Below are 57,671 nucleotides of genomic sequence, written 5' to 3'. Positions count from 1 at the left end.
GTCGGCACCCTCGGCGCCGAGCATGTGGACCATGCCGAGCGCGTAGCCCACGCCCCGGCGTACGGCGCCGGGCTCGCCCGCGCCCTCCGGGCCGCCCGGCAGCAGCCAGGACGACTCGGGGATGTCCTTGGGCAGCGCGGGCAGCGGGAAGTCCCGTACGGCGCGCAGCAGTTCGGCGACGGGCGCCGGGCAGGTCACCGTCTGCCCGGTGGGCAGGATGTCGCCGGTCGCCAGCGCGTTGCGCAGGCGCAGTTCGGCCGGGTCGATGCCGAGCTTGGCCGCCAGCTTGTCCATCTGGCCTTCGTACGCGGCGCACACCTGCATCGCGCCCTCGCCCCGGACATGGCCGGAGGGCGGGTTGTTGGTGCGTACGGCCCAGCCTTCGATGAAGGCGTGCGGGACGATGTACGGGCCGCAGGCGAACGCGACGGCCGCCGCGAGGGATTCGGACGACGCGTCCGCGTACGCGCCCGCGTCGAGCAGGATCTGCGCCTCGACCTTGACGAGCCGGCCCTCGCTGTCGGCGTGGTGGCGGTAGCGCAGCAGCGTCGGGTGCCGGTGGGCGTGGCCGAGGAAGGACTCCTCGCGGGTCGCGGCCAGCTTCACCGGGCAGCCGGTGCGCAGCGCGAGCAGGCCGAGCGGGATCTGGAAGCCGGGGTCCTCGCGGTCGCCGGTGGCGCCGGGGACGCCGGTGACGACGACCTTCACCTGGTCGGGGTCGAGGCCGAAGCAGGCGGCGGCCAGATCGCGGTCGGTGTGCGGGTCGGTGGAGCCGGTGTAGATCTCCACGCCGCCGTCCGGGCGCGGTACGGCGAGTCCGGCCTCGGCGCCGATGGGGGCCGGGTCCTGGCGGCCGATGCGGTACAGGCCCTCGACGACCACGTCGCCCGTGAGGTCCGGGTCGCCGTAGCGCAGCGGGATGTGCCGGATCAGATTGCCGTCGGGGTGCAGCGGCTCCGCCTCGAACGCCTTCTCCGGGTCGGTGACGGGGTCCAGGATCTCGTACTCGACGGCGATGGCGGCGGCGGCCAGGCGCGCGGTGTCGGGGTGGTCGGCGGCGACGGCGGCGATGGCCTCGCCGTGGTGGCGTACGACCTCGGAGGCGAAGACGGGGCGGTCGGCGACGAGCCTTCCGTAGGAGGGGTCGCCGAGGACGTCGACATGGGTCACCACGGCCCGTACGCCCGGCATTTCCGCCGCCGCGCTCGTGTCGATCGACAGGATCCGGGCGTGCGGGTGCGGTGAGCGCAGCAGCGCCGCCCACAGCAGTCCCTCGGCCCAGAGGTCGGCGGCGTACGGGAAGGTGCCCTCGGTCTTGGCGCGGGCGTCGGCCGGTGGGAGTGAGGCGCCCAGACCCAGCGCGGGCGGCTCCTGCCGGGGGCCGTCGAGCGCCTGGGTCTCGGTGGCCGCGTCGTTGCTCACGCCGCTCACGCCATGCCTCCGTCGTGCGGGTCGAGAGGTGCGGGGTGGGCGCCGCCGGCGCCCGGTGGTGCCTGGTGCGGGATACGGGCCTCGTCGGCGGCGTCGGCGCTCGCCGCGCTGGCCGCGCGCTCGGCGACGACCTCGCCCACGGCGTCGAGCACGCCTCGGTATCCGGAGCAGCGGCAGAGGTTGCCGCACAGCGCCTGGCGGGTCTCCAGCTCGCTGGGGGCGTGGTTGCCTTCGAGCAGGTCGTGGACGGTCATGGCCATGCCGGGGATACAGAAGCCGCACTGGACGGCGCCGCAGTTGGCCAGCGCGCGCTGGACGTCGGACGGTTCGCCGTCGGAGGCCAGGCCCTCGACCGTACGGACCTCGGAACCGGCCGCAGTGGCCGCCGGGACGAGGCAGGAGGCGACGAGACGGCCGTCGACCTGGACGTTGCAGGCGCCGCACTCGCCCTGCGAGCAGCCGTCCTTGGCGCCGGCGAGGCCAAGGCGCTCGCGCAGGACGTAGAGCAGGGACTCGCCGATCCAGGCGTCGGTGACGGGGCGGTCGCCGCCGTTGACGCGCAGGACGTAGGAGTTGGCGGGGTGTTCGGCGCTGTCGTTGCTGCTGGTGAGGGGGGCGGGCTCGGGTTCGGCCTCAGATTCGGGCTCCGGCTCCGGTACGGCGCCGGGGGCGGGTTCCGCTTCCGCCACCGCTTCCGCCGCCGTTTCGGCTTCCGCATCCGCTTCCGGCTCGGCGTCCGTCTCCGCTCCGGCCGGTACTTCGGCCTCGGTGACGGCGGTCGCCTCGCGCTCGGCCTCCGGCGCCGGTTCCGACTCCGGTTCCGGCCGCTGTTCCGTTACGGGCTCCGCAACCGGTTCCGGTTCTGGTTCCGGTTCGGGCGCCCACGGAGCGCGCGCGCCACCCGGAAGTGTGGCGGGCGGAGCGCCGCCCGACCACTGCGAGGTGGTGGGCATGGACGTGGTGAACTCGCCCGATTCGTCCGGAAGATCGTCCGTGACGACCGGGATGACCCACTGCCCGGTGAGCTGCGACGGAGCCGGCGGCGCCGCCTCCGTACGAATGTCGTCGATTCCGGCGGCGGCGCCCGCGCCCGCGCCGACACCGGAACCGGCACCGTCCGTATCGGTGAAGGACCACTGACCGGTCGCCTGCGGGTCGTGCGGCACGTCGGGGCCGCCGGCCCCGCGCGGGTCGTACCCCTGCGGGTGGCCCTGCCCGTAGCCGTACGGATCGGGCTGCGCCTGCGGCGTGTGCGGCGCCCACTGCCCGGCACCCGCCGGACCGCCGGGCGCCACGCCGCCGCCCGGCTGCCGCTGGTCGATCGTCGGTGGTACGTACCCGTGTCCCGGCGCGGCCAGCGGCGCGTCCGCCCGGTCCTCGGGCGGCAGTTGGACGAAGGCGGTCGACTCGGCGTCGTACTCGCCGCCCTGCGGGATCGGCTGCCACGCGCCGCGCCCCTGCGGATGTCCGTAAGCGTGCGCCTGCGGACGCCCCTCCGGATTCCCGGAGTTCTCGTTCTCGTCGGTGGTCACGGCAGCGCCCTCCCCAGTGCTCGTCGAGCCAGCGTGGCGACGGTACGCCTCAGGTGCAGTACGGCGGGCGGCAGGGCGGGCGGCTCGCTCCCGTCCGCCGCCGGAGCCGGGTCGGGGATACAGGCCGCGGCGACGTACTCCCCGAAGGCGGCCAGCGCCTCGGGCGCCAGCCCCCGGTCCGCGTCCCAGTCGATCAGCGAGGCGATCCAGCGCTCGGCCTCCAGCGGACGCAGCGGCATCGGCGCGATCGCGCCGACCGCGCAGCGCACCCCGCGGCGCGCCGGGTCGAGCACGACGGCGACGGACGCGGTGGCCCGGCCGGGGCCGGTGCGGCCGGTCGCCTTGAGGTAGACCTGCGGGGCGTGCAGCAGTGGAACCCGTACGAAGCCGATGAGTTCGGCGGGCGCCAGCATCTCGCGGCCCGCCAGCAGATGCGAGACGGGGATCTCCCGGCGCGCGCCGCCGGGGCCCGCGACGACGAGGTCCGCCTCCAGGGCCGCCAGCACGGGCAGTGAGTCGCCGGTGGGGGCCGCGCTGGCGATGTTCCCGCCGAGCGTGCCCGCGTTACGGATCTGGGGCGGGCCCGCGGCGCGCGAGGACGCGGCCAGCGCGGGGATGAGGGCGGCGAAGTCGGGCCGTCCCATGCGCGCGTGGGTGAGTCCGGTGCCCAGCAGGGCGTGTCCGTCCTGGTAGTGCCAGCCGCGCAGTTCGCTGATCCGGCCGAGTCCGACCAGGCCGGCCGGTCTGAGAAGGCCCTTGTTGACGGCCGCCATCAGATCGGTGCCACCCGCGACAGGCACGGCGGCGGGCATGGCGCTCAGTGCCGCCACGGCCTCGTCGAGCGAGACCGGCAGCGTCACGGACTGCGCCGTCTGCGGTGCGTGCGTGGTCAACCCCACTGCCCCTTCCCGGTGTCCCGGCTGTCCGCCTGTGTTGGCCGTACCGTACGTGCTCACAGGCCGGACGAGGCAACTCTGGCACATCTTCCGGGCCTACCGGTCCGAGGGTCCATGAAGGACACATCCGCCCTCGAACGAGGTGAAGATCCCTTTTCGCGCCTCTTCACCGACACATACGGAATGCCATCTTTCGGCATTCATGTACGGCTTTGCCGTACGGACAACCCCGGTCGGGGGGTGCTCGGTTCACCGGGTTCACGGTCTCAGCCGGACGTGCGCGGGGCACGTACGCCGGCGCGGGCTCACACGTTCGGGGGCGGTCCCTCGATCGGACGTCCGAGACTGGCGGAGTCCCCGTTCGGCGCCGGGCGCTTCTGCCAGGGCAACGGGCCGCCGGGCGGCCGATAATCGACCCCGAGGGCGTCAAGGCGCTTGTAGTGCGCGGTCATTCGCCGTTCGAAATCGGTGAAGTCGCGGTCCGGGGAGGCGGGCAGCGCGGACCAGGCGACCTCGGCGAACGCGGAGAGGCGCGGGAAGAGTTGGTAGTCGACGCGGGAGCGGTCCTGCATCACCTCGGTCCACACATTGGCCTGGGTGCCCAGGACATGGGCGGCCTCGGCGCCCTCGAGCTGGGGCGGCACGGGCTCGAAGCGGTAGACGTCCTCCAGCGTGCGGACGTATCCGATGGGCATCGGCTCGTCCGCGCCCGCCGCCTGCCGGTGGTCCATGTACACATGCTGCTCGGGGCACATGACGACGTCGTGGCCGGCCTTGGCCGCCGCGATCCCGCCCGCGTATCCGCGCCAGGAGGAGACGGCGGCGCCGGGCGCGAGACCGCCCTCCAGGATCTCGTCCCAGCCGATGAGGCGCCGGCCGCGCGCGGAGAGCCAGCCGTCGAAGTGCCGGATGAACCAGGACTGGAGCTCGTCCTCGTCGGCCAGGCCGAGTTCACGGATCCGCTCCTGGGCGGCGGGCGAGCGCTTCCACTGGTCCTTGGGGCACTCGTCGCCGCCGACGTGGATGTACGGCGAGGTCGAGGCGGGGAAGAGGTCGAGCAGCTCCTCGAAGACACCCTCGAAGAAGCGCAGGGTGTTGTCGGTGGGGGCGAGCACGTTCGGGTTGATGCCCCAGGTGTCCCAGACCTCCAGCGCCGAGGTGTCGATGATGTCGGTGTTGCCCAGCTCGGGATAGGCGGAGATGGCGGCCTGCGAGTGGCCGGGGATGTCGATCTCGGGGACGACGGAGATATGCCGCTCGGCGGCGTACGCGACGATCTCGCGGATGTCGTCCTGGGTGTAGAAACCGCCGTGCGGCTTCTCGTCCCACAGGTCCGAGAACCGGTGGCCGTACTTGGTCCGCGACCGCCACCCGCCGACCTCGGTCAGCTTCGGATACCGCTTGATCTCAACGCGCCAGCCCTGGTCGTCGGTGAGATGGAAGTGAAAGACGTTGAGCTTGTGCGCGGCCATCAGGTCCAGGAAGCGCAGGACGCCGTCCTTGGGCGTGAAGTGCCGTGACACGTCGAGCATGACACCGCGCCAGCCGAAGCGGGGGTGGTCCTCGATGACCTGACGGGGGATCTCCTGCCGTACGCCGGGGGACACGGGCGCGCGGCGGAACGCCTTGGGACCGAGGAGCTGACGCAGCGTCTGGGCGCCCCAGAAGACACCGGCCGCGCTGCCGCCGTGGATCTCCGCGCCCCACTCGGCGGTGATGTCCAGCCGGTACGCCTCCGGGGCCATCGACTCGTCGATGCGCAGCGACACGGCGTTGCTGCCGCCGGGCGGGCCGGGGGCGAGCGGGAGTCCGAGGGCCGCCCCGAGGGTGGCGCGCAGCCAGCGCTCGGTGCTCTCGGTCCCGGGCGCGGCCCAGAGCGTGGTGGTCGAGTCGGGGACGAAGCCACCGCTCTGCGGGCCTTCGACACTGACAGGCGCGGGGATCAGGTCCATCACGTCAGTCCTCAGTCCTCAGTCCTCGTTCGGCTGGCATATGCCGGAGTCAACAGGTCGTTGAATGTCCAGGCTGGACACTAGGCCCGGCCACGACGAACGGACAAGTGGTCTCGACCATTCGGTGACCCGGCACACGTGTACCCCCCACCGGCCCGCGTACCCCCACGTCTACCCGCTCGCGCCGCCGTGAACGCGAACTGCCCCGGGGCGCCGTCTTCGCGCGCCCCAGGGGCAGTTGTGAGCCTGTCCGGCGATCAGAATGGAAGCAGCAGGGCCCAGCTCCGGCTCAGCTCTTGCCCTTGCCGCTCTTGTCCTTGCCGCCCTTGTCCTTGTCCCCGCCGGGGCCCATGGACTCGTAGATCTCCTTGCACATCGGACAGACCGGATACTTCTTGGGGTCGCGCCCCGGTACCCAGACCTTTCCGCACAACGCCACCACCGGAGTGCCGTCGAGGGCACTCGCCATGATCTTGTCCTTCTGGACGTAATGGGCGAAGCGCTCGTGGTCGCCGTCGCCGTGCGACACCTTCGGTGTCGGCTCCACGAGGGTGCCCGTACCTGCCCCGCGCTCGGGCTCAAGAGTGCTCATAACCGCCAAGGGTACCCACGCTCGCGCCATCCTGAGGGCGCCGGGCACAGCTCCGGCTCCGAGCACTGCGCGACCGCCCGCTCACGCGTCGCGCCGACGCAGCGTCGCGAGCCCTCCGCAGAGCGCCACGGCCGTCCACAGCAGCAGCACACCGAGGGCGCCCCAGGCATCCACGTCGATCCGGTCGTCGGGCGTGACCCGCATGAGCTGGACCCCGGCGACATTGGGCAGATACCGCGCGACGGCGCCGACGCCGGGCAGGCTCGCGAGGATGTCCGAGACGATGAAGAACAGCGGGACGAGGATGCCGAGGGACAGAACCGTGCTGCGGAGCATCATCGTGACAGCGGCGGAAATCAGACACAGCAGGGTCAGGTAGACGGCGAGCCCGACGACCGCGCGCAGCGCGCCGGGGTCGCCGAGCGAGGCGTTCTGGCGCTCCCCCATCGCCGTCTGCGCGACGGCGAAGGTGAGGAAGGCGGTCGGCAGGGTCACCGCGAAGGCGGTCACGGCGACCGCGGTGAGCTTCGCCGCGCCGAACACGCCCCGGCGCGGTACGGCGGTGAGCGAGGCCCGGACCGTCCCGGCCGAGTACTCGGCGCCCACCGCGAGCACCCCGAAGCAGACGAGGGCGAGCTGCGCGACGTTGGTGCCGGCGAAGCCGTAACCGACCGCGTCGAACGCGGGTTTGGCCCCGAAGTCGGCGTAATTGCCCTTGATCACCGAGCCGTAGAGGAACCCGATCCCGACGGACAGGGCCACCACGGCGGCCAGGTTCCACCAAGTGGAGCGGAGCGTACGGAGCTTGAGCCCCTCCGCCGAGAGGACGGCCAGGAAGTGGGACATCCGACCGCTGCCGGGCTGATCGTCGCGTACCGCGCTCATCGCACACCGCCCGACGTCAGCCGCATGAACGCCTCTTCAAGAGAGCCGGCCGGGCCCGCGTGCGTACGGACGATGTCGTCCACGCCACCCTCCGCGAGGAGTCTGCCGCGCCCGATGACCACTACGTGGTCGACGGTCAGCGCCGCCTCGCTCATCAGGTGGGAGGAGACCAGGACGGTACGCCCCTCGGCGGCCAGCTCCCGCATCAGGGTGCGGATCCAGACAATGCCCTCGGGGTCGAGCCCGTTGACCGGCTCGTCCAGCAGCAGCACGCCCGGATCGCCGAGCAGCGCGGCGGCGATCCCGAGCCGCTGCCCCATGCCCAGCGAGAACGTCTTCACGCGGCGGCCGGCGACGCCGTCGAGTCCGGTCATGCCGATCACGTCGTCCACCCGGCTGTCGGGAATGCGATTGGTGCGTGCGAGACAGCGCAGATGGGCACGGGCCGTGCGCCCGCCGTGCACGGAGGAGGCTTCGAGCAGCGCGCCCACCGCGCGCAGCGGATCGCGCAGTTGCCCGTAGGGCTCGCCGCCGATCAGGGCGCGGCCGTGGGTCGGGCGGTCGAGGGCCAGCAGCATGCGCAGCGTGGTGGACTTGCCGGCGCCGTTGGGGCCGAGGAAGCCGGTGACACGGCCCGGTTCGACCGTGAAGGACAGCGCGTCGACGGCGGTCGTGGAGCCGTAGCGTTTGGTCAGGTCAGACACTTCGATCATGCGCCGTACGGTCCCGCCCGCGCCGCCGTCCGCGCATCGGGCCGGGGGCGGAGCGCCACCGTCTCCCTCTCGCGAGGGACGCGGTGGCCCGCCCGCCGCCGCTACGGTCGGTGCATGACCGTCGACAGCCGCGCACGAGCGGTGTTCGGGCGCGGCGTCCCCGCACTTCTCGGGCGTGACGTCGCGGCCGAGCGTGCCGTCCTGGGGCGCGACGCGCTCGTCGTTCTCGTGTACGTCCTGCTGCTCACCGCCACCGGCACCCCCGACGCCTCCGTGCCGGGCGGGACGGGCGGGACGGGCGGGACGGCGGCCGGCGACCGGTACGTGCCGTTCTGGCTCCAGTTGTCGCTGATGGCCGCCGCGACGCTCCCGGTGGCGCTGCGCCGGCTCGCCCCGCTGCCCGTCTTCTGCTGGGTGACCGGGGTGTCCGCCGTCGCCGTGGCCTGCGACGCGCTGTGGGACCCGTTCCTGCCGGCCGCGTTCGCGCTCTACGCGGTCACCGTGACCCGCGAGGGCCGCCGCTGGTGGGAGCGCTGGCTGCCCGGCCTGGCGATCCTCCTGCTGACGGTCGCGGCTCTCTTCGCGCCGGCGGACGTGGCGGACACGTACTGGTGGTCGGCGGGCCCCGGCCAACTGCTGCTCGGCTTCGCCGCGCTGCTGGCCGCCGGGGAGCTGGGCCGGGTCGTACGGGAGCGGCGCGCCCTGGTCCTGCGGACCGGGCAGCAGATGGCGCAGCGCGCCGTCACCGAGGAGCGGCTGCGGATCGCCAGGGAGCTGCACGACGTCGTGACGCATTCGATGGGCCTGATCGTCGTCAAGGCGAGCGTGGCCAACCATGTCGTACGGACCCGCCCCGAGGAGGCGCACGACGCGCTGCGGATCATCGAGGCCACCGGCCGGGGAGCGCTCACGGAGATGCGGCACATGCTCGGCGTGCTGCGCTCGGACACCACCGGCGAGCGTCTGCCGGCCGCCCTCGGCCCGGCCCCCGGCCCCGGCGCCCTGCCCGAACTGGCGCGCCGCGCGGGCGCGGAGCTGACCGCCGAGGGGCTGGACGCTCTGCCGGAGGGCGCGGGTCTTGCCGTCTACCGGATCGTGCAGGAGGCGCTGACGAACGTGCTGCGGCACGCGGGGCCCACGGCGGCGTGCCGGGTGCGGGTCACGGCCGCGGAGGGCGTGATCGGTATCGAGGTGGTGAACGACGGGCCGCCGGTCGAGCACGCGGAGCGTCATCGGCGCGAGGGCCACGGCCTGGTGGGCATGCGCGAGCGCGTCGCCCTGTACGGCGGCACGTTCACGGCCGGCCCCCGGGACACCGGCGGCTTCGCGGTACGGGCGACCCTCCCGTACGCCAGAGCCACAAGCACACCCACCGCGCGCGTGGAGAGCGCCCGGTGATCCGGGTGCTGGTCGCCGACGACCAGGCGCTGCTGCGCGGCAGTCTGCGGCTGCTCGTGGACGCCGAGCCGGGACTGGTCGCCGCCGGGGAGGCGGCGGACGGCGCCGAGGCGGTCCGGCTGACCGCCGAGACACGCCCGGACGTGGTGCTGATGGATGTACGGATGCCGGGCATGGACGGGATCGAGGCGACCCGCCTGATCTGCGCCCCACCCGAAGCCCCGCCCCCCGGCATCCCGCGCGTACTGATCCTGACCATGTTCGACCTGGACGAGTACGTGTACGGCGCGCTGCGCGCGGGCGCCAGCGGCTTCCTCCTCAAGGACGCCCCGCCCGCCGAACTCCTCGCCGCGATCCGGGTGGTGGCGGCCGGCGAGGCGCTGCTCGCCCCTGCCGTGACGCGCCGGCTGATCGCCGAGTTCGCCCGCCGCCCCGGCCCGGCCCGCCGCGACAGCGCGGGCCTCGACGGCGTCACCGACCGCGAGCGCGACGTCTTGGAACTGGTCGCGCGCGGTCTGACGAACACCGAGATCGCCCGGCGCCTGTTCGTCGGCCTGTCGACGGTGAAGACCCATGTGAGCCATCTGCTCACCAAGTTCGGCGCCCGGGACCGCGCCCAACTGGTGATCGTGGCGTACGAGACGGGCCTGGTCACCGCCGGAATCGCGGACCCGGCCCCCGACGGCCCGCGCGCGGCGCGTCAGTTGAGCGAGGGGTCGTCCGGATAGGTGGCCACCATGGCGAGTTCACTGCGCTGTCTGCGCAGCACCGCGCGCCACAGGCTCTCGGGGCGCGGCGACGACACGTCCCCGGGCTCCGACTCGACCACGTACCAGGCGCCTTCGCGCAGCTCCTCCTCCAACTGGCCCGGCCCCCACCCCGCGTATCCGGCGAAGATCCGCAGCGAGCCGAGCGCCCGCGCGAGCAGTTCGGGCGGGGTCTCCAGATCGACCAGGCCGATCGCGCCGTGCACCCGCCGCCAGCCCAGCGGCCCCTCGTCACCGGGGATGACGGCGACACCGAGCGCCGAGTCGAGGGAGACGGGGCCGCCCTGGAAGACGACACCCGGGTCCCCGGCCAGGGCGCCCCAGGACGCCAGAATGTCCCCGACGTCCACCGGGGTGGGCCGGTTGAGGACCACGCCGAGGGAGCCCTCCTCGTCATGGTCGAGCAGGAGCACCACGGCGCGGTCGAAGTTCGGATCCGCCAGGGCCGGAGTCGCGACGAGCAGCCGCCCTGTGAGCGAGGACACCTCGGTCATGCGAGACATGATCCCGCACATTGGCCTTCCTTGGGGCCCGCGCGGCAGAGTGTGCGTGATCGCAGATCAGGCGCACAGCGGCACGGGGAGCGCAAGGACGCGCCGTAACCGGCACCGAAGTGGGCATGAAATGAAAGGTGACTCACGGCAAGTGGTGGCGAACAGAAAGTGTTCCGCCACCTTCGATACGGCTCCAGGACGCCCGATGCCTTACGGGAGAGGGGCCCGAGCCCCTTACCCTTTTGCTTTGGCCCCCTGTCCGACGACTCCCGGAACGCGAGATTCATGACCGGCACAGACGATGTAATGCTTGTCCACGGCGGAACCCCGCTGGAGGGCGAGATCCGCGTCCGCGGCGCGAAGAACCTGGTGCCGAAGGCCATGGTCGCCGCCCTTCTCGGCAGCGGGCCCAGCAGACTGCGCAACGTGCCCGACATCCGTGACGTACGGGTCGTCAGAGGGCTGCTCCAACTGCACGGTGTGACCGTGCGCCCCGGCGAGGAACCGGGCGAGCTGATCCTCGACCCGTCGCACGTGGAGAGCGCCAACGTCGCCGACATCGACGCCCACGCGGGCTCGTCGCGTATCCCGATCCTGTTCTGCGGCCCGCTGCTGCACCGGCTCGGCCACGCGTTCATCCCCGGTCTCGGCGGCTGCGACATCGGCGGCCGGCCGATCGACTTCCACTTCGAGGTGCTGCGCCAGTTCGGCGCGACGATCGAGAAGCGCGCGGACGGGCAGTATCTGGAGGCCCCGCAGCGGCTGCGCGGCACGAAGATCCGGCTGCCGTACCCCTCGGTCGGCTCGACGGAGCAGGTGCTGCTGACGGCCGTTCTGGCCGAGGGCGTCACCGAGTTGTCGAACGCCGCCGTGGAGCCGGAGATCGAGGATCTGATCTGCGTGCTCCAGAAGATGGGCGCGATCATCTCGATGGACACCGACCGGACGATCCGGATCACCGGTGTCGACAAGCTCGGCGGCTACAACCACCGCGCCATCCCGGACCGGCTGGAGGCCGCCTCCTGGGCGTCGGCGGCGCTGGCGACCGAAGGCAACATCTACGTACGCGGGGCCCAGCAGCGGTCGATGATGACGTTCCTGAACACCTTCCGCCGCGTCGGCGGGGCGTTCGAGATCGACGACAAGGGCATCCGCTTCTGGCACCCGGGCGGCCCGCTCAACGCGATCGCCCTGGAGACCGACGTACACCCCGGTTTCCAGACCGACTGGCAGCAGCCGCTGGTGGTGGCGCTGACACAGGCGGCGGGCCTGTCCATCGTCCACGAGACGGTGTACGAGTCACGGCTCGGCTTCACCTCGGCGCTCAACCAGATGGGCGCGCACATCCAGTTGTACCGGGAGTGCCTGGGCGGCTCGGACTGCCGCTTCGGCCAGCGCAACTTCCTGCACTCGGCGGTCGTGTCGGGCCCCACGAAGCTCCAGGGCGCCGATCTGGTCATCCCCGACCTGCGCGGCGGCTTCTCGTACCTGATCGCGGCGCTGGCGGCGCAGGGCACCTCGCGGGTGCACGGCATCGACCTGATCAACCGCGGCTACGAGAACTTCATGGAGAAGCTGGTCGAGCTGGGCGCGAAGGTCGAACTGCCGGGCCGCTCGCTGGTCTGACGCCTCGTCCGGCGCCTCGTCCTCATGTGACAACTCATGTGACAACTCATGTGACAAGGGCGGTCACCCCGACCGGGGTGACCGCCCTTGCGCTCTGCCTGAGGGTGTTACTTGCCCTTGGCGGCTTCCTTGAGCTTGGAGCCCGCGGAGACCTTGACGCTGTAGCCGGCCGGGATCTGGATCGGGTCGCCGGTCTGCGGGTTACGAGCGGTGCGAGCGGCACGGTGGGTGCGCTCGAAGGTCAGGAAGCCGGGGATGGTGACCTTCTCGTCGCCCTTGGCGACGATTTCGCCGACCGTCTCGGCGAGGGCGGCCAGCACGGCGTCGGCATCCTTGCGAGTCACCTCGGCGCGGTCGGCCAGGGCGGCCACCAGCTCACTGCGGTTCATGTTGTTACTCCCGTGTTCTTCTTGCGTGTGAGGCGTGAGATCGAAGCCGATGCTGCCAGGACCCTCTGACAGTCCCTGTGACCGGGTCTGTCCTTCAGGTCTTCGCGCCCCAGTGGGGTATCCCCTGGACATAGTCCTTGAGAAAGCATCCTGCCCCCACCAGCGGCGGGAAAGCCAATCCGGGCCCTGAAACCCCCTTGGAGCAGCGGGCTCATGGTCCGCCACCCTAGAGGTGGGTGCACGGTGCCGCTAATCGCGACGCGCCGGGCGTCAGACGGACGTGGCGCCTGTCACAGCGTCACCGGCGGCCTTGGCGGCGGTGCGTACGGCTCCGGCGACGGCTCCCGCGACCTTGTCGTTGAAGACCGAGGGGACGATGTAGTTCGGGTTGAGTTCGTCCCCCGTGACGACGTCCGCGAGGGCCGTCGCGGCGGCCAGCATCATGTCCGTGTTGACGGCGCGTGACTGCGCGTCGAGCAGGCCGCGGAAGACGCCGGGGAAGACCAGGACGTTGTTGATCTGGTTGGGGAAGTCGGAGCGGCCGGTGGCCACAACTGCCGCTGTCTCACGGGCGATTGCCGGGTCGACCTCGGGGTCGGGGTTGGCCAGCGCGAAGACGATCGCACCGTCCGCCATGGCCGCGACGTCCTCGCCGTTCAGCACGTTCGGGGCCGACACGCCGATGAACACGTCGGCGTCGACAACAGCCTCCTTGAGGGTGCCGGTGACGCCCTCCGGGTTGGTGTTGTCGGCGATCCAGCGCAGCGGTGATTCGGCCGCCGCGGACACCAGGTCGGCGCGTCCGGCGTGCACCACACCGTGGATGTCGGCGACGACGGTGTGCTTGACACCGGCCGCGATAAGAAGTTTGAGAATCGCTGTACCGGCCGCACCCGCGCCCGACATGACGACCCGTACGTCACCGATCGACTTGCCGACCACGCGCAGGGCGTTGGTCAGCGCGGCGAGCACCACGATGGCCGTGCCGTGCTGGTCGTCGTGGAAGACCGGGATGTCCAGGGCCTCGCGCAGCCGGGCCTCGATCTCGAAGCAGCGCGGCGCGGAGATGTCCTCCAGGTTGATACCGGCGAAGCCGGGGGCGATCGCCTTGACAATCTCGACGATCGCGTCGGTGTCCTGCGTGTCCAGGCAGATCGGCCACGCGTCGATCCCCGCGAACCTCTTGAAGAGGGCGGCCTTGCCCTCCATGACGGGCAGCGCGGCCATCGGGCCGATGTTGCCGAGGCCCAGCACCGCGGAGCCGTCGGTGACGACCGCGACGGAGTTGCGCTTGATGGTGAGCCGGCGGGCGTCCTCGGGGTTCTCGGCGATCGCCATGCAGACCCGTGCCACACCCGGCGTGTAGATCATGGAGAGATCGTCACGGTTGCGGATGGGGTGCTTGGACTGCATCTCGATCTTGCCGCCGAGGTGCATCAGGAACGTACGGTCGGAGACCTTGCCGAGGGTGACACCCTCGATGCCCCGCAGTTCCTCGACGATCTCGTCCGCGTGGCTGGTGGAGCTGGCGGCGATCGTGACGTCTATCCGCAGCTTCTCGTGGCCGGACGCGGTGACGTCCAGACCTGTCACCGAGCCGCCGGAGGATTCCACGGCAGTGGTGAGCTGGGACACCGCCGTACCGCTCGCGGGCACTTCCAGCCGGACCGTCATCGAGTACGAGACGCTTGGCGCCGTTGCCATGACCGTGTTCCTCTGCTTTCACTGGCTTCACTTGCCGCTCCGCCTCGCGCCTGGCGACCGGCGGGACCGTCCGATGGTCGCACCTACCCGCAGGTAGGCGGTAACGGGGGTGGAACCGGGAAGCCGGGAGAAACAGGAGCGGGTCCGCGTCAGTGTGTGACGCGGACCCGCTCCTGTGAAGACGTTCTCCGGTGAATGTCCGTGAACACTAAGAAGAAAACGCTCCTGTTGACGAAGGGTGGCACCGACCCGCCATGCTCGCCTCGCGGCAAGTGGTCGCTCGAAGCGACGAAGGTTGGGCCCGGGGGCTTGGATCGGGCCGGTGCCATCACCAAGGCTAACAAACGACCCCGGAAAGCGATTCCCGTACGAGAGTTGACTTCACGGTCGATCCCTGACCCGCCCCGGCGGGCACCGCGGCCCACGGTCGTCCCGCCGCGCGGATCAGTCCCTGAGGAGGTCGGGAACTCCCTGCGCGTCCGGGTCGTCGCGGCCCGCCGAGACGACCGTGAGCTGTTGCGTCGCCCGGGTGAGGGCCACGTACAGCACCCGTAGTCCGGCGGGCGACTCGTCGGCGATCTCCGCCGGTGAGACGACCACCGTGGCGTCGTACTCCAGCCCCTTCGCCTCCAGGCTGCCCAGCGCCACCACCCGGTCGCCGAGCCCCGCCAGCCAGCGCGCCGCCTGTTCCCGGCGGTGCATCGCGACGACCACGCCGATCGTGCCGTCCACGCGCCGAAGCAGGCGCGCGGCCTCCTGGCGTACGGCTCCGGCCAGATCGCCGTCCCGTACGGCGCTGAAGCGCGGCTCGACGCCCGTGGAGCGGACGGCGGCCGGGGACTCCATGCCCGGCATCGCGAGGGCCAGCACCTTGGCGGCGAGGGCCGCGATCTCGGCCGGGTTGCGGTAGTTCACCGTGAGGGTGAAGTGGCGGCGCGGGCGGTTGCCCAGGGCCTCGTCGCGCGCCTCGGCCGCCTCGTCCGGGTCGGACCAGGACGACTGGGCGGCGTCGCCGACCACCGTCCAGGTGGCGTGCCGGCCGCGGCGGCCGACCATCCGCCACTGCATCGGGGTGAGGTCCTGCGCCTCGTCCACGATGACGTGCGCGTACTCCGTACGCTCGGCCGCCAGCCGCTCCGCGCGCTCGCGCTGTGTCTCCTCGCGCTGCGGCATCAGCTCCTCGAGCCCGGTCAACTGCTCCAGCGGGTCCAGGTCGCGGCGCTTGCGCGGGCGCGCGGGGGTGCCGAGCAACTGCTCCAGCTCGTCCAGGATCGCCACGTCGTGCACCGACAGCGGTCCGGTGCCGTCGGGGCCGACGCGCCGCAGCGAGCGGGCGACCTTCCTGGTCTCGTTCGGGTTGAGGATCCGGCGGGCCCAGCGGCCGAGGCGGCGCTCGTCGGCCATCGCGGCCAGCACCCCGCGCGCGGTCAGCTCGGGCCACCAGGCGTCCAGGAACTCGATGAAGCTGTCCTCGGACAGCACGTCCTCGTCGAAGCCGCCGCGCAGCTCGGCGGCCAGCTCGGCGTCGCCCTTGGCCAGATGGTCCCCGGCCCGCGACGCGGCGCCGGACTTCGCCCACAGGGCGTCCAGGAGCAGTCTGCGGGCGCGTGGGCGCAGCAGGTTGACGGGTGCGGTGCCGCCGAGGACGGACTGCCGGATGCGGTGCAGTTCGTCGGACTCCAGCTCCAGCCGGCGCCCGAACGCGACGACCCGCAGCTTGGTGGGGGTGGCGGCGCGCCCGGGTGCGGCGGGCGAGGCGCCGGTGGCGCTGTTGCTGCCGCTGTCGTCACCGGAGTCACCGGAGTCACCGGAGTCACCGGAGTCACCGAAGGCGAGCTGCCCGGTGGGCCGGCTTGCCGCCGTACGGCTGCCACGCCCGCCGGACGAACGGCCGCCGGCGGGCGGCCGGTCCCCCTCCAGGGCGCCGCGTGCCGCCTTGCGCAGCACCTTGAGCATCCGCGCCGAGCCCTTGACGCGGGAGACGGCGGGCTCGTCGTACGCGGTGGCCTCCGCGCCGTCCACGAGCGAGCCGACCGCGCGGATCGCGACCTGCCCCTCCTCGCCCAGGGACGGCAGCACGCCTTCGGTGTACGCGACGAGCAGCGGGGTCGGCGAGACGACGAGGATGCCGCCCGCGTACCGCCGCCGGTCCTGGTACAGCAGGTAGGCGGCGCGGTGCAGCGCGACGGCGGTCTTGCCGGTGCCGGGGCCGCCCGACACCTCGGTGACGGACGCGGCGGGCGCCCGGATCACCAGGTCCTGCTCGGCCTGGATGGAGGAGACGATGTCGCGCATGGTGTGGCTGCGGGCCTGGCCGAGGGCGGCCATCAGCGCGCCGTCGCCGATGACGGGCAGGGCGGCGCCGTTCAGTGTGGCGGTCAGCTCCGGGCGCATCAGGTCGTCCTCGACCCCGAGGACCTTGCGGCCCTTGGAGCGGATGACCCGGCGCCGTACGACCCGGCCGGGGTCGACGGGTGTCGAGCGGTAGAACGGCGCGGCGGCCGGCGCGCGCCAGTCGATGACCAGCGGCGAGTAGTCGGAGTCCAGGACCCCGATACGGCCGATGTGCAGCGTCTCGGCGATGTCGGCGGTGTCGTCGGCGCGTACGGCGTCGTCGGCGGGCTCGACGGAGGTGTACGCGCCGTCCGGGCCCTTCTTGCCGTCCTTGCCGGGCAGCAGGTCGACCCGTCCGAAGAGGAAGTCCTCGAATTCGTTGTTGAGCCGGTTGAGATGGATTCCCGCCCGGAACACCTGCGCGTCGCGTTCGGCGAGCGCGCCGGGGGTGCCGACCTGGCCGCGTTTGGCGGCGTCGTTCATCAGGAATTCCGCCTCGTCGATCTTCTCTTCGAGGCGGCGGTAGACCTGGTCGAGATGTTCTTGCTCGACCGCGATCTCGCGGTCGCGGACGGAGTCGGCGCCCGCGGCCGGCGCGGGGTCGTTGCCGGGCTCCCGCGCGGGGTGGCTTATGGCGTCGTTTCCCTTGTCCCGTACGGGATCGACTACCGATCCAGCGGATTCAACAGCGGCATCCTGCGCGGCCACCGAGGCCCCCTTCTGACGTGCACTGGGCAGCCGTCAACCGTACGCGAAGGGGGCGGGTATGTCAGGCCGCGACCTCCACCAGACGTTTTCCGTCGAATGTCCGGACCTCGAAATGGTCGATGTCGTCGCGGTCCATGGCCGCGCCGCCGTGTACGTACAGCGGGTTCTTCGCCATTTCGTGGGTGCTGTCCGGGAGGCCGTAACCCCACTTCGGCACGGCCCACGAGGTGACGATCTCCTCCTCGCCGGTCTTGGACACGGCGATGAGGCTGCACTTGAGCGGCCCCTTGACGTTCGTCAGCTCCAGGGCCGCGTGGGTCCCCCAGCCCTTGCTCTCCATGCCGATGGTCGCGCTGACCTTGGTGGTGGGGTCCGTCGCCTCGACCTTCTCCGGCATGTGCTCCATGAAGGCGTCCTCGGCGGGGCTGGTGGGGTGCGGGTCGGCGGCCTGGTTGCTCGTGCCACCGTCACCGGAGGTGGCGACGACCGCGACGGCGGGACCGCCGATGACCATCGCCGCCACGGCGGCGACCAGATACATCGAGCGGCGCCTGCGCTTGGCGCGCTTGACCGCGACCTCGTCCACAAGCCGGTCCAGCAGCCGGGGGCTGGGCTGCACGGTGACGGCGGGCGCGGGCACGGGCACGGGCGCCGGTGGCGGGCTGGGCGCGGCGGCGGGCGCCTGGGCGAAGGGGTCGGACCGGCCGAACGGCGAGGACTGTCCGAACGGGTCCGGATTGTCCGCCAGCATGGCCAGCATCGGCTCCATCCCGGCGAACTCCTCCAGATGGAGCGCGCAGATGTGGCAGCCCGCCAGATGCGCCTCGAAGGCGGTGGCGTCGGCCTCGTCCAGGATGCCGAGCACGTACGCCGCCGCCGCGTCGTGCGCGGTCGTGCCGTCGCCCTGCCCGGACTGCTCGTACGTGGTCATGCCGAGACCCCCCTCTCCTCCAGCGCGAGCTTCATGGAACGCAGCGCGTAGAACACCCGCGACCGCACGGTCCCACTGGGTATGCCGAGCGTCTCGGCGGCCTCGTTGACCGTACGTCCCTTGAAGTACGTCTCCACCAGAACTTCCCGGTGGGCGGGGGTCAAATCATCGAGGGCAGCAGAGAGCGTCATCAGCCACAACGCCTTGTCGATCTCGTCCTCCGCGGGCATGACCTCCAGCGGCGACGGGTCGACCTCCTGCGGCCGGGCCTGCCGGCTGCGGTGAGCGTCGATGACGATACGCCGGGCGACCGTCACCAGCCAGGGTCGGACAGAGCCGGTCGCCCGGTTGAGCTGACCGGCGTTCTTCCAGGCACGGATGAGCGTTTCCTGCACGACATCCTCGGCCCGCTGGCGGTCGCCCGCGACGAGACGCAGGACGTAGGCGAGCAGGGGTCCGGCATGTTCCCGGTAGAGGGCGCGCATCAACTCCTCGTCGGGAACAGGGATGTTGGTGCGCTGTCCCTCGCTCCGGTGCCGGGCCCGGTGAGGTCGGTCATCGGCCACGGCCGCATCCTTGCGCACCTGAACCTCCCGGTCGAGACCTTGAGATGGCTGCTTGTTCCCATCACTGGTGACTTACGGACCGGTGGGGAGATGCACTCAACGGCGCAGCGGAAATCTTTCAAGATCTTTTACGGGAGCGGGGACGGCCCGCCGCCGGGCGCGGGCCCGACCTCACGCCCGGCCCGGCCGGGAATCGCGCCGGGCCCGGCCGGGAATCACGCGCGGGCGACCGCCGCGCGGCGGCGGTGTCGGGCCACGCGCTCTCTGTTGCCGCATACCTCGCTGGAGCACCAGCGCCGCCGGCGCCCGCGTGAGGTGTCCAGATAGACCCGCCGGCAACTGTCGCCCTCGCACTGCCGCAGCCGCGCCCGTGCGTCAGGGTCGGTCAGCAGGTCCACGGTGTCCCTGGCCACGACCGCGAGCAGCGCGCCGCACTCGGGCTCGGCGCTCAGCGCGCGCACGAGGGCGCCGCCCGGTTCGCGTACGGCCCTGATGCCGGGCGGGGCGTCGGCGGCGATCGCGTTGACGCGCTCCAGTGCGACCGCCGCGTACCGCCCGTCGATCTGCGCGCGCACCAACTGGCCGACGCAGTCGCGCAGTTCGGCGAAGCGCTGGACCCAGTTGGTGTCGACGCCGGTGAGCGGGGTGCCGGGGGGCACCAGGCCGGAGCCGGTGAGCCAGCGGCCGAGGAGTCCGGCGCCGTCGGTGCGCGGCTGTTCCTCGAAGCCCCTCGGGGCCGGCTCCCCGGTGGCCACCAGATCCAGGCACAGGCGCCCGGAGTCGAATCGCCACTCGTACGAGCCCATGGCCGTAGTCATGTGCCTGTCACCACCTCGGTCACCGTCCTGCCGCGTTCATCCCAGAGTGCCTGCCCCGGAACGCGTCGGGAACCCCTCCGGGGAGCCCTCAGTTCAACCGCGCTCATGGAATTCTCACGCGTGGTGCGGAACCCGGTCCACCGGAACACCCTCTTATCTTCTTACGGACGCTTCGGGCCGCCTACGGCGCGGTGTTCGGCGGGCCGTCGTGCAGGATCCGCTGGAAGAGGTGGTGGTCGCGCCACGCGCCGTCGATGTGCAGATAGCGCGGCGCCGTCCCGATCAGCTCGAACCCGCATTTGCGCAGGACCCGTTGCGAGCCGGTGTTGACCGGCATCGTGCACGCCTCGACGCGGTGCAGCCCCAGATCCTCCAGCGCCGCCCGGCAGACCTCGTCGACGGCGCGGGTGGCCAGTCCGCGCCCGGTGTACTCGGCGTCGATCCAGTAGCCGAGGCTCGCGCTGCGGAACGGACCGAGGACGAGGGTGGAGAGCGTGGCCTGGCCCACGACGTTCCCCCCGTCGATGAAATGCCAGCGCAGGGCGGCGGGGTCGGCCAGCAGTTGGGCCTGCGCCTCCGGGGTGTAGTAGTCGGCCGTACGGTACGGCGACCAGGGACGCATATGGTCCCGGTTGCGCAGATGCGCCTCGGCGAGCGGGCCGGCGTCTTCCGCTCGCGCGGGCCGGAACGGAAGGGAGTCGTTGACCATCCGATTAAAATAGACGGCCCCGTTCCGGTTCAGGTACCGGAATGGTCACGGTGATCGACGGACCGTCACCCGGCACCCGTCGTCCGGCACCCGTCACCCGTCACCCGTCGTCCGACCCGTACTTCGTCCCGGCCGCCGGGTCCAGCGCCAGCCGGTAGCCCCGCTTGACGACCGTCTGGATCAGCTCCGACGCGCCGAGCGCCGTACGCAGCCGGGCCATGGCCGTCTCGACGGCGTGCTCGTCGCTGCCCGCCCCGGGCAGCGCCCGCAGCAGGTCGGCCCGCGAGACCACCCACCCCGGCCGCTTGGCGAGCGCGTTCACCAGGGCCATCCCGGCGGGCGGTACGGGCCTCAGCCCGCCGTCCAGCAGCACCGCGTGGCCGCGGATCTCGAAACGGCGCCCCGCGACCGTCAACGTGCGCGTACGGCCCGGCAGTTCGAGGCAGAGCACCTGAACGAGCGGGCCCAGGCGGAAGCGTTCGGGCTGGACGGTGTCGATGCCGTGCTCCTGGAGCGGGAGGGCGGTGACGGGGCCCACGCAGGCGGCGAGCACATCGTGGTGCAGGGCCTCGACCAGAGCGTGAAGCAGACCGCGTTCACGGGCCCGGGAGAGCAGCGAGGCGGCGGCGGGCGCGCTGGTGAAGGTGACGGCGTCCAGGGCGCGTGCGACGGTCGCGTCGATGAGCCGGTCGACGGGGGCTATGTCCTCGGGCGCCATCCAGCGGTAGACGGGTACGACGACGACATCGGCACCCCCGGCGCGCAGCGCCTCCACGAAGCCGGGCAGCGGCTCCCCGTGCAACTGGAGCGCGACGCGGCGCCCCTCGACGCCCTCGGTCAGCAGCCGGTCCAGCACCTCGGCCATGGACTCGGAGTCCGGCGACCACTCCTCGGTCAGTCCGGCGGCGCGGATCGCGCCCTTCACCTTCGGCCCGCGCGCCAGCAGTTCGGTGCCGCGCAGACAGTCGAGCAGGTCCTGGCCGTGGCCCCAGCCGTCGGCCGCCTCCACCCAGCCGCGGAAGCCGATGGCCGTCGTCGCGATCACCACATGGGGTGGGTTGCCGATCAACTCCTTGGTGGCGGCGAGGAGTTCGGTGTCGTCGGAAACCGGCACGATACGCAGGGCGGGGGCGTGCGTGACGGCGGCGCCGCGCCGCGTGAGCAGCGCCCCCAGCTCGTCGGCGCGCCGGGCGGCGGTGACCCCGACGGTGAATCCGGCGAGGGGGCCGTGCTGCTGCTGATCGGACATCGTCTTTCGTCCCGCTCTCTTGGTCCGTACGGCTCCAGGGCCCGGCCCCGCGTGGAGCGCCCCGCGTGGAGCCGGGCTCACACTCGCCGTACCGGCTCACACCCCGCCGTACCGGCTCACACCTGCGCGTAATCGAGCCGGTGCCGCGCATCGGTGCCGGTCCCCGGCTCCGCCTCCGTCGCCGGTCGGGGCGCCCTCTTCCGAAGGTATACCGCCCAGGTGAGCGCCGAGCACACGGCGTAGAAGCCGAGAAAGGCGACGAACGCGGCGGTGCCCGTGCCCGCCTCCCCCTGGAAGGACTGCCGGAAGGCGAGGTTGACCCCGAGCCCGCCCAGCGCGCCGACCGCTCCGATGAGCCCCATGGAGGCGCCGGAGAGCCGCCGCCCGTACCGTGCCGCCGCCTCCCCCGTCATCCCCCGCGCCAGGGCCTTGGTCTGGAAGATGCCGGGGATCATCTTGTACGTCGAGCCGTTGCCGATGCCGCTGAGCAGGAACAGCGCGGTGAAGCCGACGAGGAAGACGGGCAGCGACTCGCGCACCGAGGCGAAGATCACCACGACCGTCGCCGCCGCCATCCCCGCGAAGTTCCACAGCGTGATGCGGGCACCGCCGTGCCGGTCGGCGAGCCTGCCCCCGACAGGCCGTACCAGCGAGCCGAGCAGCGGACCCATGAAGGTCAGCGAGGCGGCCTCCAGGGGCGTACGCCCGAACTGGGTCTGGAGCACCAGGCCGAAGGCGAAGCTGTAGCCGATGAAGGAGCCGAACGTCCCTATGTACAGCACCGCCATGATCCAGGTGTGCCGGTCGCGTACGGCTTCCTTCGCCGCCCCGGTGTCGTTCCTGACCGGCGCCAGATTGTCCATGAACAGCGCGGCGCAGACGGATGCGGCGACGATCAGCGGCAGGTACACCGCGAGCACGATCCGGGGGTGCGTGGCGCCCGCCGTCCCGATCACCAGCAGCCCGACGAGCTGTACGACCGGCACGCCGACGTTCCCGCCGCCCGCGTTGAGGCCGAGCGCCCAGCCCTTCTCGCGCAGCGGGAAGAAGGAGTTGATGTTGGTCATGGACGAGGCGAAGTTGCCGCCGCCGAGCCCGGTGAGCGCGGCGACGGCCATGAAGGTGGCGTACGAGGTCCCCGGCTCCATCACCGCGTACGCGGCGCCGGTCGGCAGGAGCAGCAGCAGGGCGCTGACGACGGTCCAGTTACGGCCGCCGAAGCGGGCGACGGCGAAGGTGTACGGGACGCGTACGAGGGCGCCGACGAAGGTGGCCGTGCCGATGAGGAAGAACTTCCCGGCCGGGTCGACCCCGTACTCGGGCCCCATGAACAGGACCATCACCGACCAGAGGGTCCAGATGGAGAACCCGATGTGCTCGCTGAGCACGGAGAAGAGCAGATTGCGCCGCGCGGTCCGGCGGCCCGTCCGCTCCCAGAAGCCGGCGTCCTCGGGATCCCAGTGCTCGATCCATCGCCCCCGTCCGGCGCCGGGTGCCGCATCGGTGTTCGTCGGGCCAGTCATCGCGCCTCCACTGACGGTGCGGTTCGGTGACCCCTGACGGTAGGGAAGGCGCGTTTCGCCGGGGTTTTGCGAGATGACCGGCGCGCAACCTTGCTCTCACCGGGGGGTGGGCAGGACTGTGAGCCGTTGGCCCTTGTGCTGATGGCTGTTGCCCATCAACAGAAGGAGTCCCGTTGAGCCTGACGACGATCGACCTTGACGACGAAGCCGTGGCCGACGCGATGCGCGTGTCCGGCGCAGGGACGAAGGAGCAGGCGGTGAACACCGCCCTGCGCGAGTTCACCGCTCGGCACCGTCGCGTCGCGACTCCGGAGGAGTACGCCTCGCTCGCCCAGGGCTGGGACCACGAGTCGTGGGAGCGGCAGCGGGCCTCCGAGAAGCGGGGCGGGCGGTGATCCGCCGACTGATCCGCGCGACGGCGGCGCACCGCGACGTGATCGTCCGCCGTCACCAGCGTGTGGCCGTGAAGTCGACCGGCTGAGGTCGCAGCGTCGCGGTACGGGTGGCCAGCGCGCGCATACGCCGCTGCGCCTCGGCGGCGGGCAGGTGCTTGCGGTCGCCGTGGCCGGGGAGCAGCCACTCGAAGCGCAGCGCGCCGGCGGTACGGGCCAGGGAGGCGGCCAGCGCCTCGATGGAGTACCAGGTGACGTTCTCGACGACCTCGATGTCACCGGTGGTGCGCGACCAGTAGAAGCTGTCGCCGCTGAAGCAGTACCGCTCGTCGGCGACGTACACCACGCTGCCGCGCGTGTGGCCGGGCAGCGGGTGGGCGACGACACCGAGGGTGATCTCCACGGCGTCGGTGCCCCGCAGGATCCGGTCGGCGTCGGGCGCGGCGGCGAGGTCGCCCTCGTGGATCCAGAGCCGGGCGCCGAACCGGTCGGCGTACGCGCGCCCGTGCGCCGCGTGGTCCTGGTGGGTGAGCAGGACGTCGGAGACGGGCCCCAGCGCCTCGAAGCGGGCGGCCAGCGCCTCGCTCCAGCGCGGGGTGTCCACCATGACCTGGCTCCCGGACGGGCGCCGGACGAGATAGGAGTTGGCGGCGGCGGTCATCGGGGCGTTGTGTCCGCAGAGGGACACGGTGGCGTCGAACGGCAGGGGGTACGGGTCGAGTTCCCGGTCGAGCCGGCGGCCGGACGGTGGGCGTACGGAGCGGGTGTGGCAGGCGAAGGCGGCGGCGTGGAGCCGCCGTTCCTCCGCGGCGTCGCGCGGCTGGCGTACGACGGCGGAGCGGCCGTCGACCTGGTCGATGAGGCCCGGCGCCAACTGGCGGGAGACGTCGCAGTCGGTGCAGCGGTCGTCCACGTACCAGCCGTGGTCGGTGGGGGTGTGGTCCGTGGTCTCGTCCGTGGTCTCGTCCGTGGTCTCGTCTGTGATGTCGTTCAAGGTGTCGCTCCTGTGCGGCTCGGCCCGGTCCCGTATCGGTCATGTACGGGACGGCGTACCGGCCGCGCGGCGTACGAGCGCCGTACCGGCCGGGACGTCCACAAGACTCGTCTGCCGCCGGGGAAAAGCGGAAGAGGGTCCTGACCTTGTTTCTCGCCGCCGGGGCCACTCTCACGGGCCGGTGCGGCACTCCGCCTTTGGCGCGTACATGACACTGTTACCGCCCACCACCAGCCTCGGCCCGCCCCCGCCGCACGGCTCCAGCCAGACCCGCACCCGCCCGCAGGCGCACCGTGTGTAGACGACGGTCCCCTCGGCGACGGTGTGGCGTGACGCCTCCTGGAGCGGGGCCTCGACGGGCCAGCCGCAGTCGGCGCAGACGGCGACGGCCTCCGGACGGATGTCTCTCGGCTGGATGTCTCCCGGCTGGATGTCTCTCGGATCGGCTTCCATACGGCCCAGCGTCGGCCCTCGGACCGTGCGCGTCCATCGCGTCTTTCGGCACGGAACCATGCCGAAACGGCGTACGAATGACGGACGATGGACAGCGTGATCAATCTGCGCCTCCTCCAGACGCTGCGCGTCATGCACGCGCAGGGCACCGTCGCGGCCACCGCCCGCGCGCTGAATCTCTCGCCCTCCGCCGTCTCCCAGCAGTTGCGGCAGCTCTCCCGCGAGGTCGGCGCCGAGCTGTGGGAGCCGGACGGCCGCCGGATCCGCCTCACCACGGCGGGCTGCGTCCTGCTGCACCACGCCGACCTGCTCAGCGCCCAGTGGGAACGGGCCAGGGCGGACCTCGCCGACCACGGCGGCGGCTCGTACCGGACGCTGCGTATGGGCGGCTTCGCCACCAGCATCGGGCCGCTGCTCGCGCCCACCGCCCAGAAGCTGCGGGAGGCCATGCCGTCGACGCGCACGACCGTCGCGGACATCGACACGCGCCACTGCTACGAGCATCTGCTGGCCGGGAAGCTCGACATCGCCGTCCTGACCCCGCTGCCCGGCAGCCCCACCATGGACGATCCTCGCTTCGACCAACAGCCCCTGATGGACGACTACTTGGACCTCGTCGTCCCGGCCGGGCACCCGCTGGCGGGTGGCGGGCGCGTCGAGCTGTCCAAGACGGCCGACGACGACTGGATATCGCCGCACCACGACCAGAGCCGGCTCATCGAAGCGCTCTGCGCCGCCTCCGGTTTCGCCCCGCGCATGGTCCACCACGCCGACGAGTGGTCGGCGGTGCTCTCGCTGATCAGCCATGGGCTCGGCATCTGCCTCGTGCCCCGGCTGGTCTCCCTCACCACCCATCCGGAGCTGGTGCGGCTGTGCGTCAGCGGCGACCCGCCGCCCTTCCGGCGGGTGCTGACCTGCGTACGGCGCGGCAGCGGGACCCAGCCGACGATCAGCGACGGTCTGGCGAGCCTGCGTGCGCGGGCGGCGCTGGGCCCGTGGACGTAGGCGGCCCGGCCGACTCTTTCGAGGAGCCGCCGGAGCCGTTCGGCCACAGCCTCGGCCGGCGCTTGGCCGCCACGTCCTCGACCCACCCGAAGGCCAGGATCGCGACCGCGATCAGCGGCCAGACCAGCACCAGCATCAACGCCGGGTAGGCGGCGTCCAGTTGGTCCCCGTACTTCCAGATATTGGGAATCTTCCAGAGCTGGTCGATGATCGGTATCGTCGCCATGATCAGCAGGTTGTGCCAGAGATAGATCGTCACGGCACGGTTGTTGGCGAGCGTGATCGTGGAGTCGAACTGCGCCAGCTTTCCCGGCAGTTGCCGCCACGACGGCGAGTACTGGAGCAGGATCGCGCAGAACCCGAGCGACCAGGTCGCCTGGGCCAGCGGGATCTCGTCCAGATTCCAGCCCTCCTCGGTCAGATGCCCGGACGCCCACCAGATCCCGAAAGCCATCGTGAACGCGGCCAGCGAGACCGTGATGTAGCGCGGCACCTTCTTGAACATGCCGTCGTTGTGCGCGAAGCCGAGGATCCAGCAGGCGCCGTAGACCGCGAAGTCCGTGAGCGCCATGCCCGCCTCACCGGGGATCTCCACCAGACCGGTGCCGATGACGGCGGTCAGCGCGAGCGGCGCCAGCAGCGTCACCCATGGCACCCGCCGGAAGGCCCACAGCAGCAGCGGCGACGCCAGCACGAACCAGAGATACGCGCGGATGTACCAGAGCGGCCCGGCCGCCTGGCTCGCCCACGACACGTCCAGCCAGCCGCCCTGCGAACCGCTCTCCCACGGATAGGGCGGCGCCCCGACCGGGAACAGATAGTTGGCCAGCTTGAGGAACCACCACAGGCCCTCCTCCTTGACCGGCTGCCAGCCCATCGCGAACATCACCGGCACCACGCCCAGCGCGAACGCCCACATCGGCGGCAGCAGCCGCCGCATCCGGCCCCGGATGACGCCCAGCGAGGGCCGGTTGAGCGAGCGCGCCATCAGCGAGCCCGCCAGCGCGAACATCACGCCCATGGACGGGAAGAGGATCGTCAGCCAGGCCCAGCCGAAGATGTGGTAGATCACCACGCGCCCCAGCGCGACCGCGCGCAGGAGGTCGAGATAGCGGTCCCGGCCGGACGGTCGCGAGGTGTCCACCGTGCTGCCCCCCGCCTTGTGCCGGGCACGCGGCACGCCCCCGGTGCCGACAGAAAAGCCGCTCATGCCACTGGCCTCCGGATGTCGTCGCCCCGCCGGCCTGTCGTGGACCCCGGCGCCTCCACCGCGCCCGTGCGGCGCAGCTTCTGCCAGCGCAGCCGGCCGCCGGTGAGGGCCGTGATCCAGGACTGGAGCAGTACGACGTACATGAGTTGTCGGTAGAGAATCTGCTGGAGGGGCAGCGAGATCAGATGGATCATGCGTTCGCCGTCGAGCCGGAAGGCGTACGCGGCACAGACCGCCTGCACGGCCAGCACACCCAGCCAGGCGATGATCGTGTTCCGCGTGGGGCCGAAGACCAGCCCGTACAGCAGGAACACATCGATGAGCGGCGCCAGCAGCGGGAACAGCACCATGAACAGCGAGACCAGCGGCAGTCCCACGCGGCCGAAGCGGCCCGAAGGACCGCGCTCGATCACCGCGCGGCGGTGCTTCCAGATCGCCTGCATCGTGCCGTAACTCCAGCGATAGCGCTGGGACCACAGCTGCTGGACGGACTCCGGCGCCTCGGTCCAGGCGCGGGCCCGCTCCGCGTACACGACCCGCCAGCCGTCGCGGTGCATCGCCATGGTGATGTCGGTGTCCTCGGCGAGGGTGTCCTCGCTCATCCCGCCGACCCGCTCCAGGGCCGTACGGCGGAAGGCGCCGACCGCGCCGGGGATGGTGGGCATGCAGCGCAGCAGGTCGTACATGCGGCGGTCCAGATTGAAGCCCATCACATACTCGATGTGCTGCCAGGCGCCGATGAGGGTGTCGCGGTTGCCGACCTTGGCGTTGCCCGCGACGGCCCCCACGCCCGGGTCGCCGAACGGCTGGACCAGCTCACGCACGGTGGACGGCTCGAAGACGGTGTCGCCGTCCATCATCACGACGAGGTCGTGACGGGCGTGCGCGATGCCGTTGTTGAGGGCGGCGGGCTTGCCCCCGTTGACCTGCCGTACGACACGCACGTTCGGCAGCCACATGTCGTCGACAAGGTCCGCCGTGCCGTCCGTCGAGCCGTCGTCGATGACGATGACCTCGATGGGATGGTCGCTCTCCATCAGGGAGCGGACGGTGTTGGCTATGCACGCGCGTTCGTTGTACGCGGGCACGAGCACCGTCACCGGTTCGGTGACCGGCGCGCCCCAACTGAAGCCGCGCCGCCGCACCTTGCGCGCGTGCGCGAAGGACAGCACCAGCATCAGCCCGAACCGCCCGATGACCAGCACACCGATCGCGGCGAGCCCGGCCACCAGCACGGCGGTGGTGCCCTCCGAGACGGCGACGGCGCCGACGAACGCCTTGCCCTGGACCAGTTCGACACCGGTGACGGGCGTATGGGCGCTCGGGGCGCCCAGCGCCTCGGTGAGGTTGGTGAACTCGTATCCCCGGTCCTGCATCCTCGGCAGGAAGCGGCCCAGCGCGGTGACGGTCTGCGAGCGGTCACCGCCGGAGTCGTGCATCAGCACGATGGAGCCGCGGGTGCCCTTCGGTGTGGCCCGCTTGACGATCTCGCGGACACCGGGGCGCTTCCAGTCCTCGCTGTCGGTGTTGTTGAGCACGGTGATGTAGCCGAGGCCGCCGATGTACTCGGTGACGGGCCAGGACTTGTCGTCCAGCGCGTGCGAGAAGGAGGAGTACGGCGGCCGGAACAGCGACGTGCGGATACCGGCCGCGCCCGCGAGCACGAGCTGGTTCTGCGTCAGCTCCCAGTCGATACGGGACTTGGTCTGGTACGCGAGATCCGGGTGGTTGAAGGTGTGCAGCCCGATCTCATGACCCTCGGCGACCATCCGCCGTACCAGGTCCGGATGGCGCGAGGCCATGGTGCCGGTGACGAAGAAGACCGCGTGCGCGTCGTACTCCTTCAGCTTGTCGAGGACCTGGGGCGTCCACTCGGGATCGGGTCCGTCGTCGAAGGTGAGCACGAGCTTGTGGTCGGGGACCTTCAGCGCCTTGGGCGTGGTCGTCCCGCGCGCGTCTATGACCGGGCCGCCCTTGAGGATCCGGTTGGGCACCTGGTCGTTGGAGGCCGGGGGGCGTACGCGGTGGTCCGCCAGGATCTCGCTGTGCACATAGCCGCGCAGCATCAGCATCGCGAGCAGGGCGACGAGAAGCAGCGAGGGCAGCAGATAGCGCATCGGCAGTCTGCGTCCGGCGACGCGTCCCCGCTTCTGCTTGTGCTGACCGTGCTTGTGGGACGGGGCCCGTCTGCCAGAAGTCATTTTCTACGGGGTGCCTTCCGCGACTGCCTGCTGGACTTCCTGCACGGGTGGATCGACGGGCGGTGTGTCCGAGGGGCTGGGATCCGGGGGATCGACCGGTCCCGGATCGACCGGTTCCTCGGACTCACCGGGATTGGGCTCGGGGTCCGGGTCGCCCGGTCCCGGATCGAGACCGCCGGGGTCCGGCTTCGGATCGGGGTTCCCGGGCTTCGGGTCGGGGTCCGGCTTGTCGGAGGCCGACTTCGACGGGGCCGGATCGTCCGAGGCGCCGGCGCTCGGGTCGGGTGTGGACGGCGAGCCGGAGACGGAGCCGGACGGGCTGGGGTCGAGGCCGCCCGCGCCGGGTGTGCCCACCGTGGTGGGCTCCTTGCTGGGCGGCGGCTGTATCTCGACCTTCTCGGAGTCACGCTTGTCGCTGACGCCGGGTATCTGGAGCCAGGGGGCGCTGGAGCTGCCGCCGATCAGGGCCGCGCCGAGGGCGACGGCGTAACAGGCGCTGACGATGGCGAGCACCCAGCCGAGCCGCCGCAGGTTCTTGCTCCGCCGGCCGCTGGCGTCGACGAACACGGGACCGTCGGCGCTGTCCGCGGTACGCGCCGCGGATGTGCCGGTGGCCTCGGATGCCTCGGAGTGCGGGCCGTGAGGGCCGTGCGCGCCGGGAAGCTCGGAGAGCTGACGCCCCAGACCGTCGAGCTCGACGGTGACGTCCATCGGCTCATGCGCATGCCCCTTTTGGGCATCTTCTCGCCAATTGTCCACTGCTGAACGCACATCCCCCACAGAATCACTGGGTGCGTGCATGAAAATGGCCGGAATACGGCCGTCGGTCGGGCCCCCACCCGAACCGAGCGCCCCCACCACTTGCACCCGGACCCAGAATGTAGCGCACCATCACAACACCCGCGCACCAGCTTCACGAGTTGATGGACATCCGCGAGAGCTCGATACCGAAGGGGCGATCTCGCGGAAAACATTCCGGCCACGCGGTCCGATCCCCCGGCACGGCCGCAGGTCCCCTGAACTGCCCTTGCGCCAGGGCGTTTCGCCCGGAAGCGCCGGACCGGCCGCCACGTCGCCGCCGGCGAACCGTACCCCGCCGGGACGTTGTGGCCGACATCACCACGGCGGACAAGAGAAAAGCCTCCGCCCCGCGAACGTACTCGCGGGGCGGAGACCTCTACATGGGGTGGTGGAGATGGCGGGAATCGAACCCGCGTCCAACGGTGCGGAACCAGGGCTTCTCCGAGTGCAGTTCGCTGCGCTTTTCTCGGCCCCGGAGATCACACGAACAAGTCTCCGACGGGCCCAGTCACTGTTTGGTTTCCCACCGTGCCCCGTGACCGAACACGGTGGTTTAGTTCCCTAGTTGATGCCAGGATCCGGGTCGGGAACACTCCCGGGCTGACACTCCACGGAGTCTTCGCTAGCTGCTAATTAAGCAGCGAGAGCGAAGGTGGAGGAATCGCGCTTGGAATTGGCGATTATTGTTTGCGACATATGGTTAACGAGATCATTGCCGCTTCCTCGACTCGCTTCCCCTGCCTCGACATCCGCTGTCGAAACCGATCATCCCCATGTTGATTTTTCAAACGCCGTCCCTGCTGTGCGGGACAACACCATCGTACGTGACCAACGAGGGCCGCGGCCACCTTATTCCGCCCGTGGGGCGACCGGAGGCGGCCCGCGAGCGACCCGTGGGGCGACCCGTACGGCGGTGATCAGGCCCGCTGCCGGCGGCGTACGGCCGAGACCGCGCGGTCCGTCTCACGCCGGTCCTGCTTCTCGCGGAGCGTCTGGCGCTTGTCGTACTCCTTCTTGCCCTTCGCCAGCGCGATCTCGATCTTGGCCCGGCCGCCCTTGAAGTAGAGGGCCAGCGGCACGATCGTGTGGCCGGATTCGTTCGACTTCTGCTCCAGCTTGTCGATCTCCACCCGGTGCATCAGCAGCTTCCGCTTCCGCCGCGCCGAGTGGTTGGTCCAGGTGCCCTGCGTGTACTCGGGCACATGCACGTTGTGCAGCCATGCCTCGTGGTCGTCGATCTGTACGAAGCCGTCCGCCAGGGAGGCGCGTCCCTGGCGCAGCGACTTGACCTCGGTACCTGTCAGCACGAGACCGCACTCGTAGGTGTCGAGAATGAGGTAGTCGTGCCGCGCCTTCTTGTTCTGCGCGACCAGCTTGCGCCCTGTGTCCTTTTCCTTTGCCATAGTGCGTTCATTTTCGCACTACGACCCGCCCCCGAGGCCACTCAATACTGTGCGGGCCCGCTCCTGGGCCTGTTCGTCCACCACCAGATCGGGTGTGATGCCCTTGTCGTCCACCTTGTGACCGGCCGGTGTGCGGTAGTGCCCGACCGTCAGCTCGGCCACGGAACCGTCCGGCAGCTCGCTCGGCATCTGTACGGAGCCCTTGCCGAACGTGGGTGAACCGACCGTGATCGCCCGGCCACGGTCCTGGAGGGCGCCGGTGACCAGCTCGGCGGCGCTCATCGTGCCGCCGTCGACGAGCGCGACCACGGGCCGCTCGGTGTCGCCGCCCGGGTCCGCGTACAGAGAGCGCTGCTCACCCCGTATGTCGTACGTGGCGACCAGACCGCCGTCCAGAAACGCGGAGGCCGTCTGGACGGCCTCGGTGACCAGTCCGCCCGCGTTCCCCCTCAGGTCGAGCAGGACGCCGGCGCCCCTGGGGGCCTGGCGCACGGCGTCCCTGATCTGCTTGCCGCTGCCCTTGGTGAAGGCGGACACCTTGATCACGAGCGCGCCGTCCGCGCCGGTGTCGAACGTGACGGCGTCCGTACTGAGGCTGGCCCGGCGCAGCGTCCGCGTCCAGTCCCGTCCGTCGCGCGACAGTCCCAGGACGACGGTGGTGCCCGCGGACGCGTCCTCGGATTCTCCGGTGTCCCGGTCCGTACCGTCGCCGCGCAGCAGCGCGACGACCTCCGTCACCGGCCGTGTGCCCACCGCTTCGCCGTCGATCGTACGCAGGATGTCGCCGGCCTTGATCCCCGCCAGCGCCGCGGGGCCGCCCGGCTGGACCTTGCTCGCCGCGATCCGGCCGTCCGCCAGCCGCTTGGCCGACAGACCCACCCCGGTGTACTTGCCGTCGAGGGCCTGCTCGAACTCCTCGTACTCACCCTTGTCGTACACAGCGCCCCAGCGGTCACCGCTGCGGCTGACGACGTCCTCGGCGGCCTCGGTGGCGGACTTCCCGTCCGCCATGGCTTCGGCGGCGGCGCGGGCGACCTCGTCCTTGTCGGCCGTGGAGGCGACGGAGCGGGTGCTTATGCGCTCGGCCTCCTCGTCGGCGCGAGGCAGCGAGCCGGTCGCCGCGGCGGTGGCGAGCACGCTCGCGAACAGCAATGTCAGGGCCGCCCCGCGGTAGAACCCGTGGGGCCTGAGGCGATTTTCGTGGCCCGGCATGGCGACGAGTGTAGGACAACCCCCGGCGCCGCAGAGCGGCTTGGCGAGACGACGCCAGGGGCCATTGTCACACCTTGAGGTACTTGCGCAACGCGATGGAAGCGGCCACGGCCGGCATCAGCAGACCGATCACCAGTACCAGCGGAAGGACGGCCAGCACGGCGTCCCAGCCGATGAAGTTGACCAGTTGCATCTTGTCGGCGAGCGCGAGTCCGCCGTCGATCAGGAAGTAACGCCCGGCCAGCAGAAGGACGCAGGCGACGACGCCGCCGATCAGTCCCGCGAACGCGGCCTCCATGATGAACGGCATCTGGATGTAGAAGCTCGACGCTCCCACCAGCCGCATGATGCCGGTCTCCCGGCGTCTGCTGAACGCGGACACCCGGACGGTGTTCACGATCAGCATCAGGGCGATGACGAGCATCAGCGCCATCACTCCGAGCGCGGCGACATTCATGCCCTGCATCAGATTGAAGAGGTTCTCCAGGATGTTGCGCTGGTCCGCGACGGACTGCACACCGTCCCTGCCCTCGAAGGCGGTTGCGACCACCTTGTACTTCTCCGGGTCCTTCAACTTCACCCGGAACGACTCCTGCATCTGGTCCGGGGTGATCATCCCGGCGATGGGCGTCTCGCCGTACTGCTCGCGATAGTGCTTGTACGCCTCGTCGGCCGTCTCGTGGTAGACGTTGTCGACGATGTCCATCTTCTTGAGATCGGTCTCGATGGCCTTCCGCTGATCCGCGGTGACAGGCCCCTTCTCGCACTTTTCGGTGGTCTCGGCGTCACCCTTGTTGCACAGGAATATCGAGACGTTGACCTTGTCGTACCAGAAGTCCTTCATCACGCTGACCTGCTCGCGCATGAGCAGTGCGCCGCCGAACAGCGCGAGCGAGAGGGCTACGGAAATGATGACGGCGAACGTCATCGTCAGATTTCGGCGGAGACCGACGCCGATCTCCGACAGGACGAACTGGGCGCGCATGGCGTCCTTTCAGCTTTCGATGCTCTTCGCGTTGCTCAGTGCTGGTAGCCGTAGACGCCTCGCGCCTGGTCTCGCACGAGGCGGCCCTTTTCGAGCTCGATGACACGCTTACGCATCTGGTCGACGATGTTCTGGTCGTGCGTCGCCATCACGACGGTCGTGCCGGTGCGGTTGATGCGGTCCAGCAACTTCATGATGCCGACGGAGGTCTGCGGGTCGAGGTTGCCCGTGGGCTCGTCCGCGATCAGCAGCATGGGGCGGTTGACGAAGGCCCGCGCGATCGCGACGCGCTGCTGCTCACCACCGGACAGCTCCCCGGGCATCCGGTCCTCCTTGCCGCCCAGTCCGACGAGATCGAGAACCTGGGGGACGGATTTACGGGTCTCGCCGCGGGACTTGCCGATGACCTCCTGCGCGAAGGCGACGTTCTGCGCGACGGTCTTGTTCGGCAGGAGGCGGAAGTCCTGGAAGACCGTGCCGAGTTGGCGGCGCATGCTCGGCACCTTCCAGTTGGAAAGCCGCGCGAGGTCCTTGCCGAGGACATGCACCATGCCGTGGCTGGCGCGCTCCTCACGCAGGACGAGCCGCAGGAAGGTCGACTTGCCGGAGCCCGACGAGCCCACCAGGAAGACGAATTCCCCCTTCTCGATGTCGAGGGACACATCGCGCAGGGCGGGTCGGTTCTGCTTCGGATATGTCTTGGAGACGTTGTCGAATCGGATCACGGGTGCACCACGTCGGCCGGGGGTAGGTGAGCGAGACCTTACGCGAACCGGCGAGGGCCGCGCAGTCGGCCGCCGGGGTTGGTCCGGGCATGGGTGATTTATCACGGCTGACGGCCGGCCGCACGCGGGGACGGACCGGGTGTAATCCGACGGGGCGCGCCGAATCGAGCGGGAGCTGGCACAGTGGTAGGGGAACGGTCGTGTTTCCCGGAGCGTTGAGCGCAGAGACAGTGCCCGCGGCTCCGCGGCGCGGGAGGAGGAGAGCGCATGACCTTTGATCGGCTGGTGTGCGCCAACTGCGCGGGACCCGTCAGCGAGGGCCGGTGCCGGGTGTGCCGTGCGAACAGGGAGCGGCTGGAGCAGCAGGGCCCTCTCGGCGGTCTGAGTCCGGTGGCGCTGCTGACCCTGCTGGTGGTGCTGATAGCGGCGGTGGCGCTGGTGGCGGTGGGGCAACAGACGGCCTGAGCCGTCCCTGAGCATGCGGAAGGGCCCGGACACTGGTTTCAGTGTCCGGGCCCTTCCTTGTGCGCTTTTACGTGCTGCCTAAGGCGTCTTGGGTGTCCTAGGCGGCGGTGGCGCGGCTGCCGACCAGACGCGGGAGCATCCGGAAGCCGATGCCACCGGCGATCATGGTCGCGGCACCGATGAGCAGGAACGTGGTCTCGGCGGCGCCGGTCTCCGCCAGCTCCTCCTTGGCCTCGCCCTGCTCGACCGGCTGCGAACCGGCGTTGTCGGTGTCGGTGCCACCCGTGGTGTCGGTACCGCCGGTGGTGTCGGTGCCGCCCGTGGTGCCCGCGCTGGTGCCGCCGTTGCCACCGGTCTGGCCCTCGTCGGCGCCGCCGCTCTGGCCCTCGGTGGCGCCGTCGGACGTGCTGCCGTCGCTGGTGCCCTCGGAGGTGCCCTCCGACGTACCCTCGCTGGTCCCCTCCGAGGTGCCTTCCGAGGTGCCTTCCGAGGTGCCTTCCGACGTACCTTCGGAAGTTCCCTCGCTGGTGCCCTCCGAGGTGCCCTCGGACGTACCTTCGCTGGTGCCTACGGAGGTGCCCTCCGACGTACCCTCGCTGGTCCCTACGGAGGTGCCCTCCGACGTACCCTCGCTGGTGCCCTCGGAGGTGCCCTCCGACGTACCCTCGCTGGTGCCCTCGGACGTACCTTCGCTGGTCCCCTCGGAGGTGCCCTCCGTGGTGCCGACGACGGTGTTGCCGCCGTCGGTGCCCTCGGTGTCGCCGAGGCCGAGGCCGACGTCCAGACCGTTCTGGTTGACATCCGCGTTGGCGCTCAGACCACCGACGTTGACGTCGATGCCCACGGCCGAAGCGGCGCCCGCGGCGGTCAGCGAAGCACCGGCGGCGATAACCGCGCCGGCGGCGATTCGCGCTACGCGGATCCGCGTCTTCTTGGTCATGTGCTTGCTACCCCCAGTAGCTAATCGTGAATGGTGCAGCGGTCCGGGGCCGGCCGGTTGGGGGTCCATGCGTGCGGGTCCCCCGATCACACGCGCCCCGGAAATACGCATGCCGCGCGTTACCATTCCGAGTTTTCAGATTAGCGTCAAGGTCGTTGCGCGAACGATGCCCGGTTTTCAAGTCAGTTGTCCGCCGAGCGAGCAGTAACTGTGACATAAACGGGAACTGCCGCCTCCAGGGCGGCAGTTCCTTTGTCGACAAAGCGAGTCCCTTGTCAACGTGCGCAGTTGGGCCGCGACCTCGGCCGGAACCGCGGGAAGTGACTTAGCGTTCCTGCTGCTTGCGCCAGCGAATTCCGGCCTCCAGGAAGCCGTCGATCTCGCCGTCGAGCACGCCCTGGGGATTACCCACCTCGAACTCTGTACGGAGATCCTTGACCATCTGGTAGGGGTGCAGGACGTACGAACGCATCTGATTGCCCCACGAGTTGCCGCCGTCGCCCTTGAGGGCGTCCATCTTGGCCTGCTCCTCCTGGCGGCGGCGTTCGAGCAGCTTCGCCTGAAGGACGTTCATGGCGCTGGCCTTGTTCTGGATCTGCGAGCGTTCGTTCTGGCACGAGACGACGATGCCGGTGGGGAGGTGCGTGATCCGGACCGCGGAGTCCGTGGTGTTGACGCCCTGCCCGCCGGGGCCCGACGCGCGGTAGACATCCACGCGCAGCTCGGTCTCGTCGATCTCGACGTGGTCGCTGGACTCGACGACGGGAAGCACCTCGACACCCGCGAACGAGGTCTGACGGCGCCCCTGGTTGTCGAACGGCGAGATACGGACCAGCCGGTGGGTGCCCTGCTCGACGGAGAGCGTGCCGTAGGCGTACGGCGCCTTGACGACGAAGGTGGTCGACTTGATGCCGGCCTCTTCCGCGTACGACGTCTCGTAGACCTCGGTCGGGTAGTTGTGCCGCTCGGCCCAGCGGATGTACATGCGCTGAAGCTGCTCGGCGAAGTCCGCCGCGTCGACGCCGCCGGCCTCGGCCCGGATGTTGACGAGCGCCTGCCGCTCGTCGTACTCACCGGACAGGAGGGTGCGGACCTCCATCTCGTCGAGCGCCTTCTTCACGGAGGTGAGTTCCGACTCGGCCTCGTTACGGGCGTCGGCGTCGCCCTCGCTCTCGGCCAGCTCGAAAAGCACCTCGACATCGTCGATCCGGCTCCGCAGCGCCTCGGTCTTGCGCAGCTCGGCCTGGAGGTGCGACAGCTTGCTGGTGATCTTCTGCGCCGCCTCGGGGTCGTCCCAGAGGGACGGGGCGGCGGCCTGGTCCTCCAGGACAGCGATCTCGGCCCGCATCCTGTCGAGGTCGAGGACGGCCTCGATCGACCCCATGGTCGAGGAAAGGGACTTCAGCTCTTCGGATACATCGACGACTGCCACGCACCCAGCCTAACGGCTGCCGGATAAAACCCCGCCGCCACGGTTTGCCGTCCGGCGGGGAGCGGTGTGCCCCTTGCCGCGCCGGGCCGGGAGCGGCGTGAACCGGACCACGCCCGCCCGCCCGCCCGCAACGACCGGCCGGGCACGCGCCCTGTCCCCGAGTCGCGGGACATGCACGTGCTCTGTGCCCAAGCGCCGGACGGGCACGGGGTCTGTCCTCAAACGCCGGACGGGGCACGTGCTGTGTCCTCAAACGCCGGACGGGCTTCTACACGCCCCACCCGGCGCCCATCTCAAGCCCGGCGGGCACTTCAAGCCTGTCCGGCGATTGAGGACGCCACCCACCGGCCGGTGGAATCCCAAGCCCGTCCGGCGCCCACCCCAAGCCCGTCCGGCGCTTGAGGACGAACCGACCACCGACCGAACCCGTCTCAAGCCCCGCCCGGCCGGCACTTCAAGCCCGTCCGGCGATTGAGGACACCACCCACCGGCCGGTGGAATCCCAAGCCCGTCCGGCGCTTAAGGACGAACCAACCACCGACCGAACCCGTCTCAAGCCCCGCCCGGCCGGCACTTCAAGCCCGTCCGGCGATTGAGGACACCACCCACCGGCCGGTGGAATCCCAAGCCCGTCCGGCGATTGAGGACGAACCGGCCACCGGACGGACCCGGTCGCGTCAGCCCGGCCTACGGAACCGGCGGAGCCGACCGCGTGTCGGACGGGGCACGCTCCGCGCCGTCGCTGCTCGTCGCCAGCCACCCACCCACGCCCAGGACGGCGATCAGCAGCACAGCCGTCACGCCCAGCGTGATCCGGCGCTTGCGGACGGCCTCCGCCTTGTGCCGCGCCGATCCCGGCCTGCGCTGGCCGGCCGCGCGCGGGGCCCGCGCCGTACCGCGCGCGCCGCCCGCCAGCTCGTCGGGGGCGGGGACCCGCATGCTCGTGTGGGTGTCGCGGTTGGAGTCGGGTGCCGCTCCGGGCACGAGCGGGACGGCGCCCCGGCGGCGCGGCTGCTCCGCCGCCGGAACCTGCGCGGCCTCGGTGTCGGCGTACGACCGCTCCTCCTCGGTCAGCTCGGCGTCGGGCTCGTCCACCTCCAAGGAGGGCATGCCGGCGAGCTGCGGAAGCTGCTCCCGCAGCCGCGCGGCCAGCTCGGAGGCGCGCAGCCGGGAGGCCGGGGCCTTGGCCAGGCACTGGACGAGGAGCTGCCACAGCTCGTCGGGGATGCCCGGCAGCGGCACCACGGTCTCGGTGACATGGCGGCGCAGGACGGCTCCGGGGTGCCCGCCCCCGAAGGGCGTGAAGCCGGCCAGCAGCTCGTACAGGACCGTCGCGAGCGCGTAGATGTCGACGGCGGCGCGCGGCGGCAGGCCCTCGACGATCTCGGGCGCCAGATAGTCGGGGGTGCCGATGATCCTGGTCGCCTTCGTACGGCGGGGGGTGTCGATCAGCTTCGCGACGCCGAAGTCGGTGAGCAGCGCGGGGTGCGAGCCGCCGGGGCCGATCGGGCCCTCCATGTCGAGCAGGATGTTCTCGGGCTTGACGTCGCGGTGTACGACCCCGGCGGCGTGCGCGGCGGCGAGGCCGTCGGCGACATCGGCGACGACGGCGACCGCGGCCTCCGGTGCGAGCCGGCGCTCGCGGTCGAGGCGGGTGCGCAGGTCGGTGCCGCGGACCAGCTCCATGACGAGTGCCAGGTCGTTGCCGTCCACGACGAGGTCGCGGACGGCGACCACGCGCGGGTGGTCGAGTCCGAGCAACGCGGTGCGCTCCTGTACGAAGCGCCCGACCAGTTCCTGGTCGGAGGCGAGGTCTTCGCGCAACAGCTTGATGGCGACGGGGCCCTCGGGGCCCTCGCCGAGCCACACCGTGCCGGCGCTGCCCCGCCCCAGGATCTGATGGGCGGTGTACCGGCTGCCGATATTCCGTGCCAAGACTGCTCCCTCAGCGGCTGGCTTTGCCCATCAAAGTACGCGGGTATCGGGGTGTTCAATGCCCGGTACCGCGTCAACGTTCACTTCTACGGGGGAATTGATCCCGCAGGTATCGACAAAGCGACTGAAGTACCTGAACCGCGCCGGTGCCGGCGGGAAGCCCCATCGGCACCGGTCACCGGCACCGGTCACCGGCACGGGTCTCAGTTGGCTCCGGAGCCCGAACCGCCGAGGTCCGAGACCCAGCCCGACACCGTGTCGACGGTGTCGGTGATCGTCTGCCAGTAGCTCTTGCCCTCCCCGATCCAGTCCTGGAGCGGGGTCAGCTCCCACACGAGCCAGCCGGCGACGAACAGCAGGACCAGCGTGAACAGACAGCCCTTGAGGCAGCCGAGGCCGGGGATCCGCATCGGGTTGGAGCTGCGCTGCCGGGGCTGCCGCGGTGCGGGCGGCTGGGGCTGCTGAGGCACGGGCGGTGGCTGCGGCGGGGCGTACCGCTGTTGCTGCTGCGGAGGCGGTGCGTAGCGCTGGTGTTGGGGCGGCTGCGGCTGCTGCGGCGGATAGGGCTGCGGGGCGCGCTGCGGCTGCTGGGGCGGCGGGGCCTGGCGCTGGCCGCCCTGGCCCTGGGGCCGCTGGGGCCGGCGCCTGAGCGGGTCCTGGCTCGGGTCCAGATACTGGACCTGGGTCTGTTCGTTGCGGTCGCGCGCGGCCCTGAGCTGGTTCTGCCAGGGGTGCGGGTCCTCGGGGCGCGGTCCGGCGCCGGGAGCGCCGGGGCCGCCGGGGCCGACCGGCATGACCGACGTCGGGTCGGCGCCGCCCGGCGCGCCGGGCGCGTTCGGCGCGTTGGTCGGCAGGACGCTCGTCGCGGCGGCCGGGTCGTACGATCCGGCGTTGCTCGGCAGGACCTGGGTCGGGTCGGCGGCGCCGGGCTCACCGGGCACCGTGGTGGGCGACGGATCGGGCAGCAGCAGGGCCGCCACCCCCATCGCCGCGTTGACCTGGGCGGACGTCGAGTGCACACCGATGCCGGAGGCGACGGTGCGCAGGGCGCGGGCGAGATTCACGGCGCTGGGCCGCTCGTCGGGCTCCTTACGGAGGCAGCGCTCGATGACCGTCCACAGCGGATCGGGGACGGTGGAGGGGCGCCGGGGCTCCTCACTGAGGTGCCGGTGGAGCACTTCGAGGGCCGTGCCGCCGGCGAACGGCGGGCGGCCGGTGACCAGCTCGTACAGCAGGATGCCGGCGCCGTAGATGTCGACGGCGGAGGTCTGCGGGCGTCCCTCGGCGGACTCCGGCGCGACATAGGCGGGCGTGCCGACGAACTCGTGTGTCCGGGTCAGCCCCGGGGAGTCGGCGAGCCGGGCGATGCCGAAGTCGGTCAGCATCGGGTGGAGCTGGTCGCCGTCGTCCTTCAGCAGGACGTTGGCGGGCTTGAGGTCGCGGTGTACGACGCCGTCGGCGTGGCTGGCGGCCAGCGCGTCCGCGATCTGGGCGGTGAGCAGCGAGGCGGCGACCGGGCTGAACGGGCCGTTCTGCCGCAGGTAGTGGTGCAGGTCGGGGCCCTCGACCAGATCCATGACGAGGGCGAGCAGGTCACCCTCGACGACCAGGTCGCGGGTCCGCACGATGTTGGGGTGGGTCAGACGGAGCAGGACGGAGCGCTCGCGGAGGAAGCGCATCACCACGTCCGCGTCGTTCGCCAGCTCCTCCTTGAGAACCTTGATCGCGACGGTCTCGCCGGGCTGCCCGGCCACCGCCGCCTCGGCGCCCGCGGTCTCCCGCTGACGGGCTCGCCAGACGGTGCCCGTGGCCCCGCGCCCGATGGGCTCCTCGAGGAGGTACTTGCTGCCTACCGGCCGCACGTCATGCGCTCCCTGCTGCTGGTGGTCCTTGCATGGCCCCGGGCCCACCCGGGTGTCCGACCTACTTTAGGGCCTGTCGTTCGGATCCTGCCGGGCTCGCGGTCCCTGGCACGCACGCTTGCCGCGTTCGCACGCACCAACGTGACATCGGCCGCTGCCGCGGCGGGCGCTCCCTGATCCGGCCTGATCCGAAAGACAGGCCCTAAAGGTCTCGCGTACTTTTCCGTCGCGGTCATGTTCGAGAGGAAGACGCGCCCCTCCTGCGGATGGTTGCCAGTCAGGTGTACCCGCGAGGTCCACGGATGATCCCAACCCGCTCCCAACCATGCACTTTTGCACCCACAGCCGACCATTCAAGATCACTTACCCCCGGTCCGTGGGCGTGTTGTCGGTGGCAGGTGCGAAGATGCCACCCAGCACTCGATGTGTGGGGTCGTTCGCTCACCGTCCGTGCCGACCTGTACCGGACGATGTGTCGGTGCCGGGTGGGGGGATTCACACAGGGCAGCACCCCTGCCGGGCACCCCGCGCAGAAGGGACCGCTGACGGCGATGCAGATCCGGCTGACCGTCCTCGCGCCGCGCAGCGGCCATCCTGCGGGGCGCGCGTGCGACGTGCTCGTCACCGCCCCGGCGGGGACGGCGCTCGCCACCGTCGCCTCCGCCCTGGCCACGGCCGTCTCCGGTCCGGACGTCTCGGGCGCCGTTGTGCTGTACGCGGGGCGGGAGCGGCTGGACGCGCAGCGCCGCACGCTGGGCGAGCCGCCGCTGGTGGACGGCGCGGTGCTCTCCCTCCAGATCCCCGGCGAGGACGACGCGCCTACGGACGACGTCCCGGCCCAGCTCCATGTGGTCGCCGGTCCGGACGCGGGCGGGGTCCATCTGCTGCACGGCGGCCAGGTCAGGATCGGCCGCTCGGCCGAGGCCGACGTACCGCTCGACGATCCGGACGTGTCACGGCTGCACTGCTCGGTGACGGTGGCCGACGACGGCCATGTCTCGGTGGCCGACCTGCATTCCACGAACGGCACGACGCTCGAAGGCGTGCGGGTCGGCTCCCGCGCGGTCCCGCTGCCGGCGGGTGCCCTGCTGCGGCTGGGCGAGTCCGCGCTGCGGCTCACCCCGGGCGGCCGGATGCCGACGCTGGCGGTGACGCCGGACGGCGAGGGACATCTGCGGATCACGCGCGGAGACGGGGACGTGGACGGCGCGGGCGGCAAAGCCTCCGGCGCGGCAGGATCGGGGACGCCGGGGTCGGGGACGTACGGCGGCCCGCGGTCCGGCCAGGACTCGGGGGCGTACGGAACGGGCGCCCCCGGCGGTCGTACGGTCCACGCGTACACCCAGGGCGGGCAGGGCGGGCAGGGAGGTTACGGCGGCCCGGCCGTCACACCCCGGGTGCCCGATCCGCGCACGCCCCGTTCCGACGCCGACACCCGCTACGGCGACGCCCTGTACGCGCCGGTGCCCGGCGCCGCCGGGCACCTCGCGCACGACCGCGCGGACAGCGACGAGGCGCACGGCGCGGCCGACGACGGCCCGCAGGGGCACAGCAGGGCGCCCGGCTCCCGCCGGCAGGGCACGCCCACGCGCGGCACGGAGCTGCCCGAGGGCCCCGGCAGACGGCGCGGCGGCGGCATAGGCGCCTGGGCCCGGCGGCTGGCCGGCACCCGCGGTGAGGAGTTCCCCGGCGAGGACGGTCTCCCGGCGGCCACCGGCTCCGACGATCTCGCACCGGGCCGCGCGCCCCTGGACGACACCTGGCCCGACCCCGCCTCCGTACTGATGACGGCGCTGGGCCCCGGCCCCCGGCTGTGGGAGCGCGGCCCCGGCCACCCCGAATCGCTCGTCCTGCGGCTGGGCACCACCGAGCGCCTGTCCCCGGACGGCTCCGGTCCGCTGCCCTCCGTACCGGTGACGGTGAGCCTGCGCGAAGCCGGTTCGCTCGGTCTCGCGGGTCCCCGGGAGCGGCTGACCGGTCTGGCCCGGTCGGCCGTGGCGCAGCTCGCCGCGCTGCACTCGCCCGCCGATCTGGAGATGGTGCTGATCAGCGCCGACCGGGCGAGAAGTCTGGAGCAGCGCAAACGGGAGTGGGGCTGGTTCGGCTGGCTGCCGCACGCGCGCCCGGCCCACGGCCAGGACTGCCGGCTGCTCCTCGCCTACGACCGGGAGCAGGCCGCCGCCCGGCTGGGCGAGTTGACGCGCCGGCTGGACGACGGGCCGCTCGGTACGGCGTGGGCGTCGGCCGACAGCCGCTCCGTCGCCGAGGCCGCCGCGCGGTACGAGGGGACGTCCACCCTGGTGGTCGTGGACGGCGATCCCGGCTCGGCCGCGCTGCGCGAGATCTCGGCGCGGCTGGCGGGCGCGGGCTCCGTGGCCGGTGTGCATGTGATCTGTCTGGCCGAGACTCCGGCGGCCTCGCCCGTCTCCCCGGTGGCCGCGACGTACGAGACGGCGTGCGCGGCCTCGCTGGCTTTCCGGGAGTGCGGGGCGGTGGCGATGCTGAGCGGTGATGTGGCGACGGCGCTGCGGCTGCTGCGGACGGCGGTGGGACAGCCCGCCGGGCAGGGCACGGTCGCTACGGTGGACGCGGTGTCCCCGGCGTGGGCCGACCGTTTCGGCCGGGCGCTGGCCCCTCTCCGTACGGAGGCGGGCAGTGCCGCCTCGGCGGGACGGCGCAGGCAGGCCGCGGTACTGCCGCGTTCGGCGCGGCTGCTGGACGAGCTGGGGCTGGCACGGGCGACCCCGGCGTCCCTGATGGCGCGCTGGGCGGCGTCGGCGGCGGGCAGCAGCGCGGTGCTGGGCACGGGGCCGCACGGCCCGGTGACGGTGGATCTGGTGGAGGAGGGCCCGCATCTGCTGATCGAGGGTCCCGCGGGCAGTGGCCGTACGGAGCTGCTGCGGGCCGTCGCGGCGTCCCTGGCGGCGGGTGGCCGCCCGGACAGACTCGGTCTGCTGCTGGTGGACGGCGCGGGCGGTGAGCGCGGCGAGGGGCTGCTGGCCTGTACGGAGCTGCCGCATGTGACCGAGCATCTGGTGGCGTCGGACCCGGTCCGGATGCGGGAGTTCGCGCAGGCGCTGAGCGCGGAGTTGAAGCGCCGCGCGGAGGTGCTGGGGCGGCTGGACTTCGCCGAGTGGCACAACAGACGTGAGGTCGCCGAGCGGATGGTGGGCCAGCGCGCGCCGAGCCCCGCCGAGCGCCAAAGCGCGCAGGGCACGCTGGGCGCACCAGGCGCGCAGGCCGCTCCGGGTGCCCGGCCCGGCGACCCGGAGCGCCCGGCCACGGCGGGCGACGGCACCCTGCGGCTGCGGCAGACCTCGTCCCGTACGCGCGGCGAGCCCGGCCCCGGCCCGGTCCTCCCCAGGCTCATCGTCCTCGTCGACGACTACGACGCCCTGGTCGCGCCCGCGTTGGGCAGTCCGGGCCGCCCGGCGGCCGGTTCGGTCGTACGGGCGCTGGAGGCGGTGGCCCGGGACGGCGAGCGCCTGGGCGTCCATCTGGTCGCGACGTCCGCCCGCCCCGAACGGACATCGGAGACGGAGCTGGCGGGCCGCGCCCGGCTGCGGGTGGTGCTGGACATGCCACCGGTGGCGCCCGCCCCGGACGATCCGCTTCCCGGTCGCGGCAGGCTCGGGCATCCGGACGGCCGGGTGACCCCGTTCCAGGGCGGCCGGGTGACGGGCCGTATCCCCCGTACGGCGACACTGCGGCCCACTGTCGTCCCGCTGGAGTGGGAGCGTATGGGCGACCCGCCGGCCCGCCGCCCTGTACGCGAGTTGGGCAACGGCCCGACAGACCTGGCGCTGCTCGCAAGTGCCCTGGAAAGGGCGGCCCGTTCGGTATCGGCGGTGCCTGTGGGACCACTGGGACCGGTCTGACAGGGCCTGTTGGCGCGGCGTCACCGGAGCGGTCACCGGAGAGTCCGCCGGAGCGGTCGCCGGAACGTCCGCCGGAGCGGTCACCGGGCAAATCCAACGACGGCCACATAGCCCCCACTTGGTCGGTTCACAGTGCCCGAAAGCGGACATCCTGAAGTCAGGAGCCGTTATTGGTTCAGACCTCGACGGCTCTCCATGCCTTCACACCTCTGAAATTACCCCTACGTCCGTAAACGACGTCACAGGCCCATCACGATCTTCGAATTGAAGCCCAAGACAGTATTGCGGCCTACGGTCCCGGCGCGTAGGACTTACCGCACGGGACAAGGACGGCGTCGTCGGCTCGCTCGGGGCGCCGGTCCGCATGCGTAAACATGCGTCAAGATCCGCACGCGCACGGGAGAGACGGGGCAGTCATGCGTACAACTCTTAACGGCCGCAAGGTCATTGGAGCACGCTCAGCAGTACGAGGTACACACAGAGCGGTGGTGGCGGCCGCGGTCGTCGGCGCGGTGGTGCTCACCGGATGCAGTGGCGACTCGGAGAGCGACAAGGGGGACGGTGGGAGCGAGAGCAAGAAGCCCGCGACCACGGTCGAACTGCCCAAGCTGGACGGCGAGAAGATCCAGGTGGCCGCCGTCTGGACCGGGCAGGAGCAGAAGAACTTCACCAAGGTCCTGGACGAGTTCGAGAAGCGCACCGGGGCGACGGTCACGTTCGTCCCCGCGCAGGACCCGATCGTGAACTTCCTCGGTACGAAGATCGCCGGTGGCAGCCCGCCCGACGTGGCGCTGCTCCCGCAGGTCGGCGCGCTCACGCAGGCGGTCGAGAAGAAGTGGGCCAAGCCGGCCGGCGCCGAGGCGAAGGCGCAGTTGGCGAAGAATTACGGCAAGGGCTGGGCGGACCTCGGCGCTGTCGACGGCGAGCAGTACGGCGTGTACTACAAGGCCGCCAACAAGTCGCTGGTCTGGTACAACAACACCGTCTTCGAGAACGCGGGCGCGGCCGAGCCGAAGACCTGGAAGGAATTCCTGACGACCGCCGAGACGATCTCGGCGTCCGGCGTCACCCCGGTCTCGGTCGGCGGCGCCGACGGCTGGACCCTCACCGACTGGTTCGAGAACATCTACCTGTCGCAGGCCGGCCCGGAGAAGTACGACCAGTTGGCCAAGCACGAGATCAAGTGGACCGACCCGTCTGTGGCCACCGCGCTGACGACGCTCGCCGAGCTGTGGGGCAAGCCCGCCCTGATCGCCGGTGGCGCGAACGGCGCGCTCCAGGTCGAGTTCCCCGCCTCCGTCACACAGACGTTCACCGGTGGTGACACCCCGAAGGCCGGCATGGTCTTCGCCGCGGACTTCGCCGGCGTGAACGTGACCGAGGCCGGTGCCGCGGTCGGCACGGACGCGAAGATCTTCCCGTTCCCGGCCGTGGGCGCCGACTCCCCGGTGGTGACCGGTGGCGACGCGGCCGTCGCGCTGACGGACAGCAAGGGCGCGCAGGCGCTGCTGGCCTTCCTGGCGTCCACGGACGCCGCGGAGATCCAGGCGAAGGCGGGCGGCTTCATCTCGCCGAACAAGGCGGTGGACAGCGCGGCGTACCCGAACGACGTGCAGCGTGACATCGCCAAGGCGCTCATCGACGCCGGCGACGACTTCCGCTTCGACATGTCGGACCAGATGCCGCAGTCGTTCGGCGGTACGCCCGGCAAGGGCGAGTGGAAGGCCCTCCAGGACTTCCTGAAGAACCCGAAGGACGTCAAGGGCGCTCAGGAGCAGCTCGAGTCGGACGCCGCCAAGGCATTCAAGAGCTGACGCGGTGACTTCCGCGACAACAGGGGGCGCCGTCACCAAGGCGCCGGCGCCCCCGCCCCCCACCAAGGGGAAGCGCAAGAGTGTGACAGGCACACGTAAAGGGCTCGCGGTGGCGTTCATGCTGCCCGCGCTGGTGCTGCTGGGCGCGCTCGTGGTCTACCCGATCGGGTTCTCCGTCTACAGGTCGTTCTTCGACCAGTCCGGCGACGGCTTCGCGGGCTTCGACAACTATGTGGAGATATTCACCGAGGACACCATCCGGACGGCGATCAAGAACAACTTGATCTGGGTGATCGTGGCCCCGACGGTCGCCACCGCCCTCGGTCTGATCTTCGCCGTACTCACCGAACGGGTGCGCTGGGGAACGGCGTTCAAGCTGATCGTCTTCATGCCGATGGCGATCTCGATGCTCGCGTCGGGCATCATCTTCCGGCTGGTGTACGAGCAGGCTCCGGAGCGCGGCATCGCCAACGCCGTCGCCGTGGGCGTGCACGACACCTTCTCCGAATCGGCCGGCTATCCGAAGGCGCGCCCGCTGCCGGTGCATCCGCTGAAGGCGGGCGAGGCCAAGGGCTCGTTCGTCACCAAGACACCGGTCACGGCGGGCACGCCGGTGCTGATCCCGCTGGTCGGCGTGCCCCCGGACAAGATGCCGTCGGACGCGAAGCTCGCCAAGGCGGACAACGCCGGCGCCACCGACAGCGGCGGCGAGATCACCGGCACCGCCTGGCTGGACTTCACCAAGGGCGGCGGCGGCAAGCCGAACATCGTCGACCCCAAGGAACTGGGCCTGCCCGGCCTCAAGATCGAGGCGGTCAAGGACGGCAAGGTCGTCGGGTCCGCCACCGCCGGGTCCGACGGTACGTTCAGCCTGCCGGCCTCGGCGGACGGAGCCGTACTCCAGTTGCCCGAGAGCAACTTCCGGGAGCCGTACAACGGTGTGGACTGGCTCGGCCCGAACCTCGTCACCCCCGCGATCATCGGCAGCTATCTGTGGATGTGGGCGGGCTTCGCGATGGTGCTGATCGGTGCCGGTCTGGCGAGCATGCCGCGTGAACTGCTGGAGGCAGCGCGGGTCGACGGCGCGAACGAGTGGCAGGTGTTCCGCCGGATCACCGTCCCGCTGCTCGCACCGGTCCTGGCCGTCGTCATGGTCACCCTGATGATCAATGTGCTGAAGATCTTCGACCTGGTGCTGATCATCGCGCCGGGCTCCTCCCAGGACGACGCGAACGTGCTGGCGCTCCAGCTCTACCGCTCGTCGTTCGGCACGGACGCCAACGTCGGCGTGGGCAGCGCGATCGCCGTGTTCCTGCTGCTGCTCGTGATCCCGGTGATGCTCTTCAACATTCGCCGGATGCGACAGGAGAACCGCCGATGACCACCACCGACACTCCGGTAAGGGCGAAGCGGTCGCTGCCCGCCGACACGACGGTCAAGGCGAAGCAGTCCCTGCCGGCCCGGCTGGCCTCCAAGGTGAGCGGCGGGGCCGTCCAGGTCTTCCTCGTCCTGATCGCCCTGTTCTGGCTGATGCCGACGATCGGTCTGCTGTTCTCCTCGCTGCGCGGCTCGTCCGACATCGCGGCGAGCGGCTGGTGGGAGGTCTTCACCAAGCCGGCGCAGCTCACCACCGAGAACTACTCGGAGCTGCTGTCCAACGACATCATCACCAACTCCCTGTGGTCCACGGTGATGATCACGGTCCCGTCGACCGTGCTGACCGTCGTGATCGGCTCGCTCGCCGGCTACGCCTTCGCGTGGATGGACTTCCCGGGCCGCGACTGGTGGTTCATGCTCGTCGTGGGACTGCTGGTGGTCCCGGTCCAGGTCGCGCTGATCCCGGTCTCCGAACTCTTCGGCAAGATCGGGATCTTCGAGACGACGTTCGGCGTGGTGATGTTCCACGTCGCCTTCGGACTGCCCTTCGCGATCTTCCTCCTGCGGAACTTCTTCGCGCAGATCCCACGCGAACTCCTGGAGGCGGCCCGCCTCGACGGCGCGGGCGAGATCCGGCTGTTCACCCGGGTCGTGATGCCGCTCGGCGGTCCCGCGATCGCCTCGCTCGGCATCTTCCAGTTCCTGTGGGTGTGGAACGACATGCTGGTGGCCCTGATCTTCGCGGACTCCGAGAATCCGCCGATCACGGTCGCTCTCCAGCAGCAGGTACGGCAGTTCGGCAACAACATCGACGTGCTGGCGCCCGGCGCCTTCCTGTCGATGATCATCCCGTTGGCCGTGTTCTTCATGTTCCAGCGGCAGTTCGTCTCGGGGGTCATGGCGGGGGCGGTCAAGTAGGGCCGCTTCGGGCACCCGTTCGACGGAAAAGTACGCCAAAAGGGGCGGGCCGGTTCAACTACCGGCCCGCCCCGCGTATTTGTCCCCCGTATGCCACGTCTGGCGTAACCAGGTCACTCAATCGGCCGTTCCCGAGCCATGGCCCGGTTCAGCATCATCGTCCCCGCGTACAAGGTCCAGGCGTACTTGCAGGAGTGTCTGCGGTCGGTGCTCGACCAGACCTACGAGGATTTCGAACTCGTCGCCGTGGACGACGGATCACCCGACGCCTGCGGGACGATCATCGACGAATTCGCCGCCGGCGACCCGCGCGTCGTCGCCGTACACCTGGCGGAGAACGAGGGCCTGGGCCCCGCCCGTAACGCCGGCATCGCACGGGCCACCGGCGACTACCTGATCTTCCTCGACGGCGACGACACCCTCACCCCCGGCGCGCTCCAGACGATCGCCGACCGGCTCAAGGAGACGGCCGGCCCCGACGTCCTCGTCTACGACTACGCCCGTACGTACTGGTCGGGCGAAGTGGTCCGCAACATCCTCTCCGACCTGCTCGACGAGTCCGGCCCCGCGCCGTTCCGACTCACCGACAGACCGGGCCTGTTGAGGGTGCTGATGGTCGTCTGGAACAAGGCGTACCGCCGCGAGTACATCGAACGGCAGGGCTTCGCCTTCCCGCCCGGCTTCTACGAGGACACGCCCTGGACCTTCCCCGCGCTGATGGCCGCGGACTCGATCGCGACGCTCGACCGCGTCTGTGTGCACTACCGGCAGCGGCGCCAGGGCAACATCCTGTCCACCACCAGCCGCAAGCACTTCGACATCTTCGACCAGTACGACCGGGTCTTCGCGTTCATCGACTCACGGCCCGCGCTGGACGAGTGGCGCCCCGTGCTGTTCCGGCGGATGCTCGACCACTTCTCCAAACTCGTCGCCGCCCGGGGGCGGTTGCCGCGCCGCAGCCGCCCCGAGTTCTTCCGCCGGGCCCGCGCCCACCACCGCCGCCACCGCACGCCGGGCTCGGCACCGCTGCGCCGGGACCGACTGCGCCACACCCTGCTGCGGTTCGGCGCCCACCGCACGTACCGCGCGCTGTGGACGGCGCAGCGCGCGCAGATCGGCGCCCGGCGGGTCGCCACGGCCCTGGGCGCGGCCGTGCGCGCCGGGGCGCTGAACCTGCACTACCGGATCCAACGGTGCCTGCCCGTACGGGAGAACCGGGCGGTCTTCGCGGCGTACGACGGCCGGGGTTACGCCTGCAACCCGGCGGCCATCGAGGAGAAGGTCCGCGAACTCGCCCCGCACATCGGCACGTCGTGGATCGGCCGCGCCGAGTACCACCACACCGTGCCCACCGGCACCCGCAAACTGCGCCCCGGCAGCTTCGGCTACTGGACGGCGCTCGCGCGCGACAAGTACCTCGTCAACAACGTCAACTTCGACCGGCGCCTGATCAAACGCCCGCAACAGATCCTCCTCCAGACGCACCACGGCACCCCGCTCAAATCGATGGGCCTCGACCTCCAGGACCACCCGGCGGCGGCCCGCCGTACCGAGTTCGACCACCTCCTCGCGGGCGTCGACCAGTGGGACTTCTCCCTCTCGGCGAACCGTCACTCCACCCTGGTGTGGGCGAAGGCGTATCCGGCCGGCCACACGGCGCTCGAGTACGGCTATCCCCGCAACGACGTGTTCCAGCACGCCACTTCGGCCGATGTCGCCCGGCTGCGGGAGTCCCTGGACATCCCCGAGGGCTTCACGGCCGTGCTGTACGCGCCCACACAGCGCGACTACCGGCGCACCCCGTACGTCCCGCTGGACCTGGAACGCCTCGTCCAGGCCCTGGGCCCGCGCTTCGTGGTGCTGACCCGCGCCCACCACACGTACGAGGCACCCCTGCCGCACACCCCGCACCCGCGCATCATCGACGTCTCGGGCCACCACCGGGTCGAGTCGCTGTGCCTGGCCGCCGACGCGCTCATCACGGACTACTCGTCGCTGATGTTCGACTACGTGAATCTGGACCGCCCCGTCGTGATTCACATCGACGACTGGGAGGCGTACGAGGCGGCCCGCGGCACCTACTTCGACGTCCGCGCCTTCCCACCGGGCGCGGTGGCGCGCGACGAGGACGACCTGATCGACATCTTCACCACGGACCACTGGCGCGGCTCCCGCTCGGCCCAACTGCGCGCGGCGTTCCGGGCCCGCTTCTGCCCGTACGACGACGGGCTCGCGGCGGAACGGGTGGTCCGCCGCGTCTTCCTGGGCGAAACGACGGGCCTCCCGACCCCGGTCCCCCTGGAGTCCCGCACCCCGGCACCGTCGCCGCTGTCGCTGCCGCAGCAACGGCAGGGGCGGAACATGTCGGAGGTACGGCGCTGATCCGGCGGACCGGCCCATTCCTCATCACAGTAACGTGACGGAATCTCCACCCGAGCTCCAATTACCTTCACGACGTCTTCACTTACTGTCATGCTGCTCCGGCTGAGACAACAACCAGCAAATGGAGCACCTCACATGGCCGATTTCCAGCCCAGTACCGCGTCCAGCCAGAGCGTCCCGACCTCGGCCGGAGGCGCCGTCGCACCCAGCGCCGCCGGCGTACCCGGCGCGATCCGGTTGTCCGGACTGGCCATGAAGCGCCGCGGACCCGTCGCGGTGTGGCTTGGCCTGCCGCTCGTCACCCTCGGGATCTACCAGTTGGTCTGGTACTTCAAGATCCACAAGGAGCTCCAGGAGTTCGACCGCCGCCAGACCCTCAACCCGGCGGGCAGCATGCTGGTCCTGCTCTTCCTGGGCTGGACCGTGGTCGCGGCGCTGATCTCCTTCAACAACACCGGAAAGGCCATAGCGAACGCCCAGCGCGCGGCCGGCCTGCCGGTGACGTGCAGCCCTGCCGCGAGCACGTGGCTGGTGTTGGTCTTCGGCCTGAACATCTGGTACATGCAGCGCCAGCTCAACCTGGTGGCCGACGCCTACCCGGGGGCCGCACCGGGCACCGAGGTGTCTCTCTCTGCCTGAATTCCGCGGCCGGTCTTCTGAGCGGCACTCCGCCGACCGGCCGACCGCCCAACGGACGAAGCCCTCGGCATCTGACCGGATCAGATACCGGGGGCTTCTGCGGAATCCTGGACTGAGCGCTGCCGGTGGGGGCTTTCGTCAAGCGGGCACCAGCTCGGGACGGACGACGGTTCGTGCGCGCTCGTACAGGGCTTGCGCATCGTGATTCTTCAGGTGCGGACCGATGCCCGGGACATGATCGACCACGCGCTCAACGTCGGTCTCAAGGTCGAGTCCTTCAGCAACCTGGTACACGTCACCGACGACCCGGCCGGTCAGGCTGCCGCGCTCTGGCTGCCCAACCACTCACGTACTTCCGTGAGATGGCTCAACTGAAGGCCGTGGTACGGGTCGGGCTGGACGAGCATGGTGGGCGCGCCGTGAGCGGTACGCTCGGCGGCCCAGGTGTGGTCGAGAGTGGTGAAGTCGTCATCGATCCAGACTGCGGGGGCCGAGCCGAGCCAGCGGTCTACGTAGTCGCGTTTCCAGAGGTAGCCGTCGGGGTGGCTGGTGGTGATCCGGGCGCGGGGCAGGTCGAGGTGGGGGAAGCGGGGAAGACCGAGCAGGGCACCGATGATGGTGGTGGCGTCCTCGCGCCAGCTCGTGCACCACACGGGGGTGATGAGGCCGCTGGCCAGGAGGGCGGTGAGGACATCGCCGTGGTTCGGGTCGAGCCAGACGTCGACGGGTTTGTCGGGCGGCCGGCCGGTGGGCAGGACGGTGTGGTGGACATGGGTGGGTGGGGTGGTGCCGTCGGCTGCCGGGAACGGTATGAGCACGCCGTCGATGTCCAGGAGGAGGTAGGGCAGGTGCATCGGTGCCTCCGTTGGTCAGCGTTTGCGGGCGGTGATCAGGAGGGTGGTGGGCCACGGGGCGCGGTGCGGGTGTCGCAACTCCTGTGCGGAGGTGATGCGCAGGCCGGTCCGGGAGAGGTGGGCGGCCCATGTGCGGGTGTCGAACTCCCATCGGGCGACGGGAAGTCGGGTGCGGTCGGGCATGGTGACGTAGTCCTCGCGCGGACGGCCGTCCGTGGATGGATGTCTTCCGGCCCGTGCCGGGTGCGGTACTGAGAAGGCCAGGACGCCGCCCGGCTGGAGGCGCCGGGAAATGGCGGCGAGCAGGAGTGCGGGGGCGACCAGGCCGACGGCGCCGAACACGGAGTAGATCGCGTCGAAGGTCCGGCCGGTGGCCTGAAGATGGTGCAGTGCGTGGCCCGCGGCGAACGTGGCACCGGCGATGTGGCCGTAGTGGGAGCGGGCACGGCGCACCTGGAGTCCGATCAAGTCCACGCCGGTGACGTGGGCTTGTCGGTGTTTCGCGAGGTGGGCGACGTTGTGGCCGGGGCCGCAACCCAGCTCCAGGATGTGCTTGCCTCGCAGGTCGCGGCCGAGAATCTCGGCGCCCGGACCGAGGCCCGGACAGGTGCTCCATTCCATGCGCGCGGGTGCGGTGAGCGCGTGGGCGGGGGCGGCGGCCAGGCGCTGGGCCGCGTGGGCGTACCAGGGGGAGACCTGGGCGAGCATCTAGACCTCCAGGAGTTGGACCACGTCGTTCAGGTGGCGGCGGACGACGGGGATGTACGCGGGGTCCTTGGCCGGGGCGTTGATCCAGCGGATGGCCTGCTCCATGAACCACTCCACGGCCCACATGCGGTGCCAGCCCAGGGCCCATGCCTCGGCGGCCAGGCCGCCCCGGGGGGCGAGGGCGTCTTCATGGCCGCCTGCGGTGACGTACTGCTCCAGGAACACCCGCAGTCGCATGGGACTCGGCGCGTCGGTGGTGCCGTGGTAGGAGGCGAGGTCGATCAGGCCGGGACCCGTAAAAGCGCGGGCGAAGTCGAGGAGATGCCGGCCGTTCTCCCCGATGTGGACGCTCGTGGGGTGGAACTCGGAGTGGACCCAGCCGAACGGGTCGAGCGTCGCTCCGCGGACGCGGGCCCCGGCCGATGCGGAGACCTTCGCCAGAGCGGTCTCGATGTCGTCGCAGTCCGTCCACCGGTCGGCACTCCGCAGTCGCCGTAGGTGATCGAGTGCCCGACCGGGCAGGGCCGCGAGGCCCGCCCCGTCGAGCAGGGGCAGGCCGCCCGCCGGGCGGGCGGCGTGCAGCATCACGGCGGCGGCGACGCCGTCGAGGTCGTCGGCATCCCGGACCGGGGTGCCGAGGTCGTCCATGAGCATCCCGAGCCACTTGTCCCGCATGGCGGTGGCATGCAGCTCGGGGACAGGCAGCCCGCGCCGGAGTGCCATGCGCAGGGCTTGGGCCTCACGGTCGAAGGGTTCCTTGGCGTACTTGAAGACGGCGGTGGTGCCATCGGGGAAGGTGACGCGTTCGACGCCGGACATGCTCCAGACGCGGATCTCCGTACGTTGGGGTGTGGGCTTGCCGACGAGGGTGCACAGGTCGTCGAGCAGGGCGGCGGTCAGGCTCTGGTCCATGGGGGTTCTCCAGGGCTGGGGCTCCGGGGCGAGCGGGCGCTCCGGGCCGGCCCGCCCCGGAGCCGTACGGGGGTTGGGACTACTCGACTGCGGTCACGCGGTGGGCGTAGACCCGCTTGATCCAGCCCGCCTTGAACTCGGCAAGGTCGTCACGGAAGTTGGCCATCGAGGCACCGTAGGGCGCGACGACACCGCCGGTCTGGTCCGGCACGGACTGGCAGCCGTGCACGAGCCGGCCGCCGAGGGCGGCGTGGGCCTTGATCGACTCGATCCGGCGGTGCTCGTTGAACCAGCCTCCGTGGTAGACCTCGTCGAGCATTCCACCCGTCTCGTCGTCCAGGTCGAAGACGACGGAGGTGGCGGCGGGGAAGAACCAGCACGGACCGACGTTGGAGATGTGCCCGTCCAGCTCGACCTTGTTGAGCGCCATCAACGTGGCCGCCTCGCGCAGCATGCGCAGGTGAGCGGCGGTGATCTGCGGCAGGCCGAGGCCGGCCAGGTACTCCTCCCGGAAGAGGTACGAGTACACCCCGTACGCGGTCCTCAGCACACGGGCGGTATCCGACGTGGACTCGCCGTGGCTCTTGATGAAGTCGAGCGCAAGCTGCTCGACCGCGCTCCCGGTCGTCTCGTCCACGTGGAGGAGCTGAGCCTTCACGAGCTCCCAGTCGGCGACCAGCCAAGTGTGGGACTCGAAGCGGAAGAAGTACTCGGCCGGGTCGATGGTGATGCGTGGGCCGTCAACCTGGATGCCGGGCAGGCGGCTCCAGCGCGGGTCGAAGGCGTCGGGCAGCTCGACTGTGATGGTCGCGGTGTTGGTCGCGGTGTCGATGGATGTCACCGTTTCTCCGTCTCTGATCGTCCGGAGCCAGGGCATAGGAATGCCCGAACCCGGTAGGGCGTACGGAACTTGGGGCCGCCCGGCCTGTGGGTGGGGCGGGGGCGGGCTTGCGATAAGTGAACCGCTCGTCACGCTCAGTGGGTACGGTGTGACCGAGGCCAAGCGGTATACGCGGTTTACAACTTGGAGCGGAGGAGACCGTGTCGGCGACGATCAACCCCAACTCCCGCCTGCGCGACACGATCAACGCTGCCGATTGCACGTACGAAGCGCTCGCCAAGGACGTACGCCGGATCGCCGCCGAGAACGGCGAACTCCTCCAGACCAACAAGTCGGCCATCTCCCACTGGGTGGGTGGCGCTCGGTCGCCGTCCGGCAGGGCGGGGCAGTATGTGGCCGAAGCCCTGTCCCGCCGGTTGGGTCGTGTCGTCACGCAGACGGAGATCGGCCTGCAAAGCTCGGGTGCAGAGCCCCTGGACAACGGCGACCCGGTCACCACAGTCACCGACCTCGGCCGCGCGGATGTCGAACGGCGCCGCTTCCTCGCCATCGCCGCCTTCACCACGGCCGGCGTCGCCATGCCGCTCATCCACGACCAGGAAGCCACCTCCCGGATGCTCCGCGCCCGCACGGGCCGTTCCGTCGTCGGCAGCGACGACATCGACGTCGTACGGCAGATCACGGCCGCCTTCAGTGCCGCGGACGAACGCCTGGGCGGGGGCCACGGTTTGACCACCGTCTCGGCCTACCTCGCTGATACGGCAGCACCCATGCTGCGAGGTCGCTTCGCTTCGGAAGTCCTACGCCGGTCAGCCTTCGGCGCCGTAGCCGAACTTTCCTACCTCGCCGGGTGGAAGCACCACGACCTCGGCAATGAAGGCGCCGCTCAGCGCTACTACCAGGTCGGCTACCAACTCGCCTGCGAAGCCGACCCGTACGGCCACGCCGCGTGGATGATGCGCGCCCTCGCCCATCAGGCCCTCAGCCTCAAACAACCGCACCACTGCGTCGACCTTGTCGAAGGTGCCCTCGCCCGTGGCCTCGGCCACGTGGACGGCCAGACCGAAGCCCTTCTGCACATCACTCACGCTCGCGCGTACGCGGCAGTCGGCGAGAACTCGTCGGCCGTGCGCGCCCTTCTCGCCGCCGAAGACGCGCTTCTGCGCGACGACGTCTCGCAGCCCAGCTTCTCCCGCGTCAGCGGCCCCGCCGCCGGCACCGTGGCCAGTCACACCGCTCGCACGCTGACCGACCTCGCTGACCACATCGGCACCGAACAGCAGCACCGTGACGCCCTGACTCGATGGGACCCGGAGAAGTACAAGCGCGTCCACGCCCTCACCCACGCCGACCTCGGCGACAGCCTCGCCGCCCAGGCTCGTGCGGATGAAGCTGTGGCCGCCTGGACCCGGGCACTGGTCCTCATGGAGGGCATGACCTCGGACCGAACCCGTAAGGCGATCACCTCGATCCGCTCCACACTCGCGGTCTACCAACGCCGCCACGTTCCTGGCGCGGCCGATCTCGCCCGCCGCGCCCGTGAAGCCCTCGCCTAACATGCCCAACAACCAGCCCGACGAAGGGAACCCTGTGGCTCAGCAGACCGACGACCGCTCCCAAGCCCTCAAGCCGGCGCTTGAATCGATGACCCTGCTGGTCGCGGCCGTCATCGTCCACGACAAGGCCACCAACCGACTCGTGCTTCTCCAGCGCAGCGAGAACGCCAAGTTCGCCCAGGGCATGTGGGACCTACCGGTCGGCAAGAGCGAACCGGGCGAACCCATCACGGAGACGGCGGTCCGTGAGCTGTACGAGGAAACTGGCCTCACCGTGAAGCCGGACTCCCTCCAAGTCGCCCACATCATCCACGGCGCCTGGGGCGTCGAAGCACCCAACGGATTCCTCACCGTCGTGTTCGCCACCCATGAGTGGACCGGCGAACCGGAGAACCGCGAACCCCGCAAGCACTCCCAAGTCCGCTGGATCGACGCCGACGCCATCCCGGACGCTTTCGTGGACACCACCGCCAACGCCCTCCACCACTACCTGAACGACGGGCCTCAAGTCTCCCTCAACGGCTGGCGAATGGCATAGATCAAGCCGCCCACCCAGGACG

The 57,671-nt window shown here is 70.8% G+C and carries 48 protein-coding genes and 1 other RNA gene (1 of these 49 only partly in view); 14 read left to right on the top strand and 35 right to left on the bottom strand.

The window, feature by feature from the left end; genetic code table 11:
- The 7 genes from OG329_RS27485 to OG329_RS27455 form a co-directional block, all read right to left on the bottom strand.
- Positions 1-1,422, bottom strand: the 5' portion of a protein-coding gene (locus tag OG329_RS27485; protein WP_405802045.1) for a xanthine dehydrogenase family protein molybdopterin-binding subunit. 888 nt of this gene lie to the left of the window's left edge; 1,422 of the gene's 2,310 nt are visible here — the first part of the coding sequence; it begins with the start codon at positions 1,420-1,422; its stop codon lies off the left edge, out of view.
- Between the two features lie 5 nt (positions 1,423-1,427).
- Positions 1,428-2,963, bottom strand: coding sequence for a 2Fe-2S iron-sulfur cluster-binding protein (locus OG329_RS27480; protein ID WP_405798934.1), 1,536 nt, complete (start codon positions 2,961-2,963; stop codon positions 1,428-1,430).
- Entirely contained in the window at positions 2,960-3,856 is an 897-nt protein-coding gene (locus OG329_RS27475; protein ID WP_405798932.1) for an FAD binding domain-containing protein, read from the bottom strand. Before OG329_RS27475 ends, OG329_RS27480 begins: the two co-directional genes overlap by 4 nt.
- A 308-nt stretch (positions 3,857-4,164) precedes the next feature.
- Entirely contained in the window at positions 4,165-5,811 is a 1,647-nt protein-coding gene (locus OG329_RS27470) for a beta-N-acetylhexosaminidase (protein ID WP_405798930.1), read from the bottom strand.
- 289 nt (positions 5,812-6,100) lie between these two features.
- On the bottom strand, positions 6,101-6,403 hold the full coding sequence (locus tag OG329_RS27465; RefSeq protein WP_031231446.1) for a DUF3039 domain-containing protein: 303 nt from the start codon (positions 6,401-6,403) through the stop codon (positions 6,101-6,103).
- An 81-nt stretch (positions 6,404-6,484) separates the two neighbouring features.
- Positions 6,485-7,288 (bottom strand): ABC transporter permease, encoded by an 804-nt coding sequence (locus OG329_RS27460; protein WP_405798928.1) that lies wholly within the window; start codon positions 7,286-7,288, stop codon positions 6,485-6,487.
- Complete coding sequence (locus OG329_RS27455; RefSeq protein ID WP_405798926.1) at positions 7,285-8,001, bottom strand: ABC transporter ATP-binding protein; 717 nt, start codon at positions 7,999-8,001, stop codon at positions 7,285-7,287. Before OG329_RS27455 ends, OG329_RS27460 begins: the two co-directional genes overlap by 4 nt.
- 114 nt (positions 8,002-8,115) lie before the next feature.
- On the opposite strand from OG329_RS27455, the gene OG329_RS27450 reads away from it, so the two are divergent.
- Both OG329_RS27450 and OG329_RS27445 read left to right on the top strand, forming a co-directional pair.
- Positions 8,116-9,399 (top strand): sensor histidine kinase, encoded by a 1,284-nt coding sequence (locus OG329_RS27450; RefSeq protein WP_405798924.1) that lies wholly within the window; start codon positions 8,116-8,118, stop codon positions 9,397-9,399.
- Positions 9,396-10,127 carry a response regulator gene (locus tag OG329_RS27445; RefSeq protein ID WP_405798922.1) on the top strand — a complete coding sequence of 244 codons (732 nt, stop codon included), beginning with the start codon at positions 9,396-9,398 and terminating at the stop codon, positions 10,125-10,127. Before OG329_RS27450 ends, OG329_RS27445 begins: the two co-directional genes overlap by 4 nt.
- Here OG329_RS27445 and OG329_RS27440 read toward each other — a convergent pair.
- Positions 10,100-10,660, bottom strand: a complete 561-nt coding sequence (locus OG329_RS27440; protein ID WP_405798920.1) for a YqgE/AlgH family protein — start codon at positions 10,658-10,660, stop codon at positions 10,100-10,102. The genes OG329_RS27445 and OG329_RS27440 overlap by 28 nt on opposite strands.
- Positions 10,661-10,945: 285 nt before the next feature.
- On the opposite strand from OG329_RS27440, the gene murA reads away from it, so the two are divergent.
- A complete protein-coding gene (gene murA, locus OG329_RS27435; RefSeq protein WP_356590035.1) occupies positions 10,946-12,286 on the top strand; it encodes a UDP-N-acetylglucosamine 1-carboxyvinyltransferase in 1,341 nt (446 codons plus the stop codon).
- Between the two features lie 107 nt (positions 12,287-12,393).
- Here murA and OG329_RS27430 read toward each other — a convergent pair whose 3' ends face one another.
- The 9 genes from OG329_RS27430 to OG329_RS27390 form a co-directional block, all read right to left on the bottom strand.
- Entirely contained in the window at positions 12,394-12,675 is a 282-nt protein-coding gene (locus OG329_RS27430; protein WP_003954777.1) for an HU family DNA-binding protein, read from the bottom strand.
- A gap of 270 nt (positions 12,676-12,945) precedes the next feature.
- Positions 12,946-14,379, bottom strand: a complete 1,434-nt coding sequence (locus OG329_RS27425; RefSeq protein ID WP_405798918.1) for an NAD-dependent malic enzyme — start codon at positions 14,377-14,379, stop codon at positions 12,946-12,948.
- A 444-nt stretch (positions 14,380-14,823) separates the two neighbouring features.
- Positions 14,824-17,421, bottom strand: coding sequence for a HelD family protein (locus OG329_RS27420; protein ID WP_405798916.1), 2,598 nt, complete (start codon positions 17,419-17,421; stop codon positions 14,824-14,826).
- 61 nt (positions 17,422-17,482) lie between these two features.
- Positions 17,483-18,352, bottom strand: coding sequence for a zf-HC2 domain-containing protein (locus tag OG329_RS27415; protein WP_405798915.1), 870 nt, complete (start codon positions 18,350-18,352; stop codon positions 17,483-17,485).
- Complete coding sequence (locus OG329_RS27410; RefSeq protein WP_405798913.1) at positions 18,349-18,936, bottom strand: sigma-70 family RNA polymerase sigma factor; 588 nt, start codon at positions 18,934-18,936, stop codon at positions 18,349-18,351. The genes OG329_RS27415 and OG329_RS27410 overlap by 4 nt, the downstream gene beginning before the upstream one ends.
- A gap of 197 nt (positions 18,937-19,133) precedes the next feature.
- A complete protein-coding gene (locus OG329_RS27405) occupies positions 19,134-19,736 on the bottom strand; it encodes a CGNR zinc finger domain-containing protein (RefSeq protein WP_405798912.1) in 603 nt (200 codons plus the stop codon).
- 181 nt (positions 19,737-19,917) lie between these two features.
- Positions 19,918-20,445 carry a GNAT family N-acetyltransferase gene (locus OG329_RS27400; protein WP_405798911.1) on the bottom strand — a complete coding sequence of 176 codons (528 nt, stop codon included), beginning with the start codon at positions 20,443-20,445 and terminating at the stop codon, positions 19,918-19,920.
- Between the two features lie 100 nt (positions 20,446-20,545).
- Positions 20,546-21,694, bottom strand: a complete 1,149-nt coding sequence (locus OG329_RS27395; protein ID WP_405798910.1) for a uroporphyrinogen-III synthase — start codon at positions 21,692-21,694, stop codon at positions 20,546-20,548.
- 116 nt (positions 21,695-21,810) lie between these two features.
- Positions 21,811-23,217 carry a nitrate/nitrite transporter gene (locus tag OG329_RS27390; protein WP_405798909.1) on the bottom strand — a complete coding sequence of 469 codons (1,407 nt, stop codon included), beginning with the start codon at positions 23,215-23,217 and terminating at the stop codon, positions 21,811-21,813.
- A 173-nt stretch (positions 23,218-23,390) separates the two neighbouring features.
- On the opposite strand from OG329_RS27390, the gene OG329_RS27385 reads away from it, so the two are divergent.
- Positions 23,391-23,612, top strand: a complete 222-nt coding sequence (locus OG329_RS27385) for a type II toxin-antitoxin system VapB family antitoxin (protein ID WP_405798908.1) — start codon at positions 23,391-23,393, stop codon at positions 23,610-23,612.
- 52 nt (positions 23,613-23,664) lie between these two features.
- Here OG329_RS27385 and OG329_RS27380 read toward each other — a convergent pair whose 3' ends face one another.
- Complete coding sequence (locus OG329_RS27380; protein ID WP_405802044.1) at positions 23,665-24,522, bottom strand: MBL fold metallo-hydrolase; 858 nt, start codon at positions 24,520-24,522, stop codon at positions 23,665-23,667.
- A gap of 252 nt (positions 24,523-24,774) precedes the next feature.
- Positions 24,775-25,056 (bottom strand): hypothetical protein, encoded by a 282-nt coding sequence (locus OG329_RS27375; protein ID WP_405798906.1) that lies wholly within the window; start codon positions 25,054-25,056, stop codon positions 24,775-24,777.
- Between the two features lie 87 nt (positions 25,057-25,143).
- Between OG329_RS27375 and OG329_RS27370 the strand changes: the two genes are divergently transcribed.
- Entirely contained in the window at positions 25,144-26,061 is a 918-nt protein-coding gene (locus OG329_RS27370) for a LysR family transcriptional regulator (protein WP_405798904.1), read from the top strand.
- Here the strand turns inward: OG329_RS27370 and OG329_RS27365 are convergent.
- From OG329_RS27365 to ftsE, 8 genes are all read right to left on the bottom strand, one after another.
- Entirely contained in the window at positions 26,006-27,271 is a 1,266-nt protein-coding gene (locus OG329_RS27365; protein WP_405798902.1) for an acyltransferase, read from the bottom strand. The genes OG329_RS27370 and OG329_RS27365 overlap by 56 nt on opposite strands.
- A complete protein-coding gene (locus OG329_RS27360) occupies positions 27,268-29,388 on the bottom strand; it encodes a glycosyltransferase (RefSeq protein WP_405802042.1) in 2,121 nt (706 codons plus the stop codon). The genes OG329_RS27365 and OG329_RS27360 overlap by 4 nt, the downstream gene beginning before the upstream one ends.
- An 87-nt stretch (positions 29,389-29,475) precedes the next feature.
- Entirely contained in the window at positions 29,476-30,183 is a 708-nt protein-coding gene (locus OG329_RS27355) for a hypothetical protein (protein WP_405798900.1), read from the bottom strand.
- A 476-nt stretch (positions 30,184-30,659) separates the two neighbouring features.
- Positions 30,660-31,046, bottom strand: a transfer-messenger RNA (tmRNA) gene (ssrA, locus tag OG329_RS27350).
- Between the two features lie 144 nt (positions 31,047-31,190).
- Complete coding sequence (gene smpB, locus OG329_RS27345) at positions 31,191-31,676, bottom strand: SsrA-binding protein SmpB (protein WP_405798898.1); 486 nt, start codon at positions 31,674-31,676, stop codon at positions 31,191-31,193.
- An 18-nt stretch (positions 31,677-31,694) separates the two neighbouring features.
- A complete protein-coding gene (locus OG329_RS27340; RefSeq protein WP_405798896.1) occupies positions 31,695-32,888 on the bottom strand; it encodes a S41 family peptidase in 1,194 nt (397 codons plus the stop codon).
- A 67-nt stretch (positions 32,889-32,955) separates the two neighbouring features.
- Positions 32,956-33,873 (bottom strand): permease-like cell division protein FtsX, encoded by a 918-nt coding sequence (ftsX, locus tag OG329_RS27335; protein ID WP_405798894.1) that lies wholly within the window; start codon positions 33,871-33,873, stop codon positions 32,956-32,958.
- 35 nt (positions 33,874-33,908) lie between these two features.
- The gene (gene ftsE, locus OG329_RS27330) at positions 33,909-34,598 is read right to left on the bottom strand and encodes a cell division ATP-binding protein FtsE (protein WP_078077079.1); all 690 of its coding nucleotides are present in this window, start codon (positions 34,596-34,598) and stop codon (positions 33,909-33,911) included.
- A 267-nt stretch (positions 34,599-34,865) separates the two neighbouring features.
- Here ftsE and OG329_RS27325 point away from each other — a divergent pair, with 267 nt between their 5' ends.
- Complete coding sequence (locus OG329_RS27325) at positions 34,866-35,063, top strand: hypothetical protein (protein ID WP_405798893.1); 198 nt, start codon at positions 34,866-34,868, stop codon at positions 35,061-35,063.
- Positions 35,064-35,160: 97 nt separating this feature from the next.
- Here OG329_RS27325 and OG329_RS27320 read toward each other — a convergent pair whose 3' ends face one another.
- The 4 genes from OG329_RS27320 to OG329_RS27305 form a co-directional block, all read right to left on the bottom strand.
- Positions 35,161-36,003 carry a hypothetical protein gene (locus OG329_RS27320; RefSeq protein WP_405798891.1) on the bottom strand — a complete coding sequence of 281 codons (843 nt, stop codon included), beginning with the start codon at positions 36,001-36,003 and terminating at the stop codon, positions 35,161-35,163.
- 325 nt (positions 36,004-36,328) lie between these two features.
- Entirely contained in the window at positions 36,329-37,435 is a 1,107-nt protein-coding gene (prfB, locus tag OG329_RS27315; RefSeq protein ID WP_405798889.1) for a peptide chain release factor 2, read from the bottom strand.
- A 687-nt stretch (positions 37,436-38,122) separates the two neighbouring features.
- The gene (locus OG329_RS27310; RefSeq protein WP_405798887.1) at positions 38,123-39,370 is read right to left on the bottom strand and encodes a protein kinase domain-containing protein; all 1,248 of its coding nucleotides are present in this window, start codon (positions 39,368-39,370) and stop codon (positions 38,123-38,125) included.
- Between the two features lie 203 nt (positions 39,371-39,573).
- Positions 39,574-41,232, bottom strand: coding sequence for a serine/threonine-protein kinase (locus OG329_RS27305; RefSeq protein ID WP_405798885.1), 1,659 nt, complete (start codon positions 41,230-41,232; stop codon positions 39,574-39,576).
- Between the two features lie 551 nt (positions 41,233-41,783).
- Between OG329_RS27305 and OG329_RS27300 the strand changes: the two genes are divergently transcribed.
- The 6 genes from OG329_RS27300 (at position 41,784) to OG329_RS27275 (ending at position 52,240) form a co-directional block, all read left to right on the top strand.
- The gene (locus tag OG329_RS27300; protein ID WP_405802040.1) at positions 41,784-45,110 is read left to right on the top strand and encodes an FHA domain-containing protein; all 3,327 of its coding nucleotides are present in this window, start codon (positions 41,784-41,786) and stop codon (positions 45,108-45,110) included.
- A gap of 416 nt (positions 45,111-45,526) precedes the next feature.
- Complete coding sequence (locus OG329_RS27295) at positions 45,527-46,924, top strand: ABC transporter substrate-binding protein (protein ID WP_405798884.1); 1,398 nt, start codon at positions 45,527-45,529, stop codon at positions 46,922-46,924.
- 4 nt (positions 46,925-46,928) lie between these two features.
- Positions 46,929-48,305 (top strand): carbohydrate ABC transporter permease, encoded by a 1,377-nt coding sequence (locus OG329_RS27290; RefSeq protein ID WP_405798883.1) that lies wholly within the window; start codon positions 46,929-46,931, stop codon positions 48,303-48,305.
- On the top strand, positions 48,302-49,219 hold the full coding sequence (locus tag OG329_RS27285; protein ID WP_405798881.1) for a carbohydrate ABC transporter permease: 918 nt from the start codon (positions 48,302-48,304) through the stop codon (positions 49,217-49,219). The genes OG329_RS27290 and OG329_RS27285 overlap by 4 nt, the downstream gene beginning before the upstream one ends.
- Positions 49,220-49,357: 138 nt before the next feature.
- Complete coding sequence (locus OG329_RS27280; RefSeq protein ID WP_405798880.1) at positions 49,358-51,601, top strand: CDP-glycerol glycerophosphotransferase family protein; 2,244 nt, start codon at positions 49,358-49,360, stop codon at positions 51,599-51,601.
- Between the two features lie 135 nt (positions 51,602-51,736).
- Positions 51,737-52,240 carry a DUF4234 domain-containing protein gene (locus OG329_RS27275; protein WP_405798878.1) on the top strand — a complete coding sequence of 168 codons (504 nt, stop codon included), beginning with the start codon at positions 51,737-51,739 and terminating at the stop codon, positions 52,238-52,240.
- 314 nt (positions 52,241-52,554) lie between these two features.
- Here OG329_RS27275 and OG329_RS27270 read toward each other — a convergent pair whose 3' ends face one another.
- From OG329_RS27270 to OG329_RS27255, 4 genes are all read right to left on the bottom strand, one after another.
- Positions 52,555-53,094 carry an HAD domain-containing protein gene (locus tag OG329_RS27270; RefSeq protein ID WP_405798876.1) on the bottom strand — a complete coding sequence of 180 codons (540 nt, stop codon included), beginning with the start codon at positions 53,092-53,094 and terminating at the stop codon, positions 52,555-52,557.
- A gap of 15 nt (positions 53,095-53,109) precedes the next feature.
- A complete protein-coding gene (locus OG329_RS27265) occupies positions 53,110-53,802 on the bottom strand; it encodes an SAM-dependent methyltransferase (protein WP_405798874.1) in 693 nt (230 codons plus the stop codon).
- Positions 53,803-54,714 (bottom strand): aminoglycoside phosphotransferase family protein, encoded by a 912-nt coding sequence (locus tag OG329_RS27260; RefSeq protein ID WP_405798873.1) that lies wholly within the window; start codon positions 54,712-54,714, stop codon positions 53,803-53,805. It abuts the gene before it with no gap.
- Between the two features lie 79 nt (positions 54,715-54,793).
- The gene (locus OG329_RS27255) at positions 54,794-55,555 is read right to left on the bottom strand and encodes a hypothetical protein (protein WP_405798871.1); all 762 of its coding nucleotides are present in this window, start codon (positions 55,553-55,555) and stop codon (positions 54,794-54,796) included.
- Positions 55,556-55,755: 200 nt separating this feature from the next.
- Here OG329_RS27255 and OG329_RS27250 point away from each other — a divergent pair, with 200 nt between their 5' ends.
- Complete coding sequence (locus tag OG329_RS27250; RefSeq protein WP_405798870.1) at positions 55,756-57,111, top strand: tetratricopeptide repeat protein; 1,356 nt, start codon at positions 55,756-55,758, stop codon at positions 57,109-57,111.
- Position 57,112: 1 nt separating this feature from the next.
- Positions 57,113-57,649, top strand: a complete 537-nt coding sequence (locus OG329_RS27245; RefSeq protein WP_405798868.1) for an NUDIX domain-containing protein — start codon at positions 57,113-57,115, stop codon at positions 57,647-57,649.
- Positions 57,650-57,671 lie beyond the last annotated feature (22 nt).

The organism is Streptomyces sp. NBC_01506, from assembly GCF_045040295.1.
GTDB lineage: Bacteria > Actinomycetota > Actinomycetes > Streptomycetales > Streptomycetaceae > Streptomyces.
The sequence above is the reverse complement of the archived record's forward strand: the minus strand, read 5'-3'. Positions and strand labels throughout refer to the sequence as shown.

Excerpts from the sequence above, each read along its gene's own strand:
- OG329_RS27470 (WP_405798930.1), bottom strand. The coding sequence starts at position 5,811 with ATGGACCTGATCCCCGCGCCTGTCAGTGTCGAAGGCCCGCAGAGCGGT.
- OG329_RS27465 (WP_031231446.1), bottom strand. The coding sequence starts at position 6,403 with ATGAGCACTCTTGAGCCCGAGCGCGGGGCAGGTACGGGCACCCTCGTG.
- OG329_RS27460 (WP_405798928.1), bottom strand. The coding sequence starts at position 7,288 with ATGAGCGCGGTACGCGACGATCAGCCCGGCAGCGGTCGGATGTCCCAC.
- OG329_RS27455 (WP_405798926.1), bottom strand. The coding sequence starts at position 8,001 with ATGATCGAAGTGTCTGACCTGACCAAACGCTACGGCTCCACGACCGCC.
- OG329_RS27450 (WP_405798924.1), top strand. The coding sequence starts at position 8,116 with ATGACCGTCGACAGCCGCGCACGAGCGGTGTTCGGGCGCGGCGTCCCC.
- OG329_RS27440 (WP_405798920.1), bottom strand. The coding sequence starts at position 10,660 with ATGACCGAGGTGTCCTCGCTCACAGGGCGGCTGCTCGTCGCGACTCCG.
- murA (WP_356590035.1), top strand. The coding sequence starts at position 10,946 with ATGACCGGCACAGACGATGTAATGCTTGTCCACGGCGGAACCCCGCTG.
- OG329_RS27430 (WP_003954777.1), bottom strand. The coding sequence starts at position 12,675 with ATGAACCGCAGTGAGCTGGTGGCCGCCCTGGCCGACCGCGCCGAGGTG.
- OG329_RS27425 (WP_405798918.1), bottom strand. The coding sequence starts at position 14,379 with ATGGCAACGGCGCCAAGCGTCTCGTACTCGATGACGGTCCGGCTGGAA.
- OG329_RS27415 (WP_405798915.1), bottom strand. The coding sequence starts at position 18,352 with ATGACCACGTACGAGCAGTCCGGGCAGGGCGACGGCACGACCGCGCAC.
- OG329_RS27405 (WP_405798912.1), bottom strand. The coding sequence starts at position 19,736 with ATGACTACGGCCATGGGCTCGTACGAGTGGCGATTCGACTCCGGGCGC.
- OG329_RS27400 (WP_405798911.1), bottom strand. The coding sequence starts at position 20,445 with ATGGTCAACGACTCCCTTCCGTTCCGGCCCGCGCGAGCGGAAGACGCC.
- OG329_RS27395 (WP_405798910.1), bottom strand. The coding sequence starts at position 21,694 with ATGTCCGATCAGCAGCAGCACGGCCCCCTCGCCGGATTCACCGTCGGG.
- OG329_RS27390 (WP_405798909.1), bottom strand. The coding sequence starts at position 23,217 with ATGACTGGCCCGACGAACACCGATGCGGCACCCGGCGCCGGACGGGGG.
- OG329_RS27375 (WP_405798906.1), bottom strand. The coding sequence starts at position 25,056 with ATGGAAGCCGATCCGAGAGACATCCAGCCGGGAGACATCCAGCCGAGA.
- OG329_RS27370 (WP_405798904.1), top strand. The coding sequence starts at position 25,144 with ATGGACAGCGTGATCAATCTGCGCCTCCTCCAGACGCTGCGCGTCATG.
- OG329_RS27365 (WP_405798902.1), bottom strand. The coding sequence starts at position 27,271 with ATGAGCGGCTTTTCTGTCGGCACCGGGGGCGTGCCGCGTGCCCGGCAC.
- OG329_RS27360 (WP_405802042.1), bottom strand. The coding sequence starts at position 29,388 with ATGCGCTATCTGCTGCCCTCGCTGCTTCTCGTCGCCCTGCTCGCGATG.
- OG329_RS27355 (WP_405798900.1), bottom strand. The coding sequence starts at position 30,183 with ATGGACGTCACCGTCGAGCTCGACGGTCTGGGGCGTCAGCTCTCCGAG.
- smpB (WP_405798898.1), bottom strand. The coding sequence starts at position 31,676 with ATGGCAAAGGAAAAGGACACAGGGCGCAAGCTGGTCGCGCAGAACAAG.
- OG329_RS27340 (WP_405798896.1), bottom strand. The coding sequence starts at position 32,888 with ATGCCGGGCCACGAAAATCGCCTCAGGCCCCACGGGTTCTACCGCGGG.
- ftsX (WP_405798894.1), bottom strand. The coding sequence starts at position 33,873 with ATGCGCGCCCAGTTCGTCCTGTCGGAGATCGGCGTCGGTCTCCGCCGA.
- OG329_RS27325 (WP_405798893.1), top strand. The coding sequence starts at position 34,866 with ATGACCTTTGATCGGCTGGTGTGCGCCAACTGCGCGGGACCCGTCAGC.
- OG329_RS27320 (WP_405798891.1), bottom strand. The coding sequence starts at position 36,003 with ATGACCAAGAAGACGCGGATCCGCGTAGCGCGAATCGCCGCCGGCGCG.
- OG329_RS27300 (WP_405802040.1), top strand. The coding sequence starts at position 41,784 with ATGCAGATCCGGCTGACCGTCCTCGCGCCGCGCAGCGGCCATCCTGCG.
- OG329_RS27295 (WP_405798884.1), top strand. The coding sequence starts at position 45,527 with ATGCGTACAACTCTTAACGGCCGCAAGGTCATTGGAGCACGCTCAGCA.
- OG329_RS27285 (WP_405798881.1), top strand. The coding sequence starts at position 48,302 with ATGACCACCACCGACACTCCGGTAAGGGCGAAGCGGTCGCTGCCCGCC.
- OG329_RS27280 (WP_405798880.1), top strand. The coding sequence starts at position 49,358 with ATGGCCCGGTTCAGCATCATCGTCCCCGCGTACAAGGTCCAGGCGTAC.
- OG329_RS27275 (WP_405798878.1), top strand. The coding sequence starts at position 51,737 with ATGGCCGATTTCCAGCCCAGTACCGCGTCCAGCCAGAGCGTCCCGACC.
- OG329_RS27270 (WP_405798876.1), bottom strand. The coding sequence starts at position 53,094 with ATGCACCTGCCCTACCTCCTCCTGGACATCGACGGCGTGCTCATACCG.
- OG329_RS27265 (WP_405798874.1), bottom strand. The coding sequence starts at position 53,802 with ATGCTCGCCCAGGTCTCCCCCTGGTACGCCCACGCGGCCCAGCGCCTG.
- OG329_RS27260 (WP_405798873.1), bottom strand. The coding sequence starts at position 54,714 with ATGGACCAGAGCCTGACCGCCGCCCTGCTCGACGACCTGTGCACCCTC.
- OG329_RS27245 (WP_405798868.1), top strand. The coding sequence starts at position 57,113 with ATGCCCAACAACCAGCCCGACGAAGGGAACCCTGTGGCTCAGCAGACC.